Here is a 56,803-nt window from a genome sequence, read left to right as displayed (position 1 = left end):
TCCGCGGAGCACCGTGTTTGCGATCCGCTTACCACTCGTGCGAGCGCCAGGCGGTGAAGCGCACGGCCCTCCGCTGCCCGGGCCAACGATTCCCGGTCGTGCAGATCGCCGGTGACCAGCTCGACACCGAGTGCCTCGACGGCCTTGGCCCGGTCCGTGGCCGGGTCGGGCACGAGCGCACGAACCGGCACGAAGCGCGCGGACGGTGGCACCACCTTGCTTACCGGTGGCGCCGGTAACAAGAACGGGCGCGGACACCATGGACATGGGGCTCCTCGACTGGTGCAGATCGAACGGCGAATCTCGCCGTTTCCATTCATCAACGTTGCTGCCCGACGTTCGCAGGCAGCTCTTCGAGATCCGAGCCGGACGAGGGCGGAGCCGAATCAGAGAGCCGGATCAGACGGTCACACCGCGCTCGTTGAGCCACGCCAACGGGTTCACTTTCCGGCCGCCCGGCTCCCAGACCTCGAAGTGCAGGTGCGGGCCGGTGGAGAAGCCGAGGTTGCCCATGCGGGCGATCTGCCGACCGGCCTTGACCGGCTGGCCCGCGCGGACGGAGTAGGTGTCGACGTGGCCGTAGACGGTGACGGTGCCGTCGGCGTGCGGGACACGGACCCGGAGACCGAAGCCGGACGCGTGACCCGCCTCGACCACGACGCCGTCGGCGGCGGAGAGGACCGGGGTGCCGATGGGACCGGCGATGTCGATGCTGAAATGCATGGTGCCCCAGCGACCGCCGTAGGTGGACGAGAACTCACCGACGGCCGGGCGGACGAACTTGGGGCGCCTCTTCTCGGCCTTGACGGCCTCGCGCTCGATGGTGAGCTGCTGGTTGCGAACGAGCTTGGCGGCCTCGGTGGAACCTTCGGAGGCGGTCCTGGCGATTGCGAAGATCGGGGGCCGAGGCGGTGTCGCCGCCCACGCCGTCGAACGTGGCGGCGCCGCCGGTGTGGTTCGCGAGCTGGATGTCACTGCTGCCGTCAGCCGCGGCTTGCATGGTCTGACCTGCACCTGCCGCGGCGAAGGCACCTACCGCGACGGCGGCGGCGACGATGCGTCCGCGAAGCGCCGAGGTGGCGGGGAAGCCGGTAGGAGCCGACCGTGCGCGTCGAGGTGCGGTCGGCTGCCACTTCGAACGCAGCACTGCGTTCATGGCCGCCGGGGAAGCGGTGGTGCAGTTCCTCCGCGACAGCGGCACCAGCGGTCGTGACGAAGCCAACTCGAGCTCGAACGCGCACAAGCGACGCAGAGCCCTGATCCTCGTCCAGCCGAGCCTCAACAAGCCTCCAGGCCGGTTACTCCCTGCCTACGAGCACAAGATCGAGTGCCTGAAGCAACATGATTGATGCTGCCTGTGCCGCGTTGCTCATGCGTTGTGTCCGTCGGAACCGAACGATCGACCCCTTGGCGTTCCGGCCGCGAGGTTCCGACCGCGTGGTGTGCCGGGGCCTTCGGGTGCCGGAGGTTCCTTGCGGGTTGTTCCCCTTGCGGTGCAGGGACTCCGATCGGGGCCGTCCGCACGGGGATGGTGACGGACATCGGAATCGAGCGCGGTGTCTCGACGCGGTCGGTTGCGGTCGGATTCGAACGAGACCGGATCGGACCTGACGGACGGGACGAACTCGGGTGAGCACGCGGGAGCGTGGAGGTTGTGTCGAACAGCGGATCCTGGCCCGGTGCGGTCCGGGTGGCGTCGGCACCCGAGCCCGAGTCGTCGGTCGCCGGGGTCGGATCGGTCACGACCGGCGAGGCGGCGCCGCCGAGTGCGGAAGTGACGACGGTGTTGGCGGGCGGTGCAGTGCCGGCTTGCGGTGTGTCGTGATCCCGGTCGACCGGGAACGCACGTGTAGTGCGGGGCTGGATGGCGGATGCGACGGTGGTGGGTACGTGGACGGCGACGGCCGGGTTCTGCGGCGGGATGTGCGCCGGCAGCGGGCCGTGGTGGGGCAGCAAGGTGACCGCGGCGGTCATAGCCGCTGCGGTCACCGGTGTCGCCGCCGCGGCGACCACGGGGCGTGCCAGTCGTACGGCGGTGTCGGCCAGGACGGCCGCGGCGCCGGCCGCGAGGGCGCGCAGCAGGAGGCGGGCTCGGGCGAGGTGGGACTGCACGGCTCTGGGGGTGATCCCGAGTCGGCCGGCGGTGTCGGTGACGGTGGCGCCGGTGGCGATCATCCGGCAGACGCGCTGGGTGCTGTGGGGCAGGCGTTCCAGGGAACGGGCCAGCCAGACGGCCAAAGCTTGATCAGCGAGGACGTCACCGGGATCCGTTTCGGGCGGGGTGTGGGCGTGCAGGCGGGCGAGGACCCGCTGTTCGCACTCGGCGTGGCGCAGCCGGTCGAGGAACCGGCGGCGGGCGGTGACGGCCAGCCACGCCGGCACCGCGGTGACCGGTTGCGCGTCGGGGTTCTCGGCGTGGCGGGCAAGCAGGGCCACCACGGCGTCCTGGACGCAGTCCTCGGCTTCCTGACGCGACAGCCCGGCGCGTCGGCAGTGGCGCACAGCCTGCTCCGCTGCCTGGGCCAGATCTTCCGCTTGCATCGCGAACCTCCCCGATCCACTGCGTTCCCAGGTGCTCTGGCAGGTCGTGGCTACTACGAGAGGACCACACCCGATGCGGCGAATGGCGTATGAGGCGGCCCTTGTGAGTGGAAATCGTCACCGGTAGCGGAGGTGTGACATTCCGCCATCCAATTAGCTCGATCGCGGTAACCCGAGAGCGGGAGGTTTAACCCGGCATGGCGACTGCGTCGCGTGGTAGGCCCGTTCCGGGGCACCGCTTCGCTGGGCACCCGACGATCACCACCACGTCGGTCATCGATGCCAGGCGGCACACACACGTGCACAGCGCGTGAGCCGCTGCGTCCTCACGGCGATCACCGCTGGATCAGCGCATCCACACTCGATCGGCAGCAGCAACGGGTCTCATATGCCGCTCCGAGCAGGGGCGGGCACCGCACAGGTCGGCAGGAGTGGCAACTCGGACCCGCCGTCTGCTCGATGGGCCATGGACACGGCAACGAATCACGCAAAAGTCGTTCTGCGATGACGCCAGTCGTTTCATTGGGCCGATCGGGTGAACGTTTGAGTGTTTGTCGGCACTCGGACGTCTACAGATTGAAGGACCAGGACCGGTAAATGCCACGACAGCCCTCACGGGAAGCCGTCGGGCAACACTTCAATGCCGTTCGCTGCCTTCACCGGACGAGCGCTGCATCTTTTCGAACAAGGAGAACAAATGCGTTTGCTGGGAAGTCCGCGGGCCGTCGCCGCCGCTGCGGCAGCATCGGTCCTGTTGTCCCTGACCGTGGCGACCCCGTCGGCCGTGGCCGCTCAGGGTTGTTCCACCACCCCGACGTTCTGCGCGTGGGAGCAGCCCTTCTTCGAGGGAAGCGTCCACAACGTGACGAGCCCCGACCCCACCCCGGTGCTCAATTTCCTGCTGGGGGGTCCGCGGACCTGCTACGACCTCAACGGACCGCGAAGGTCGTTCAAGAACGAGACGGGGTACACGGCCGTCATCTACGACGACGCGAATTGCACCTCTCCGAACTCCGTGACCGTCCCGGACGGCTACATGAACGACAACTTGAGCATCGGCAGCGTCTTGTTCCTTCCGGTCTGACCGGACGATCCGGGTGATCGGGTCGCGTTGACCTGTCCGTTCCACGTCGATATCAGGTGAATCAAGGAGGCTGTGATGTCTGTTCAGCACACGTTCCTTCCCGCGGTGGCCGCCGCCGAGGAGCAGAGCGCGTTGGAGGCGCTGATGGTGGAGCCCGAAGCCGGTGTCAGTGACGCGCCGCGCTACGTCGAGATCCCCCAGGCGCTGGCGCTGCTCAAGCTCAAGCTCTCACCCCCGCTGCCCAAGGAGCCCAAGCACTAGCAGGGCTTCAGCCCCGGACCGCGGGGCGAGCCGCGGAGCCGAGTGGAAGGGCTGTTGGTACCGGTGAACGGTGAACGACTGCAAGTGGCGCTGACGGACGCGGCGGCCGAGGTCGCAGACCGCGTCCTCGACGCCGTGGACGGCACCCAGGACATCGGGCTCGCCGACTACGTGAACACCGGTGCCGACGCGAAGACCGCGCTCGGGGCGGTCCGGCTGATCGGAGCGGACGTCTTCGCTCCGCACCTGCTGCTGGGCCGCCCCGTGCACCCCGACGACGCGGCGGTCATCGCCCACTCCTTCGCCGTCTTCCCCCCTGCCGGGCAGGCCGCCACCCCGCGACAGCAGGTCGTGGCGTGGCGGGACTGGGCGACGAGCCACTTGCTGGCCCGCACCGGCCAACCGGCGCCCGCGGGACCGGACGTTGTCCCGACGGCGGTGCCGCAGACGGCAACGGCGTTGCTCGGCCCCGGGAAGAGCTGGCAGGAGTGGTCGGCGACCGCGGCGCAGCTCTCGCCGCTGGCGCTACCAGGCCTCGGCGGTCCGATCGCGGCGGCGATGTTCGACGGGGCACGTCCACTCGCGCAAGGAGCAACCCAGGCGATGCTGCGTCGCGACTTCGTCACCGCGGCACGGCTGATCCGGTGGATCGCGTTGTTGAGCAGCAGCGGCGTGAGGCAACTGCTGGATCCGGGCCTGCTCGTCGAGCGCATCCGGTTGTACGGCGGCACCGGATCGCGGCTGTCGCTCGACCTGGCCATCGCCGGCCGACTGCTCGGAATGGAACCGGCATGACGACATCGCTTACCTCGATCGCCCACAACGTCGCTCACCGGGGCCTGACGTACCTGCACGACCACCAGGACGCCGAGGTGTTCCCGGCCGACATCCCGGTCGAGCCGGAAGACCCCGACACCGTCTACAAGCCCGTCGCCGAGATCGGAATGGCCGCGGCCCTGGTGCTGCGGGAAGGGGTCGGCGGCACCGCGCAACTGCGCGCCGCGCGCGAACTGATCGACTTCACCTGGCGGCAGTTGCGCGAGGGGAACCTGCTCTACGAACGCCAGGTGCGCAACTGCCTGCTCACCGATCCCATCGAGGTCTACTGCCACTTCGTCCACGGTGGCCACCGCCACGAGGAACTCGAGCGGCTGGTCACCCACAACGCCGCGGTCGGCTCACTGCCCGAGGTCTACCCCAACCGCCGGCTCGCGGTGGCCAACTCCTACCGGATGTGCGGCATACCCACCGATGACGACTGGGAATCGCTGCTGCGGGCGACCTGGCTGGGCGCGACACCGCCCCCCTGGGCCATCGACTGGGACACCGCTTACAGCATGACCCACACCGTTTTCCACGTGACCGACTGGGGCGCCAGGCCCCACGACCTGCCGGCCGACGTCGCCGGCTACCTCGGCACCTGGCTGCCGGTGTGGACGGACGTGTGGTCCGAGGTAGGGGACTGGGACCTCGTCGCCGAGTTGCTGATCGTGGACGCCTGCCTGCCCGAACCGCGATTCGACCTCGACATGTGGACGCGATTCGCCTCCGTCCAGCACAGCGACGGCCTGCTGCCACGCGACGCCGAACCCGTGGAGACCGACCGCGTCCAGCGCTTCTGGGACCACTGCCACCCCACTGTCGTCGCGGTGGTCGCCGGCACGTTGGCCGTGTCCCGACTGCTGGGCGCCGGCCGATGACCGCGGTCGGCTCTGTCGTCTCCGGCGAGCTGATCCGGAGGTTGCTCCGAGAGCCACCCGATGCGACCGGTACGGCGGTGGCTGTCATGCATGGTGACCGGAAAGCTTGTCATGGAACCGGCTTCACCGCGAAGGACCGAACACAACCGATCACACCGGAAACCCGGTTCGAAATCGGGTCGGTCACCAAGACCTTCACCGCGTTGCTGCTGGCCGACATGGTGCGACGGGGGGAAGTTCGCTACGAGGACCCCGTCGACGACCACCTCCCGCCGGGATGGCGACTGCGACGTCCGGCCCCGATCACGTTGGGGCACCTCGCCACTCACACCTCCGGCCTGCCGCAGGTACCACTGACGGCGATGCCCAGGATCCTGCCGACCTGGTTCTCCAACCCCTACCAGGCTCTCGGGCCGGCCGAGGTCAGAGCCGCGCTGACCCGTGTACGGCTGCGTTCGGCGCCGGGTTCCCGATGCCACTACTCCAACTTCGGCGTAGGGCTGCTCGGTTGGCTGCTCGCGGAAGCGGCCGGCCTCCCGTTCGAGCAGTTGCTCGAACAACGCGTCCTGCGCCCCTTGGGCTTGACCGCCACCAGCGGCATCCCGACGCCCCAAGCCGTCGGCCACCGGCACGGCCGAGCACTGCCACCGTGGCACATCCCCGGCCTGTCGGCAGCCGGAGTACTCCGCTCCACCGCCCACGACATGCTGACCTACCTGGCCGCCCACCTCGCTCCCGACACCACACCCCTGGCCTCTGCGCTGACCGACGTCATCCGCCCTCGCATCCCCTTGGCAGACGCCGACGACCTGTGCCTCCTGTGGTTCCGCCGCGCAAGGCCGAAACACGACCTGCTGTTCCACTCAGGCGGAACCAGCGGGTTCACCACCTTCGTGGGATTCAGCCCTCAATCCCGCACCGCGCTGGTGGCCTTGACCAACGCCGGCGCCACCCGGCGTGGCAACTTCATCCAACGCTCCTACGAGACACTGCGAGCCCTCGCCATGATCAAGTAGCCGCCCATCAAGCAGCGAGGACCGGAGTTGCCGCGCGGTCAGCAGGCGCACGCCCGGGCCCGGCGCACCGGCTCGAGGACGGCGACTTCGACACGCTGGGCCGCCACTTCGCGGCACCGGACGATTCGTTCACCGACCGCTGCGGGAGCCGGACGCGTGTGCGTGAGTCATCGAGTTTTGCTTGCAGCACATAGCTGTTCCGGCTGCTGTGTGTCGACACGACGTGACCAGGAAGCGCGAAGTCGCACGACGGGAAACGCAGATCAGCATCCAGTACTGGCTTCTCACCGAGCCCGGCTGTACCGAACGCGTGGGCGCGGGCCGCGGATGGGACGCGGCGGTGTCGACCACCGCCTTGCACTGGCTCCAGCCCGACCGCCTCCGCCGCGTCTACGACGACCTGGCCACCGCCATCCGCGTCCGTGACCGCCGCGCCGAGCGCGCGGGCGTCCTCGCGAACGAGGACCGCGACTCCACCGGTGGTCAGCAGATAAGCCGAACCGATGAACCGCCGCCTCGCCGCCGCCGGGCTCGTCCTGATCACGACAGGCACCGCGCACGCCGCGGTGGCCCTCTCCTCCGGCCACGCCGACGTGATCGACGTCGGCCGGACCGGCAGCGCCTCACGCTGAACGCCGTGCCGACGAGCCGCGCCACGGGTGCCGTCGAGCCCCTTCAGCGTCTACCCGACGGGGTCCTTCGGTACGCCGACCGCGTGGTTCGACAGCGGCAACGGCCGCCCGCCTCCCGCATGCTCCCCGTGCGCACCCATGCCCACGCCAACTGGGCGTTCGAAGCGGCCGGCACCTACGTCTTCACCGTCCAGCCGTGATCCACGTGGAGGCTGGGACCGCCCAGCCACCACATCCCCGCGCAACGACTCCCGAGTGCCGCACCCGAGTGGTGTGGACCACGACAACCGCCGAGGGCTGGCTTCCGAGCAAGCTTGATGATTATGGTTATCGTTATTAACTACTTCGGGTACAGATTGGCGTGACGACGTGCTCCCTGGCTTGCGCCGACGCCTGCTGGTCGGGTTGATCGTCATCGCGGGAACCGCGGGCTGCACCGCTCCTGTCTCGCTGAGCGACCGCGACGGCCGGTTGCAGGTGGTCGCCACGACCGGTCTGTTGCGGGACCTCGTGCGCAACGTCGGCGGGTCGAGGGTCAACGTCACCTCACTGGTGCCCGATGGAGCCGACCCGCACTCCTACGAACCGAGCCTGCGTGACGTGCGGAACGTGGTGTACGCGGACGTGGCGTTCAGCAACTACGTGATGCTGGAGGAGCACTCCGTCATCAGAGCCCTGGATGCCAACCTCCGGCCGGAGGCGGCGAACGTCTCGTTGGCCGAGGAGGCCGTCAAGTACGCCGCCGAGGTCATCCCGCTGGTCGAGGACGTCACGCTCGACACCGTGTGGCTCGGGCTGCGGGCCAGGGGCGACGGGAAGGCGCACGGCGCGAACCGCGCGTCGGAGGTCCTGGTGAGCATGACCGCCGCCAGCGGTCCCGGGAACGTCTACGGCTATCTCACCGGGTCGTTCGGTGACGCCGACGTCTACTTCGACTCCAGCGACGGCTTCAACCCCGGCGACGGGTACGGCGACGACACCGCGGTCCTGCCCGCCGACGCGCACACGCACATGTCGTGGGCGTTCACAAAACCCGGCCTCTACGAGGTCACACTGTCCGCGCGGCTGCGGGTGGACCAGCGGTCGCGCCCGGTGCCGCTCGGCGAGTCGAAGTTCACCATCGCCGTCGGCGTGCAGCCGCCGGACCGGCCCGTGCAGGTGGATCGCGGCCACGCCGACCTCACCGTCGACGTGGACCGCGAGCAGGTCTACGCGCTCTACGACCCTCAGGGCGGCGGCGAGAAGGCGCAGCAGGTCGTGCCCGGCACGGACGCCGTCGTCGTGGTGCCGAGCAAGGCGCTGAGCGAGATCCCCGCCGGGTTCGGGTTCCTCGGCCGTCCCGGTGAGCGGGTCTACCAGCTCGCCCAAGCCGTGCTCGGCAAGCACGTGCACGGCGAGATCGATCCGCACCTGTGGCAGAACGTGCGCAACGCCATGGCCTACACCCAGGTCATCCGCGACACGCTGATCGCGGAGGATCCCGAGGGCGCGCGGGAGTACCGGCGCAACACCGAGGCCTATCTCGCCGAGCTCGACGCGCTCGACCGGTACGTGCGCGCGCGGATCGACGAGATTCCGGCGGCACGCCGTCATCTGATCACCACCCACGACGCGTTCGGCTATCTCGCCCAGGCGTACGGCATGAGCATTGCCGGGTTCGTCACCCCCAATCCCGCCACCGAGCCGTCCCTGGCCGATCGCCGCAAGCTCACCGAGACGATCCGCAACCTCGCGGTACCCGCGGTGTTCCTCGAACCCAACCTGGCCGCCCGCTCGTCGACGCTCACCCAGGTCGCGGAGGAGCAAGGAATCCGGGTCTGCCCGATCTACGGCGACACCTTCGACGGCGAGGTCACCACCTACGTCCGGATGATGCGGTTCAACGCCGACTCGCTGCGCGACTGCCTGCGCTGATGAAAGAGGAGCACATGAGACGGTCCCTGCCGAGCGCCCTGCTGGTGGTGGCGGCGCTGCTGGCGCCAGCCGCGGCCCTGGCGCAGCCACCCAGCGACGGGCCGGACCAGACCATCGCCCCCGACCAGCGGACCGCCGTGGACGAGGCCGTGCTGGCACGCGGCCACGTCGACATCGGCCCTCGGTACGTCAACGGCGCGTGGAAGCTGATGGTGCACGACGACACCGGCGAGCAGTCCGCCTGGCGGGACCTGGACCGCACGGTGTTCCAGGTGTCGGACAAGGCGTTGCTCACGGTGCCGGACAACCCCGCGTACGCCTTCATCGGCAAGCCCGGCGCGAAGGTGCACGTGCTGCCGCAGGTGCAGAACACCGAGGTGACCTGGGTGGGCTGGAACACCCAGGACCCCGAGGTGATGGAGACCGTCGACCGCGGAGTCACCTTGACCCTCACCGGTGTCGACGGCCCGGGCGAGCTGTTCGTCTACCTGCAGGCCGGCAACTTCGGCGCCGCCGACGTGCTCTGGGACTCCACCAAGGCCGAACGCCAGGACATCTGGGTCGACACCAACACGCACACGCACGCCAACTGGGTCTTCACCACTCCCGGCGTCTACTTCGTCCAGGTGGAGGCGCACGCCAAGCTGGTGGACGGCAAGGAGACGCGCAACACCGCGACGCTGCGCTTCGCCGTCGGTGACGCGACCGACACCAAAGCGGCCCTGGCTGCCGCGCCGCGAACACCGGCGAGCGCAGCACCTTCCACGACGGCGTCCGAAGAGGACAGTTCCGGGGATGACAGTGGTTCGGGACCGCCCTGGGGTGTCATCGCGCTGATCGCGGCCGTCGCCGTGCTGGGGGTGCTCGTCGTCGTGGTGATCGTGCGCGGCCGTGCGGCGAAGCGGCAGGGGACGTCCGGGTGAACGCGCTGCGGGTGAGCGGACTGGCCGTGGACCTGGGCGGACGGCGGGTGCTCACCGACGTCGGCCTCACCGTCGACCGGGGTGAACTGGTCGGGCTCGTCGGACCGAACGGCGCGGGCAAGACCACGCTGCTGCGCAGCCTGATGGGTCTTCTGAAACCGAAGGCTGGTCAGGTGGAGGTGGACGGGGAGCCGGTGCGCCGCGCGGGCACCGGCCTCGGCTACGTGCCGCAACGGCACGAGTTCGCCTGGGACTTCCCGCTCTCGGTGGAGGGCGTGGTGATGACCGGCCGCACCGGGAGGCTCGGCCTGCTCCGCAGGCCACGTGCGGCGGACTGGCGCGCGGTGGTCGAGGCCCTCGACCGGGTGCGCATGGCCGACCTGCGGACCCGCCCGGTCGGCGAGCTGTCCGGCGGGCAGCGCCAGCGCGTCCTGCTGGCCAGGGCACTGGCCCTCCAGCCGTCGGCGCTGTTGCTCGACGAACCCTTCACCGGCCTGGACATGCCGACGCAGGAACTGCTCTCGGACCTGTTGCTGTCACTGGCCAGGGACTCCCACGCCGTGCTGACCACCACCCACGACCTGCCGGGGGCGCTCTACACCTGCGACCGGCTCGTCCTGCTCAACCGCACGGTCGTCGCCGCGGGCCCGCCGGATCAGCTGCGTGACGAGAAACCGTGGATGGACACCTTCGGCGTCAGCGAGGGCAGCCCGCTGCTCAAGATCCTCAAGGCGGTCTGAATGTCCCCCGTCGACTTCCTCCGCGACCTGGTCAACCCGGACCTCGCGTTCCTGCCCAAGGCGCTCCTGGTCGCGGTCATGTCCTCGATCGTCTGCGGTGTCGTGGGCTGCTACGTCGTCCTGCGGGGAATGGCGTTCATCGGCGACGCGGTCGCGCATGCGGTGTTCCCCGGACTGGCCATCGCGTTCGCGGTGTCGGGCAACCTGATCCTCGGCGGCACCCTCGCCGGAGTGGCGACCGCCGTGCTCGTCGCCGTGTTCTCCCAGAACCGGCGGCTGCGCGAGGACTCGGTGATCGGGATCTTCTTCGTGGCCGCGTTCGCACTGGGCATCGTGGTGATCTCCAAGGCGCCGGGCTACGCCGGGTCGCTGCAGCAGTTCCTGTTCGGCTCCATCACCGGCATCCCGGACGAGGACCTGTACACGGTCGCGGTCACCGGCATCGTCGTGCTGGGCGCGGTGTTCCTGCTGCACAAGGAGTTCGTCGCGGTCACCATCGACAGGGAGATGGCACGGGCCACGGGCCTGCGGGTGTTCTGGCTCGACATCGTGCTCTACGTGCTGGTCACCCTCGCCGTGGTGATCTCGGTGCAGACCATCGGCAACATCCTGGTGCTCGCGCTCCTGGTGACACCCGCGGCGACCGCGCGCCTGCTGACGGACCGGCTCGCCGTGATGATGGTGCTCGCGCCTGTGATCGGCGGCTCCTGCGCTCTGATCGGCCTGTACGTGTCGTGGTCGTGGGACTTCCCGACCGGCGGCACGATCGTCCTCGTCCTCACCGCGGTGTTCCTCACCGCCTGGGGCCTGGCACCCAAGCACGGCCTGCTCGCCCGCGCCCCGCGGCGCCGAGCCGAGACCGCGACCTAGCCCCGCCGACGAGCTGTGACCTTCCCGACCGTGACCGTCTCGGCTCATTATTGAAAATGACAATCATTTAACTTAGGTTCGGGTCGTGGCACTCGGAGGGAGCGGTATGCGTATCCGCGCAGGTGATCGGAACCCGAAGCGACGGGGTGCGGCCGCCGCCGTGGTGGCGGCAGTGGTCGCCGTGGTCGCGGCTCCCGCTGCCGCGGCTGCGCCCGGCCCGGCGCCCGCTCCCCCGCAGCGGCAGGTGATCGCCGGTGGCCACGTCGACCTGGCGACCGTCCTGCTGGAGAACGGCGCTCTGACCGTCAAGGGCAAGGGCGACGCCGGCCCGTTCGACCCGGCGGCCACGACGCTCAACGTCACCGACGCGGCCAAGCGGCCGGCGCCCTCCTCACCCGCCTACGGCTTTCTCGGCGTGCCGGGCGGCACGCCGATCCACGTGATCCCGCAGACCTTTCAGCCGGAGGTGCTGTGGGCGGGCTGGAACACCGAGTCGGTGCCGCGCGGGGCGCTCGCGGACAACGTTGTCGACCTCACGCTGCGGGCGGCGCGCGGACCGGGTCGCATGGAGGTCTACGTCTCCGGGACCGACGGCCCCGAGCGCGTCTTCAGCTCCCACGACCCCGCCGTGCGCACGACGCGCGTCGCGGTTCCCACCCACGCGCACGCCAACTGGGCGTTCACCGCACCCGGCGTCTACGAGCTGGAGTTCGAGGCATCCGCCACCTCGGTCTCAGGAGCGCGTCTGATCTCACCTCCCGCTCGGTACACCGTCGTCGTCGGACCGCACAACGCGGTGGCCACGACCACGACGCTGGCGGCCACCGAAACACCGGCGGGCCTGAGGTTGAGCAGCACGGTCACCGGCGGGCCGCAGAGCATCGACGGCGGTGTCCCCCGGGGCTGGGTGGAGTTCGTGCGCCACACCTCGACGCGGGACGAGGTCGTCGCCCACGAGCCGCTGAGCAACGGCACCGCGGGCCTTGCCCTGGCGGCAGACGCCGAGGCGCTGGCCTTCACCGCCCGATTCGTCCCCGCGGCGGACGACCTCCTCGCACGGTCGCAGTCCTCGCCCGTGGCCAACCCCGGGGCACCCTCGGGTGCGGTGGTGACCGGAGTCCGCGACACCTACGCGCAGGGCGAAACGATCACGGCCACCGCACTCGTCACCCCGCACCGCCCCGGTCACACCGTCACCTGGTGGACGCGGAAGGCCGGAGCCGGCACCGAGCGGGGAACGGGCGCGGTCCTGACCCTGGCCGCCGGTCTCGACCTGCACGGCGCCGAACTCGGCTTCGACGTGCGCGACGGGAGCGGGGCGACCGTGGTCTCGGCGCGCCCGATGGTCCTGGACGTCCGCGCGGCCGTCCTCACGACCGCCCCGCCCGCTCCGGCGACCACTCCCCCTGGCACCACCACGGCCGCGCCGCCGAAGGGCGCACCACCGGCGGCCGCGACGACGCAGGCCTGCGTGCCCACCCCGGTGACCAGCACGGTGCCGCCCGGCGAGGTCGAGGTCGTCACGGACGGCCACTTCGACTTCGGACCCGTCGTCGAGGGCGGCGCGTTCTCCGCACGGGTCAAGGACGACCGCCGGGGCACCCCGGCCTACCGCGACCCGGCGAGCTACGTCTTCCACCTCGGCGACGCCGCGCGGGCAACCCCACCGCCGGGCTCCGGCCTGGACTTCCTGGGGTCCGGTCCGGTGTGGACGATTCCGCTGACGCAGCGCTCCGGTGTGCCGTGGCTGGGCTGGAACACCCAGCACCCCTCCGTGCTCGCCTCCGTGAAGAGCGGCATCACGCTGACCCTGGACAAGGTGGACGGCCCTGGCGAACTGGCCGTTTACGGACAGGACCCGTTCGGCGGGGTCGGTGACCGCTACTTCGGCACGGTAGGCGGGTTCCCCCGCGCCACCACCGTCCCGGTAGGACAGTCGGGTGTGCACGTGCACGCGGTGTGGGCGTTCACCAAGCCCGGCAGCTACTCGGTGACGTTCTCCATCGGTGGCTCCATCGACGGCCGTCCGGCCAATGCCAAGAGCACGCTCGCCTTCCACATCGGGCCGGGCGACCCGAAGGCCGCACGCACGGGTACGCCAGTCGTGGAGCAGGTGGGCCGCACAGCCGACGGCAAGGCGTGCGCGTTGCCTTCCGGCCTGGCCTCCACCGGGCTCGACGGCTCGGCCGTCGCCGGCCTCGTGGTCGCCGCGGTCCTGTTGATCCCCCTCGGCTTCCTGCTCACCAACCTGGCCACGCTCGCCGACGTCCGCCGTCGGCGCTGAAAACGCTTCTCCGGTCCCCTAGGAAAGGCAAGGAACGCAGTGACCGCAACAAAGGCAAGAACGAGGACACGGGCAGCCGTCGTGGCGCTCGCCGCCTTGGGGCTGATCGCAGGCCCCCTGGCCGGAACCGCCTCGGCCCAGGACGAGGTGGTCGTCTCCGACGGCCACGTCGACCTGTTCTACGTGGACGTCCAGAACTCCGCCCACGTGCTCACGGCGCACACCGGGAGCGGCAACGTCGCCCCCGGCGAGTTGACCGTGCACGTCAAGCCTTCGGTGGCCTCCCGCACGGTCAGCGCCTCGATCGCCACCCTGCCGGGGTGGAAGGGCCAGGGCGAGACCTACTACGTGCTGCCGCAGAACTCCCAGCCCGGCCAGGTGTTCGCGGGCTTCGGCTACAGCTCGGCCGTGGCCGACGGCACGTCGGTGACCTACACCCTGGACTCGCTGCAGGGCCCCGGCGCGTTCGCGCTGTGGCAGAACGGCGAGGAGGGGCCGAACGTGTTCCTGGCCTCCGCGGAAGGCGGGCCGAAGTCGTTCACCAGCGCCGCCGAGCACGAGCACGCCAACTGGGGCTTCACCGAGCGGGGCGAGTACGCGCTGACCGTCAGCGCCACCGCGACCCCACCCGGCGGCACCCCGGTGACGATCCCGCCGGTGACCTACACGTTCTTCGTCGGTGAGGAGCTCCCCTCCGAGCCCGGTACGCCGACGACCAAGCTGTCGATCACCGGCCTGTCGGCCCACTACCACGCCGGTGGCGTCGCGGCGCTGACCGCGGTGCAGAACCCCGTCATCGACGAGAACCACTACCACTGGTTCACCAAGGCGGCGGGCGCGATCGAATGGTCCGTCGTCTCCGGTGCGTTCAGCGGGAAGTACGGCTTCGTGGTGCGCACCGCCGACAACGGGCGGCAGGTCAAGGCCGTGCTCTACAACCACGACCACAAGGTGATCGCCGAGTCCGAGCCGGCCGTCATCGTCGTGGACGACCACGGCAACGACCCGGTCAACGGCCCGACCATCACGACCACGCTGTCCGCGGAGGAGGGCGTGCTGGCCATCAGCGTCGCCCCGGAGAACCGCGAGGTCGACCTCGGCGCGCTGACCCTCAACCCGGCCGCCGACCGGTACACGGCGGCGGGTGCGCTCAAGCCGATCACGGTGACCGACACGCGCGCCGACAACCCCGGCTGGACCGCGTCCGGCCGGGTGCGCGCGTTCACCACGGTCGACGGCAGCCAGCTCGGCGGCAAGTACCTCGGCTGGACGCCGAACGTGCTCTCCGCGTCGGCCGGGCAGACGGTGACCGCGGGGCCGCAGGTCGCTTCCGGCTTCACCACCGGCAACGGCCTGGCCACGTGGTCGCAGCTCGCCGCCGCCTCGGCGGGCGCGGGCCGTGGCACCGCCCAGCTCGGTGCCGGCCTGACCCTGGAGGCTCCGGTCGAGACCGCGCCGGGCGCCTACCAGGCGATGCTCATCCTGACCGCGATCTGATATCGGACCAGGACGGGTGCGGGCTCGCCCGCACCCGTCCGTTCACACGGAGCACCACGTGAGAAGACCGCTCGCCATCCTGATCGTCGCACTCGCGTTGGTTTCCGCAACGCCCGCAGCGGCTCAGCCCGCGCGGGAGGACGGCAGGCTGACCTGGTCGGTCGCCCCTGCCGACGCCGGCGGGCCGAACGGCCGCACGCAGTTCGACTACGTCGTCGAACCCGGCATGCGCTACGACGACCACATCGCCGTGCGCAACCTGAGCGAGGGTGAACTGACCGTCGACCTCTACGCCGCTGACGCCGTCAACACCGCCACCGGTGGCTTCGACCTGCTCGCCCGCGACGAACCCTCGCCGTCCGTGGGCACCTGGATCTCCGTCACCCAGCCGAAGATCGTTCTCAAGCCGCGCTCCACCACTGTCGTGCCGTTCCGCATGACCGTGCCACCAGACGCCGAACCCGGCGACCACGTCGGCGGCCTGGTCGCCGCCCTCACCACCAGCGCCCAGGTCCAGGTCGAACGGCGCGTCGGCGCCAGGCTCTACGTCCGCGTCGCCGGCCCGGTCACCCCGGACCTGCGCGTCGACCAGCCCGCCGCCCACTACCGGGGCACAGCCAACCCGGCGGCCCCCGGCGAGGTCGACGTGACCTGGACCGTCGTCAACGACGGCAACGTCCGCCTCGCGGTCCTCCCGTCGGTGCGCGTGGAAGGCCTGTTCGGGCTGGGCGGGAAGAGATGGACCGGCGACACCGCGACCGAGCTCCTCCCCGGCAGCGCCATCACGTTCACCCGCACTCTCACCGGGGTGTGGCCGCTGGGCCCGCTCACCGTTCACGGGGAAGCCGAACCGGTCGCTTCGGCAGGACAGGACCTCGCGGGCGCGGTCACGACCGCCACCGCCGGAACCACGATCTGGGCGATTCCCTGGAGCGCACTGGGCGCCCTGCTGCTCCTCACGGCGATCCTCGTCGCTCTGTGGCGCGTCCGGCGCAAGATCCGCCAGCTGACCCGAGCAGCCGCGGCCGGCCCGAACCCGCAGTAAGAGACGGCGAAGGACCACACGTCAGTTCCGAATGGACTGTTGTCGCGAGTGCTGGATCATTCGCAGTCGTGGCGGAAGCCCGCTCCCGTCGATGGGAGTGGTTCCCAGCCAGCTCGCCACAGCGGCGAGATCGTCAGCGGTCCGCACCGGACCGACGATGACAGCGGACCCGAGGGGACTACGGCTGATGGTGCACGGCTGCACCAGAATGACCGGCCCTGCGCTCGCCGACGCTTTCCTGCCGTGGCAGTACATGGTCCCAAGAGGACAGTCGATTCGCATCAACATCCCGTGCGTGCTGCGGCGGACCGCCTCACGCAGGAGCTCGAGGTCGTGCTCCCCGTCCGAGCAGGCGCCGCAGATGGCGGCCGTGAAGCCGGCGGCCGGATTCGGCTTGGAGTCTTCTCGACGTGTGCTCATCCCGTCCTCTCCTCGCCGATACGAGCCGTGAGGTCCAGAGCGCTCCGACCGGTGCCACCGCCGGTCGTTGCCGGCAACTCGACGACGTTCGACTGTTCCGGGCCAGGTTCCGCGCAGGCCGCACAGGTCCCGGACAAGAGCACCGAATCGTCGGTGACCGTGAAGCCGTGCAGAGCCGCTGTTCTCGCGACCCATTCGGCCACTTCACCGTCGTCCGCGTTCACGACCAGCGCGCACCCGGCACACATGAGGCGGTGACGGCTTCGGCAGGCCGGGCGGAGCCCGTAGACAGCCGCGCTCGACCGGATGGTCAACCGCTCGAGGACTCCGGCGGCGACCAGCCGGTTGGCGCACTGGTACACAGTGGCCAGGCGGGTGGGGCGGCCTGCCGCCGTCAACCGGTCCCGGACCTGTGCGGCGGTCAGGAATCTGCGGTCGGATTCGAGCACGCGCACGATGCTGCGCTCGTGGTCGGTCCGGGGTCTGAGCCGGGCGCACATTCCGCACCTCCTGCCAGCAAGGCCTGGTTCACGACCCCTCCATCTCGTCGTGCCACTCGGCGAACGGGTCGACGAACTCCAGCTCGTCGGCGAGCGCCAGTTCCTCGTCGGTCACCAGCGCGCCGTGCAGTGCGGCGGTGATCTCCTCAGGCGACGCGGTCGCGGTGATCACCACCAACTCCTGGGAACGATCGCCGTACCGCGGATGCCAGGTCGCGGAAGCCATCGCGCACCGGTCCGGCGGGACGTCCGACCAGTCCTCCACCGCCGCCAGCCAGGGCCCCAGGTTGCCCACGCTCAGGCCGCCGCCGGCGGACTCCAGCCACAGCGCGGTGTCCGGCTGGCTGGCCAGCCACACCCGGCCCCGCGTGCGCACCACACCGTCGAGCAACGTGTCGATGGCCTGGTGCAGCCGCGCGGGGTGGAACGGGCGTCGTTCGGTGAAGTGGACGACCGACACACCTCCTGCCGGTTCCAGCGGTGGCTGGCCTTGCAACAGCGTGCCGAAGCCGTCGTCGAAGCCGCCCCTGCGGGCGTCGTCCGGGATGGCGGCCAGCAGAGCGGTCACGTCCAGCCCGGATCGGACCGTCCGGGGTGCGCGGGGGTTGAGCCGGTCGAGCACGGCGTCCAGCACCGCGTCGTCGCCGGGCCCGGTCAGCACGAGCGCGTCGGCGAACTCGGCCTGCCCCACGACGACCTGCGCCACCGTGCGGTCGTCATCAGCGGCGGCGCCCAGACCGCGGTCCTCCACCGTGTCCCCGCCGATGGCATCCGCCAGCCAGTTCGCCCGGTCGACCACGGTGACCACCGCCTCGATGCGCGCGTCGATCTCCCTCAGGGCGAAGCAGACGGCTTCGGGCTCCAATGCCGGGTCGAGGTCGACGACCACCCGGCCGCCCAGTTTCTCCAGCAGCGGCAACAGGTCCAGGCGCAGCGTGCAGGACACGCAGCCGTGTGCCAGTTCCAGCACGGTCAGCTCGCCGTCGACCCAGCGGCGCACCACTCCCCCGGTGAGATCACGCAGATCGTGGCGGACCAGCACCGCACCGGGCAACGCTCGCCAGATCTCCTCGGCCACGTCGTGCTGCGTCAGACCGGCCACCAGAACGAGCTCGACTCCCATGCGGGAAGCTTAACGGCAATGATTGTCGTTTTAAACGACCGGGGTGACCCAACACTCGGCAGCACGACCTCCGGCCGACCTGCTCATCACCACGCGATGTCCGGTACGACGCCGAGTTCGGCCGGTCGCACGGTCAGGGCCGCTCGTGGTCGATGCCGAGCAGAGCGACGCGCCCGGCTCTACGCAGCCGCACCGGCAGGGCACGGCGGAGCCGGGAAACATGAGCCGGACGACGCGTGCTCTACTTCAAGCGAGTGGCCATGAGCGCAGCGACCACCACCAAGCACGGAGGCAGAAGTGAACAAGCAGTGGATCCGAGCCACGGCTGTCGTCATCGCCGCCGCGGTCACCCTGAGCGCGCTGTACTACCTGATCGCCAGCCTTTGACCAGGTGCCGCACGCCCAGTCGCGCGCGGCAGACCTCGATCTTCACCTGGAGAACCCTCGCAACACCCGATCACCGAGTCCGGGCTTGCCCGATGAGCAGCGCGAGTCAGTGCTCGTCGTAGTGCTCGCCATGAACGGCGTGGCGGTGTCCATCGTGCGCGTAGTCCACGTGGTCACCGTGCGGGACTGCCACATGGCCACACCCCTCACCGTGCGCGTGGTCGTGATCGGAGTGGGGAAGGTGGTCGGCCGGCTCGCACTCGTCGAAATGCCCGTCGTGCATTCGGTGGAGGTGACCGTCGTGCGCGTAGTCCACGTGGTCACCGTGCGGGACCGCCACATGGCCACACCCCTCACCGTGCGCGTGGCCGTGATCGGTGTGTTCGAGGTGTGCCGTGGTCATGAGCAATCTCCCTTTCGATGTCCCAGGGGCTTCATGCCACCCGGATGTCCTAGCGCCATCACGCAGCGCAACATCATATTAGGTTATGCGCATGAATGCCGCATCTCGACCGTTCACCCGAGCGGCGCAACCGCACGACCGGACCGCCTACAGGCCCGACCGTCCGCAGCGCCTCACCTGAAGCAGCCAGACCGTCGGCGTGCCGGCAGCGGAGGGCAGCGATTTCCAGACGAGCGGGGACCGCGCCGCTGCCGATCGAGGTGGTCGCATCGAGTTCTGCCACGCCTTCCTGCCGCAGCGACGTCAGGGAGAGCTTGCGCACCACCCGGCCATCATCGTGCCGATCGGTTCCCGCAGGTGGCGGCCCAGGGCTGCGAAGTCCGCCGCCGCGTCGAACGCGCCGCGAACCTCGGCCTTCCGGTCGTCAGCCCCGCCCGCCTCGTCTCTGTCCCATGTGGATGGTTCTGGCCGTGAGCAGCGCCAGGTCGTCACGGTTGCCCAGCCACACCGGTGAGGTGCGGTCGAGCAAGCTGTTCCACGCGACGCGGTCGTCCTGGGCCAGAAAAGCCTGGGCTCGTGCGACCCGTGCGGTGAGCTCCGCGAGCACGACTTCTCGCTCCGCTTCGGTGAGCGGGGCGGGCAAGTCCAGCAGCACGCTGCGGCTGGTGACCCGCTCGAGTCCGGCGGACCGCAACAGGCCTGACCATCCGCGTGCCACGCGCACGACCGCAGGTCTGCCCTCGAACCACGCCGTGAACCACTCGTTGTGCGCGGCGTCGAGCCGAGCCTCCAGCCCCGGCCTGCCCACGCCGACGTCCCAGGGCAGGCAACGCGCGGGCAGGCCGCCCTCCCCGAGTGCGAGCAGGCCGCCGGGCGCGAGCAGACCGGCCAGCCCGGACACCGCGTCCTGCCAGGACAACGCGTGGTGCACGCAAGCACCGGACCAGATCAGCGACACGGGTTCCGGCAGCGGTACGGGACCGTCGTCGAGGTCGTGGAGCACCGTGCGCACACGGTCGCCCAGCCCTGCCCGCTCAGCGCGCTCGCGCACCAGAGCGAGCATCGCCTCGTCGTTGTCGACGGCGTAGACCCGTCCGGCGCGTTCGGCCAGCCGCAGCGTGCCGGCGCCCGATCCGGGGCCGACGTCAGCCACCACGCCCGCGATCGGCAGCGCGTCCAGGAATGCCAGCTCGGCCTGCGCGAACACCGCTTCGGCCGCGACGGGGTCCGCGGTCGACGGGCCGGTCATCAGGCGTGCTCGTGCAGGTCGGCGAGATCCCACTCCGGCAGCGGGTCCTCCAGCGTGAGCCAGTACGCCGGACCGGCCTCGAACTCCTCGTCGGTCAGCAGCGCCGGCTCGAGGCGGCGGCGCGGTTCGTCGAGGTCGAGGCCGACACCGATGAAGACCAGCTCCTGGTGGCCGTGCGGAACGTCCAGCAGCTGCCCCGGTTCCAGGGTGAGGTTCGGGCCTGCCTGCGACCACACGGCGAGAACCTCCGGGCGGCTGGCGATGTGACAGAAACCCTTGCTGCGCAACACGCCTTCCCAGTCGGCCAGCGCCGCCACCAGCCGGGCCGGGTGGAACGGCCGCGAGGCGCGGAACGCGACCGAGCGGATGCCGTACTCCTCGGTCTCCGGGACGTGGCCGGTGCCCGCCAGTTCCTGGGCCCAGCCAGGCGCCTGTGCGGCGGTGATCGGGTCGTAGCGGCCAGTGTCGAGCACCTCGGCCAGGTCGACGACGCCGTGCCGGGTGTGCAGCAACCGGGCGGTGGGGTTCATCCTGCGCAGCACGGCGTCGAGCGTCGCGAGCTGCTCCTCGGTCACCAGGTCCGTCTTGTTGACGACCAGCAGGTCCGCGAACTCGACCTGGTCGACCAGCAGGTCCGAGATCGTGCGCTCGTCCCCCTCCGCCGCGGCGATGTCGCGTTCGGCCAGCTGGTCACCGGTGGTCAGCTCGCGCAGGAACCCCGCCGCGTCCACGACGGTGACCATCGTGTCGAGCTGGGCGTGGTCGGACAGGCTGGTGCCGTCCTCGAACGTCCAGTCGAAGGTCGCGGCCACCGGCATCGGCTCCGAGATGCCCGTGGACTCGATCAGGATCGTGTCGAACCGGCCCGAGCGCGCGAGCTCGCCGACGCTGTCGAGCAGGTCCTCCCGCAACGTGCAGCAGATGCAGCCGTTCGTCAGCTCGACCAGGCGCTCCTGCGTGCGATCGAGGCTCCCCTGGCCCGCCACCAGCGCGGCGTCAATGTTGATCTCGCTCATGTCGTTGACGATCACCGCCACGCGCCGCCCTTCCCGGTTGGCGAGCACGTGGTTGAGCAACGTCGTCTTGCCCGAGCCGAGGAAGCCGGACAGCACGGTGACCGGAGTGCGCTTGACCATTTGAACATGATAGTCATATTCAGGTCTCAAGACACGCACGTGCCCTGTCACGAACTCACTTCCCCGTCAAGTCCGTGCACGGCTGCGATCAGGCGGTGGTCCCGACATCGTCGGTGGCACCGATACCGAGGTGTTCGATGTGGTAGACGGCCTCGTCGAGCAGCATCGCGACGTGGTTGTCGTACAGGCTGTAGACGATGCTGCGACCCTGGCGCGTACCGGTCACCAGGCTGAGCGCCCGCAACAACCGCAGCTGATGCGACACCGCGGACTGCTCCATCTCCACGGCCTCGGCGAGCTCACCGACCGAACAGGCGCCGTGCCGCAACCGGGTCAGGATCCGCAGGCGGCTCGGCGTCGCGAGCGCCTGGAGGGTGGCCGCCACCGTCGCCGCCGACTCGGCGTCCAGCTGCGCCGGCGGTGTAGTCCTGCCCTCGGCTCCATGACCCATGACAGCATCCTAGTCAGTGAACACATGAAGAGGTCTTCAGATGTTCCTGTATGGTGCTGGGGTGACTTCGACGTTCCTCATCGACAGCCCGCACCGGACACCGGCTCCGAGCCGTTCCCCGTTCGCGATCACGGAAGTCCGCTGGGCGATCGCGGCCACCGCCCTGTTCCTGCTCGGCGTCGGCGCGAAACTCGTGGGCGCGGCGCCGTGGACGTGGTGGACGCTGCTGCTCGCCTGCTACGTCGCCGGCGGCTGGGAACCCGCCCTCGCCGGGCTGAAGGCGCTGCGGGAGCGGACGCTCGACGTCGACCTGCTGATGATCGTCGCGGCGATCGGTGCCGCCTCCATCGGACAGGTCGTCGACGGCGGCCTGCTGATCGTCATCTTCGCGACGTCCGGTGCGCTCGAAGCCGTGCTCACCCAGCGCACCGCCGACTCGGTGCGCGGCCTGCTCGATCTCGCACCACAGCGGGCGTGCCTGCTCCTGCCGGACAGCCGGGAACGGGAGGTGGACGCGGAGACGCTGCGGATCGGCGACGAGATCCTCGTGCGGCCCGGCGAGCGGATCGGCGCGGACGGCGAGGTGGTCGACGGGAACAGCGAGGTCGACGAGGCCTCCATCACCGGCGAACCACTGCCGGTGCCGAAGCAACACGGACACGAGGTCTTCGCGGGCTCGCTCAACGGCACCGGGGTTCTGCGGGTGCGAGTCAGCCGCGAACCGAAGGACTCCGTGATCGCCAGAATCGTGGTCATGGTCGAGCAGGCCTCGGCCACGAAGGCGAAGACACAGCTGTTCATCGAGAAGGTCGAACAGCGCTACTCGGTCGGCGTGGTGGCCGCGACGCTGGCGTTGTTCACAGTGCCCCTGCTGTTCGGCGCGGCGTTCGAACCCACGCTGCTGCGAGCGATGACGTTCATGATCGTCGCTTCACCGTGCGCCCTCGTGCTCGCCACGATGCCTCCATTGCTGGCGGCGATCGCGAACGCGGGCAAGCGCGGTGTGCTGGTGAAGTCCGCGGTCGCCATGGAACAGCTCGGCACGGTGGACTCGGTCGCGTTCGACAAGACCGGCACGCTCACCGAAGGCACGCCTCAGGTCGTCGGCATCGTCACCGGGCAGAACGAGGACGAGGTGCTGGTGCTGGCCGCGGCGGCCGAGCAGTTCAGCGAGCACCCGATCGGACGGGCCATCGTGGCCGAGGCACGGCAGCGGCAGCTTCAGCTCCCGACGGCCGGCGACTTCCAGGCCACACCCGGCGTGGGAGTGACTGCGCGGGTCTCCGGGCATTCGATTGCCGTGCGGCGACACGACTCCCAGCACAACACCGCAGTCGAGGTAGCCGTGGACGACCGTCAGGTCGCGATCATCGAACTCGCTGACCGAATCCGGTCGTCAAGCCACAACGCCGTGCACGACCTCACCGTCCTCATCGGACGGAGCCCGGTCCTGCTGACGGGCGACAACCACGCCGCGGCACACCGGGTTGCGGCCGCCGTCGGCATCAGCGAGGTCCGTGCGGAGTTGCTGCCCCAGGACAAGGTGCGGGCCGTTCGGGAGATGAGCGGCAACGTGCTGTTCGTCGGAGACGGCGTGAACGACGCGCCCGCTCTCGCGACCGCACACGCGGGCATGGCTATGGGACGCAGGGGTTCCGCACTCACCGTGGACACCGCTGACGCCGTGGTGGTCGGCGACGATCTCACCGTGGTCCCGGCGGTGGTGGCACTGGCTCGCCGCGCCAGGCGCGTCGTGGTCGCCAACCTCGCGATCGCCGGAACGTTCATCGTGGTGCTGTCGGCGTGGGACCTGTTCGGGACGCTGCCACTCCCTCTCGGCGTCGCGGGCCACGAGGGATCCACCGTCCTCGTGGCGCTCAACGGGATGCGGCTGTTGTCCTCCGGCCGACGGCGGCAAGACCGCTGAACCACTCCGGGCGCTCGTCCACATCGCCGGGGGAGGCAGAGTGGTACACGCCTGCGGGGTGCCGGAACTCTGCAACGGGTCGCTCACCCGCGGCGATCGCGCGTCATCCACCACCGGACCACTCCCCGCCCGCGGTTGGACCGGACCGACCGCGCGGCGTCTCGCTCCAGTCGTGGCACACCTCCATGGCCCGGCGGCATCGGCAAGTCCTCGCTGCTGCGCTACGTCGCCCGGCAGGCGGAGCTCGCCGGGCGTTACGTGGTTGACGCACGGTGCCTGAACGCGGATCCGCGGTCGCACGGAAGAGGCCGCCGCTCTTCGCCGAACTGGTCGTGCGACCGCTCGACGCCGCCCAGCCCGATGCCCTTCTGCGTTGGCCGGATCCAGAGCGCTACGACGACGTCCGCACACGCATCTCGGTCGCATGTCTGCAGGCGGTTCGCTACGCCACCGAGGACGACGCGCTGCTGCGCGTCGCGGAGTGGATGTTCCTCTTCCGCGACCGGGGCGGACTGAACGACCTGTACGACTGAGCGTCCTTCCTCCCCCGCGCAGACGGCTCGTCTGGTCCGCTCCTGGCGGATGAGCGCCCGTCAGGCCAGCAGGTCCTCGATCCGGATCGGGATGTGCCGGACCCGGATCCCGGTGGCGTTGTGGATCGCGTTGGCGACCGCCGCCGCCACGCCGACCGTGCCGATCTCGCCGAGGCCGCGCGCTCCGAGGTCGTTGTGCAGGGTGTCCGGGTACTCCACGAAGTGCACGTCGATGTCCGGGATGTCGGCGTTGACCGGAATCAGGTAGCCGGCGAGGTCGGCGTTGGCGACACGGCCGCGGACCTCGCCCACGCCGATCTCGAAGCCCTCGTGCAGCGCGGCCGACACGCCCCAGATCATGCCGCCCATGAGCTGGTTGCGCGCCGTCTGGTGGTTGATGATCCGGCCGCCGTCGAACACCCCGAGCATCCGCGACACCCGCGCCTCGCGGGTCAGGCGGTGCACCCGGACCTCGACGAACTGCGCGCCGAACGAGCTGAAGGAGCGCTTCGTCATCTCTTCGCCGGGCGCCGAGGAGCCGACCGCGGTGAGCCCCGGACGGCCGGTCGCGCGCAGCACCTCGCCGAAGGTCATCGTGTGGCCCTGGCCGTGCACACGGCCGTCGGCGTAGGTGACCTCCTCGCCGGCGAACGGCGCGCCCGGAGACGCGGCCAGGGTGAGCAGTTCGCCGATCACCTGGGCCGCGCCCGCCATGATCGCCGTGCCCGCGCTGGCCGTGGCGGTCGACCCCGCGGACATGCCGCCGGGCGGCAGCGCCGAGTCGCCGATCCGCGGCCGGATCCGGTCCGCCGCGATGTCGAGCGATTCGGCCCCCACCAGGGACAGCACGGTCAGCAGGCCGGTTCCCGGGTCCGCGCCGCCGGTCTGGACGTCCACCGTGCCGTCGGCGTTCAGGGTGATCCCGACCGACGCCGGGAACCGCTGGGCCGGGAACATCGCCACCGCCACGCCCATGCCCACCAGCCAGTCACCGTCGGCGCGTCCGCCCGGGGTCCGGCCGGCCCAGCCGAACCGGTCGGCACCGATGCGAAAGCACTCGTCGAGGTGCTTGCTCGACCACGGCAGGTCCCTGCCGGGCGGGGCGAGCGAGTTGTTGCGCCGCCGCAGCTCGATCGGGTCCATCCCGAGTGCCTCGGCCAGCTCGTCCATCGCGCTCTCCAGCGCGAACGAGCCGGGCGCCTCACCGGGTGCCCGCATGTACGTCGTCGGCGGGAGGTGCAGCGGCACGATCTTCTGGCTGATCGCCAGGTTCCGCGTCGCGTACCACTTGCGGGACGTGCCGTGGGAGGTCGGCTCGATGAACGACCCCGCGATGTCGGTGCTGCACCACGAGTCGTGCCGCAGCGCGATCAGCGTGCCGTCCCGATCCGCGCCCAGCGTGATCTGCTGCACTGTCGCCGCACGGCCCGCTGTCGCCGTGAACACCTGCTCCCGGGTCAGCGACGCCTTCACCGGCCTGCCGAGCCTGCGGGACGCGGCGGCGGCCAGGAACGCGGGTGCCGAGGTTTGGCCCTTACCGCCGAAGGCACCGCCCACGAAGGGGTTCACCACCCGCACCGCCGACGGCTCCAGGCCCAGCGCCATGCTCAGCTCCAGGGCCGGCAGGTGGGCGCCCTGGTTTCCGCTGTAGACGGTCAGCTCGCCCGCCTCCCACACGGCGACGGCCGAGTGCGGCTCCATCGGGACGTGGTTCTGTGCCGCGGTGCGGTAGGTCGCGTCGACGACCACCGCGCTGGCGGCGAACGCCTCCTCGATCGAGGACACGCCCTCCTCCAGCACGGTCAGCTCGGGCGGCTCGTCCACATGGCCAGGCGCCATGGCCACTGCGGTGTCCAGCCCGTCTACCAGTGAGGTCAGCGCGGGCAGTTCCCGGTAGGACACCCCGACCAGCATCGCGGCGTCGCGAGCCTGCTCGAACGTCTCCGCCACGACGAACCCGATCGGCTGCCCGGCGTAAGTGACTTCCTTGTCGCGCAGGGGAACCCAGGTTTCGCCGAACATCGGCGTCGAGACCGGGCCCAGCGCGAGCGGGTCGAAGGGAGAGTAGACCTCGAGCACGCCTGGGGCGCTCTTGGTCGCGGTGACGTCCATGCTCTCGATCTCGCCGTGCGCGATGGTGCTGACCACGACGTAGCCGTAGGCCATGCCGGGGAAGTTGTGGTCCATCGCGTACTTCGCGTCGCCGGTGACCTTCATCGGTGCGTCCAGCCGTGCGGGCATCAGCGGCTCCTCTCGGTGACTTCGAGCAGGGCGCGGACGATCGTCCGCGGTAGCAGCGACAGCTTGAAAGCGTTGTCCGCCAGCGGCTTCGCGCCGTCGGTCGCGAGCGCCGCCGCCACGGCGAACGACTCCTCCGTCGCGGGCCTGCCGCGCAGCGCCGCCTCGACGGACGGCAGTCGCCAGGGCACGGTGGCCACGCCGCCCGCCGCTACCCGGACGTCCGCGACGATCCCGTCGCGGACGTCCATGGCGACCGCCGCCGAGCAGAGCGCGAACTCGTAGGACTGGCGGTCGCGCACCTTCACGTACGTCGACCGCCCGGCCCAGTCCAGGCGCGGCACGACGATCTCGGTGATCAGCTCACCCTGGCGCAGGTCGTGCTCGATCTCGGGGGAGCCGGCCGGGGTGCGGTAGAAGTCGGTCAGCCGCACGGTCCGCTCGCCGTCCGGACCGGCGAGCCGGACCTCCGCGTCGAGCGCGGCAAGGGCTACTGCGACGTCGCTGGCGTGCGTGGCGACGCACGACCCGCTGGTGCCGAACACGGCGTGCATCCGGTTCGTGCCGGTCGTCGCGGGACAGCCGCTGCCGGGCTCGCGCCGGTTGCACGGCATGCTCACATCCCGGAAGTACGTGCATCGGGTGCGCTGCATCAGGTTGCCGCCGATGCTGGCCATGTTGCGCAGTTGCTGGGAGGCGCTGAGCAGCAGTGCCCGGGAGATCACCGGGTAGACGCCGGGGTGCGCGGCGATGTCGGCCATTCGTTCGAGCGCGCCGATGCGCAACCCGTCGCCGGTGTCGATGCCGTGCAGTGGGAGCCCGTTGATGTCCAGTACTCGATGCGGTGTCACAACGTTGAGCTTCATCAGGTCGACGAGCGTGGTGCCGCCGGCCAGGAAGGTGCCCGTCGAGCCCGTCGCCTCGCCGACGGTGGCCGGCGCGGCCAGCTCAAAGGGTCGCATCGGCCCTCCTCGCCTGCTCGACGGCCTTGACGATGTTCGGGTACGCCGAGCAGCGGCAGAGGTTGCCCGACATGAACTCGCGGACATCGTCGACGTCCTGCTCGACGGCCGCCACCGCGGACATGATCTGTCCCGGCGTGCAGAACCCGCACTGCAGGGCGTCCTGGTCGGCGAAGGCCCGCTGCACGGGGTGCAGTTCGCCCGTTGTGGACAGACCTTCCACGGTGGTGACCGGCTTGGTCACGGTGGCGGCGAGCGTGAGGCAGGAAAGCACGGGCCTGCCGCCGACGTGCACCGTGCACGCCCCGCACTGGCCACGGTCGCAGCCCTTCTTCGGCCCGGTGACTCCGAGTCGCTCGCGCAGCGCGTCGAGCAGCGTCACGCCGAGGTCGATGCTGAGGTGTTCGGCGCGGCCGTTCACTTCGAGTGAGATGTCCACTGATCTCTTCCCTGCGGTGTAGTGGGTGGTCATGAATCGGACAGGTGTCCGCACGTAGTGCAACCGGTGCTGGTGGGCGCGAGCGGCTGGGCGTTCGGCTTGGTCGCGGTCCGCAACGGGGCTGCCCCGCTGTTCGCCGGTGACGGCCGGGGTCGACGGCCGGTGGCGATCGGCAATGCGATCAGCCACCGGCCTCGGACTCAGGCGAACTGGCGCTGAAGGCGTTGGCAGGCGAATCCCGCCGCGGCTCCGATCGCGGTGGCGGCCGCCAGGCTCAGCAGCGTAGAAGCGATTTCGTTGGAGTGGGCGGCGTAGAACGCAATCAGGCCGAGGAACCAGGCGAGCATGTTGTTCAGGACCGGCGTCGTGCGCAGGCCCACCACGACGAGCGCGAGAACGAAGACGGCCAGTGGCAGTGCCGCGGCACCGGTTACCGGAGCCAGTACCCCGGCCAGGAGCTGGCCCGCTGCGGCCAGGACCAGCCCCAGCCAGAGGCAAACCATGGCGTGCAGGCCCTGCACGGGAGAGGCGGGACGGCTGAACCAGGCGACCCAACCGACGAACATCGCCCAGGCGGGGAAGCTGAGCGAGTCGGCGGTGAACGCGGCCACGGCAGCGACGGCTCCCGCGATGACGGTGAAGATGACGAACCGCGGACGGGTCTGTGTGGCGACGGCGTGCTCGGACATTGTTTCCTCCAGAGAAGTTCAGTGCTGGGCAGGGACGAGGAGCTCGCTGTGCGGGTCACGAACTTTTCACGAGCCAGCCGAGCCGCCTCGTTGTTATATCCACAATGGACTTCGTGTCAGCGATGACCGCATGGAAAGGCTTGTGCAGAACGGGAAGATGAGGACTCGGGGATCTCGCGGGCGACGCCTTCCGGTCAGGGGACGACGCCAGGCGGGAACAGCCCGGCGGTCGCCTCTTCGTTGCGCGCGAAGAGCGGGTCTGGTTCGGCATAGGCGGCGACCTCGTGGTCGGCGGCTCCGGTGACCAGGACGACGGACATGCCGATCCTCCCTGGGATCATCGGGCGGGGACGAGCTCGACGCGCAGGACGCGGTCGTCGCCGTTCGTGGGGGCGACTCCGCCGAGCGTCGTTCGGTCGGTGTTGGAGGTGGTGATCCACAGGGCGCCGTCGGGTGCGACGTGCACGGCCCGCAGGCGGCCGTACTGCTCGACCAGGTGGGCGGTTGGATCGCCGGCGCGAGTGCTTCCGTTCACCGGCAGGCGCCACAACCGCTGGCCCCGCAGGCACGCGGCCCACACCGCGCCTCCCGCGTACGCGATGCCCGACGGCGACGCCTCGGTGGGCCGCAGCGCGAAGATCGGCCGCTCACCTCCCCGTCCGTCCGGGCCCTCCGCCGCGGGCCAGCCGTAGTCGGCGCCCGCGCGCAGCACGTTGAGCTCGTCCCAGGCGTTCAGGCCGAGTTCGGCGGCGTAGGCCGTGCCGTCCTGGGCGAACGCGATGCCCTGCACGTTGCGGTGCCCGGTGCTGAAGACCGGTGTGCCGAAGGGGTTGTCCGGCGGGACCGTCCCATCCGGACGGATGCGCAGGACCTTGCCGTTGAGCGAGTCGCGATTCGGCGCGGTCGTGGTGTCGAACGCGTCACCTGTGCCGATCCACAGGTTGCCGTCGGGGCCGAACTGCAGGCGCCCGCCGTGGTGGCGGTTGCCGGTACCGATGCCGTCAAGCACCACCCGCTCCTGGTGCAGCGACTGGAAGTCCTCGGCGATGCGCAGCGCGACGACCCGGTTGGCCGGGGACGACGACACGTAGGCGAAGACGGTGCGGTCGGACTCGAACGCCGGCGAGGTGGCCAGCCCGAGCAGGCCGCCTTCCGCGCTCTGGGTGACACCCGGCACGGAACCGACCAGTGCCGCTTCGCCGCCGCCGCCCGGGATGCGGTGGATCTCGCCGGACACCCGCCCGGACACCAGGGCCGTTCCGTCGGGGAGAAATGCCAGGCCCCACGGCATCTGCAGGCCGCGGGCCAGCTCGGTCACCTGTCCCGGCACCAGCCCGGCGGTGGTGGCGGGCGGCCCACCGGTGGCGGGTGGGCCGGCGGACGGCGAACAGGCGACCAAGGCCGTGGTGAGGCATGCGGCAGCGACAACGCTCTTCATCAGGATTTCCACCGTTTCTGCCGTCGTGGCGGCGACCGATGTGGACGATGCCGACGCTAGCGACGGTCCGGCTGTCCTGGGTCGCCCTGCCGGACCGGGGATGAGGAGGGCGCCCGTGGCGGGGCGGATCACCCGCAGACTGGGTTCTGCAAGTCGGCCGGACGTCGCCGACAACCAGGTCAGAAAAGGGAAATCAATGACTTTGAAGCCGCACGCCATCGGCAACCGTGGACTGGTGGCCTCCGTCGAGGGCCTCGGCACGATGGGCATGACCGCGATGTACGGCACCCCTGACGACGCCGAGTCCGTCGCGACCGTCCACCGCGCCATCGACCTGGGTGTCACGCTGTTCGACACCGCCGACATGTACGGCCCGTTCAGCGGCGAGGAGCTCCTCGGTCGCGCCCTCGCCGGCCGCCGCGACCAGGTTGTCGTCGCCACCAAGTCCGGCGGGCTGACCCTCGATGACTCCGGGCGGATCGTCGGCGGCCCCAACGGAAGGCCTGAGTACCTGCGCACCGCGGTCGACGGGTCGTTGCGCCGCCTGGGCACCGACTACATCGACCTCTACTACCAGCACCGGGTCGATCCGGCTGTGCCCGTCGAGGAGACGTTCGGGGCGCTCGGCGAGCTCGTGGCCGCGGGCAAGGTGCGGTACCTGGGCATCTGCGAAGCGCTGCCGGAATCGATCCGCGCCGCGCACGCCACCGCGCACCTCTCGGCGGTGCAGACCGAGTACTCGCTGTTCACCCGCACCGTCGAGACCAACGGCGTGCTGGACACCGTCCGGGAACTGGGCATCGGCTTCGTCGCCTACTCGCCGCTCGGCCGCGGCTTGCTCACCGGCGGGCTGCGCGGCGTCGAGGACCTGCCGGACAACGACTTCCGCCGCACCGCGCCGCGGTTCGCCGGCGAGAACCTCCAGCACAACCTGCGGCTGGTGGAGCGCGTGCGAGCCGTCGCGGACGAACTGGGAATCACCGCGGGTCAGCTGGCGCTGGCGTGGGTTTTGGCTCAAGGTGACCACGTGACCGCGATCCCCGGCACCAAGCGCCGGACGTACCTCGAGCAGAATGTCGCGGCAGCCGGCGTCGTCCTCGACCAGGTCACCTTGAAGAAGCTCGACGAGGCCGTACCCGCCGACGCCGTCGCCGGCCAGCGCTACGCGCCCCAGGCGATGGCGTCGATCCAGGAGTGATCCCAGTCGAAAGGCAGCTCATGGCGGACAACGACCTCGGTGGCTTCCTGCGCGCGCGGCGGGAAGCGATGCGCCCGGAGGACGTCGGGCTCGTCCCCGGCGGCCGCAGGCGCACACCGGGCCTGCGGCGGGAGGAGGTGGCGATGCTGGCGAACCTCTCCGTGGACTACTACGAGCGCCTGGAGCGCTCCCGAGGATCGAACCCCTCCGAGGCGCTGCTGGCCAACCTGGCCCGCGCCCTGCGGCTGACGGTCGACGAACGCGACTACCTCTACCGGCTGGCCGGCTACCCGCCGCCCGCGCGCCCCGCGCGCGGCGGGTACGTCGACCCTTCGATGATGTTCCTGCTGGACGCGCTCACCACCGTGCCCGCCCACGTCATCGACGACCTCACCACCGTGCAGGCACAGAACCCGTTGAGCCGCGCGCTCATCGGCCCCTGGACCGGGTTGGAGGGTCGCGAGGCCAACGTCACGTGGCGCTGGTTCACGGAACCGAGCTCGCGGGCACTCAACACACCCGAGGAGCACGAGGAGATCGGCCGCGGGTACGCGGCCGACCTCCGCGCCGCCACCGCACGGCTCGGCTCCGACCGCACCGCGCAGCGGCTGGTGGACGACCTCCTCGGCGCCAGCGCGGAGTTCGCCCGGTACTGGCAGGACATGCACGTCCAGCCACTGCGATCCACGCCCAAGACGCTCCTGCACCCGCGTGCGGGCCGACTGGAGGTGCAGTGTGACATCGTGCTCAGCACCACGACCGGACACCGACTGGTGATCTTCCGGCCACAGCCGGGCTCCACCACGGCGGAAAGCTTCGACTTCCTCCGCGTCCTCGGTCAGCAGACGTTCAACGACTGACGGATCTCGTCGGCATCGAACGGTGAACCCTGCCCGGGATCGTGGTGGTACGCCACCGTTTCGGCGCCCGCCCGGCCCGGCCGGCTTCGCGCAGGAGCCATGCGCTGGTTGTAATCGGCGGACCGGGAGACCTGGAGCAGTTCGCACGCACGCTTGAGGATCCCCACGTCCTCGCGCAGCCGCCGGTTCTCCCTCCGCAGCGCGGCCAGCTCGGTCTTCTCGCCGCTGCTCAGCCCGCCGTCGTCGCGGTTCCCAGCGTCGCGCTCGGCTTGGCACTGCTCGACGATCTCCGCCTTGAACTCCGGGGTGAACGCACGACGAGGACGCCGGGGCTTGTTCGAGCCCGTGGTCTTGACAAGGACATCCTCCAAGGGCAAAACCCCTGATCTCAGATGTCCGTCAAAACGGGACGTGACTGAACGGTGGGAGTGCAGTGGCTTCCGTCGCGAACTCGCACCCATGCCCGCGGATCAACGCGGAGGAGCTGTGGACCTCAGCCAGGACAAGCTTGGCCACAACGCCAAAGGAACGGAAACCGCGCCGGCGATCGCGATCACCCACGACGGGTTCACGACTTCGGCGGCCAAGCCCGAAACCCCGATCCCCATTCCCTGCGCGGCAACGTTCGCGGACGAAGCCAGCCCCATCCCCCTCGACCGGGAAGCGTCCGGCAGCAGTTCCGCCAGGAAAGACGCCGACATGACCACCAGCGCGGCCCACAGAGCGCCACTGACGGCAAACGCCACCATGGCAACGAAAATCCCATCGACCAGGGCGATCGGAACCAGCGGGATGCCAACAGCCACGCAAACGACTGCAAGCGCGACCCGCTGACGGTCCGGTGTCACGAAACGAACGAAGATCGGCAGCCCGATCACGGCACCGGCACTGCAGCTCGCCAGGACCAACCCGACCACAACGGCTCCGTGTCCCATCTCGCTCACATAAGACACGGCGATTCCTTCCGGGACGACGTAGCACACGCCCAGGAAGGTCATGACGAATATCGCGCGGCGTCGAGGATCGCTCCACACCAGCGTGACACCGTCCGCGACGAACCGAGCGGAGGATGAAGCCGGTGCCGAAGCGGGACGTGAACGGATGCGCGTCCCCAGCAACAGCGCGGACGCGGCGAACGTGAAGGCGTTGACCGCCAGGCAGAACTGGGGACTCAACGCGGTGGAGAGAAGGCCTCCGGTCGCGACTCCCGCCAGCTGAGCCGCCTGGACGGTGATCTGCCGGAGGGACATGCCCACCGAGTACTGCTCCGCACTGAGCAAGTCACGGAGAAGCGCGAGTTGTGCGGCGCTGTAAGGCCCGCCCACGAAGGACAGGACCGACACCAGCACGCACAGCCAGACCAGGTCGACACCTGGGATCACCATGACCGCGACGACGAGAGCCCGCAGACCGTCCACGAAGACGACGACCTGGCGGCGCGGACGCTGATCGGCGACCTGGGACAGGGCCAGAGTTCCGGCCAGGGCGGGAACGAACGTCAAGGCGTAGGTCAGCCCCGCTATCGCAGCGGAGCCGGTGCGATCGAACACCAGCACCACCAGCGCGACCCGCGCGAACTGGTCACCGGTGACGGACAGCAACTCGGCCAACCACAGCGCCCGGAATTCTTCGACGGACAAGACCCCACGAAAAGTGATTCGACTCACTACACCCACCGACGACCGCAACGAAACAGAATTACGATACGTCGCGGAGGACGTGGATTTGGACATCCGGGCCGACACAAGTGACCGTTGGAACATCTTCCCTTGCACTTTCGACCGAATCTGTTGCAACCGCGGACTTGAGGATGTTGGGTGGTACTGACAATCCCGAAACGAGGAGGGCTCGATGAGCGCAATCAAGCCGCCGCCGTGGCTCTGACGCGGTAGCACAGAGGTAAATGGTGGGGTCGGGGCACAAGAACTCACGAGTTCACATGCCCCGACCTTTTACCGTCGGCCCGCTACGCCTTCTCAGCCCGCGGAGACGCGGAACATGTCCATCCACACGCCGACCCCCGCCCAGGCGTTCTGCCACTCGCCACAGGTCGACGCCACGTACGCCAGCCCGTTCCCCGCTCCGGCACGTTCGACGGCCACGCGCTGTGCGAGCCGGACACCCCTTTCTCGCGCAGATTCGACGCGTTGCACCAGGCCAGGAGGGACCGGAGGCCGGTGGCGGCGCTCGGGTCACCTACGTCTGGCTGCGGCGCAAAATCCCGGCCGGGTCGTACTTCTGGGCCAGGTCCCGCACGCGCTCGCCGGTGGCGCCGGGGAAAGCGCGATCAAAAGTCTCAGCCGAAGGCCGGCTCTCGAAATTCCGGTAGGCGCCGATGGCATGGCCCCAGAGCGGACGCGTCGCCGCGTGAAGCTCGTGAGAGCCTTGGGGCGGAAAAGCCGTGACGGTCACGAGGACCTCCGCGGCGCGATGGACATACGCCGTGGCTTCGAGGGCGATGTCGTTGGCCGCTCCCCCGATGGCGCGGACCTGGACCAGTGGCCGGGACGGATGCCGGACGACTTCCACCAACGCCTGGGCGGATTCCTCGGTGAGCCGTCCCAGCAAGGCGTTGGTCGTGGTCGCCGGCTATTGCCCGACATTGGGGTGGAGGTGGCTGTGCGACACGAGCTCCGCATACCGGCCACGACCGAGAAGGCCCCGATGCACACCACTCTGCCCGGTCCAAGGTGCGAGGGCCGCTTCGGCGACGCGGAGATCGCTCGTTGCCAGAACCGCGGTCATGACGAGCACCGGCCGGCCTCCTTCGGCGGTCGTGAGAATGCCGCTCATCGTGAGTTCCCGGGGTGCGTTCGCCATGGACTCGGACCACCGGCGCAAGGCCACGCCGCCGTCGTCGATTTCGATGACGACCTGACCGGCGTGGATTCCAGGCAGGTGCATGCCCTCGATGTCGAAGTCGGTGACCACGCCGACGTAGGAACCCGCGCCGCGAACCGCCCAGAGCAGATCCGGGTTCGAGGCGTCGGCACGGACGAGTTCGCCGGAGGGCAGCACGACGGTCGCCGCGCGCACGTGATCGATCGTCAGGCATAAATGCGCACGAGCCACCCCAGGCCACCCGCAGTGGCCAAGCCGCCGACGCCGACGTTGCCGTGGTCGCCGGAGCTGATCGCGAGCTCGTACGGGGCGAGGGCGGACGCCACCTCTGCCCATCGCGCACCCGCGCCCACCCGGACCAGGCGGGTGTCCCGGTCCAGGACGGTGACCGCGTTCATCCTGCTCAGGTCGACCACCATGCCGCCGTCGTTGGACGAGGTCCCGGAAAGTCCGTGACCGCCACTGCGCACGGAGACGGGAAGGTCGGTGGCCGCCGCGTACATGACCGCCTCGGACACCTCGGCCGCTGTGCCGGGCAGGAGGATCTCGGCCGGTGAGTGGCGTGTCGTGTACGTCGAGCGCAGCAGCCGGTAGGCGTCGTCAGCAGGTGTCACGGTCAGCAGTCCGCTGGGCTGTGTCCTCATCGGGAGGCCCTCTGTTCCGCGACACGGTCACGAACCGCGGGAGCGACCTCACGTGCGAATGCTTCCAACGACGTGGAGGCGTCGCCTGCAGGCCAGAAGATGAAGGTGTCGAAACCCAGTTCGGTCACGGAGCTGGTGAGGAAGTCCACCCAGCCGGCGACATCGCTGATCAGCCCTTGAGCGGTGTTGCGTGTTTGCCCACCGGTGGCGGTGATGGCGCCGATGACGTTGTAGATGCGCCGGATGTCGGCTGGATCGCGGCCGGCGGCGCGCGCGGCGTCATCGATGATGCCCTGTTTTTCGGGCACGTCCTCAGGTGGCACGTAGATGTTGAGCGGCGAGATCCAGCCCTCCGCACGCCTGCCCACCAGTCTGAGCATGCGTGTCTTCTGGGCGCCTAGCCACACTTGGGGACGCTGCCGCGACGCCGGGCCCGCAACGTAGGTGACGTCGAGCTCCTCGTTGCCCGCCCGGACCGGTCCGCCGCGCAGGGCTTGGAGAAGGATCTCCACCGAGATGTCGGCGTACGCGACCATGGCGCCGCCTTCACGTCGTGGCGCTCCCATGCCCGCGATGGCGTCGGGGAACGGCCCGCCGCCAACCCCCAGCTGCACACGACCCCCGTTGAGGATGGCCAGCGAGGAGGCGGCTTTGGCCAGCATCGCCGGCGGCCTGAGCTGGAGGTCGGCGACATCGGTCATCACCGAGATCCGCTCGGTCGCGGCCGAGAGGTAGGTGAGCAACGTCCAGGTGTCGAGGTGGGTCGGCTGGTAGGCGTGGTCCTGGACGCCGAGCAGGTCAAGGCCGAGGCCGTCGGCCTGACGTGCCAGGGCGAAGGCCTGCTCCAAGCCCTGAGCGGCAGGATCGACGCTGACGCCGAAGCTGAGCTCGTGACCGTAGTCGGTCATGGGATCCTCCGAGGCTATCTTGAGGTACTCTCAATTTGAGACACCAGCTAGAACTTGATGGCCTGTCAAGTTATTCCGGAGAAGAGATCTGATGCGCGCAGACGCACGCCGGAACCTCGAGCGCATCCGGGCGGCGGCCTCCGAGGCGTTCGCCGAGCACGGGCTGGACGCGCCTTTGGAGGACATCGCACGCCGTGCCGGCGTCAGCGCCGGCACGATCTATCACCGGTTCGGGAGCCGGGAAGGGCTGATGGACGCCGCTGTCTCCGACATCGCGGCCAGGAAGCTCGACGCCGCGATCGCGGCCACCACAGGAACGACACCGTGGGAGCGGTTCGAAAGCTATGTGTCGGCCCTGGGCGAGGTCCAGGCGGCCGATCCGGCCTTCAACGACGTGGTCGCCCTGCGCTACCCCCACGCCGGTGAGCTGCGCTCCGTCCACGAGCGCGCCATCGCCCAGGCTGAGACGTTGATGCGCGCCGCACAGGCAGACGGATCACTCCGGCCCGACGCCGATCCTTCCGACATCGGCCGGCTGATCTGGCTCAACGCCCAAGCCATCCGCCTCGGCGGGGACTGGTGGCGTCGTGGACTCGGTTTCTTCCTCGACGGGCTGAGCCGCACCCGCCATGACCAGTGAGCACCCTTTCTCCCACCCGCGAAAGGAACCCGGTGGGGTGCCGAAACTCTGCAACGCGTCGCTCACCCGCGATTGAAGCCAAAGGTCAGAGCTGGCATGCCGCGGGACCGAGGCCGGGGTGCGGCGCGGCTGCACGAGGACATGGTCTCCCGTGATGTGAGCTTGCAATCAAGCCGGGTACGTAGCCACATACCATATAAATCCAAAGACCATGGCCATCAGCACCGCACCCGTTATCGCACCATTGCGAAAATACACGAACCGGTCAGGAGGTCTGACGGTTGTCGCATCCAGCGCCAACTCCGAGACACTGCGCATTTCGTCGACATTGCTCTTAAGCTTAGAGGAGGCCGCCGTTAGCGCATCAGCCGCCACATCAAGCCTGTGAAGACAGGCTACATTTTCCAGATTACAGGCCCGCGACCGAGCCCAACTCGTCGTCCTGGCCTACGAAACCGGTCTCGTCACCCCGGCCGCCGCGACCTGACGTCCGCCGCCTGATCGCCGGCAGAAGGGACGGCGGCTCTTCCTCGAAACGCACGCAGCAGCTCACTGCGCTGTCGTGCCGCTGATCGCGTTGTGCCGCTGAGCGGATGCGATTGCGAACGAGCCCATAGCGCGACGGGCAGCTTCGGATGAGTTCCGGCCTTGTCGAGGTGGTGACACTCCGAGCCCGCGACTCCGAGCTGGACGCCAGCCAGGTACGTGATGTCGGCGGTCAAGGGCGGAACCCTGTGGACACGATCTCGGCGTGCCCAGGACGCGGCTTGATCTTGACCGGATCCGCTCGGCTCGCCGCATGATCGACCCGGTGTACCCGGACACCCCGCTGTACCGGTTCGACCGTCCTGTCAGCGGCTTCCATTCACGAAGAATGGTGCGACAAGCGTGACCTGGTAAGGCGGACGCCTGCCGCACGTGTCTGCTGCCACGTCTAGCGGCTGGGCATGATCACCCACAGCACGAGGTAGACGACGAACTGCGGGCCGGGCAACAGGCAGGAAAGCACGAACAGCAGCCGGACCGTGCCCGGCTTCATCCCCCACCTCGCGGCAAGCCCGGCGCACACGCCGGCAATCCTGCGGTTGTCACGTGGCCTGCTCAATGTTGTCGGTGCCATTGCTCCGCCGTTTCACTTGTGACGCAGGTGGGGCCTGGCGCTCTCGGCCAGGACACGGATGTGGCGGTGCGGCAGGCGAAGACCATCGGAAGCGGTGATCGCCTGCCGCACCCGTGGATCACTCCTCGCCGAAGGCGAAGTCGCCGCCGTCCTCGAAGACCTCCTCGACGACCTCACCGAGGACCATTCCACCGACGACGCCCGCCGCACCCGCGGCGACCACGCCACCGATGCCGGGCCCGCTGCGGTGATGACCACCGTGGTGTCCGTGCTGGTCATAGCCGGGCTGGTGGCCGTAGCCGGGCTGGTGGCCGTAGCCGGGCTGGCCGCCGAACGCCGGGTTGTGGCCCATGTGCCCGCCGCCGAACGCCGGGTTCGCGTCGCCGCGCTGAGCGACCTGAGTGAGCCAGCCGTTGATGGCCGACGCCCAGTCGGTGCCCTGGGCCTCCTGGTGCGATGCACGGAAGTGACCGAACGCGTCACCACCGGAGGAGAACATGCCGCCGCGCTTGTCGGCTTCCAGGATCACGTAGAGCTCGTGCGGGTTCGCCACGAACGTCAGCTCGACCTGCTGGACGGCACCCGCGAACTGGGCCGGCGGGAAGAACTCGATCTCCTGGTAGAAGCCGAGCTCCTGCGGCACGCCGTGCAGGCGGCCGGCTTCGACGTCCGCGCTGCGGAACGAGAAACCGAGCTGCCCGAACGCGTTGAGCACCGCGTCCTGCGACGGCAGCGGGTGCACCAGGACCGGGTCGAGGTCGCCCTTGTCGGGGGCGCCCGCGATCACGAGCTCGGTGCGCACGCCGACGGTCATGCCGGGCAGCGGGCCGCCACCGACCGCGGTGATCGGGGTCTCCCACGGCATCGGCAGCTGGAACGGGATCGAGATCAGCTGACCGGCGGGGACGCGAACGCCCTGCTGCACGATCATGCGGAAGAACTCCGACACACCACCGAACTCGTGGTCGCCGTGCTCGACCTCGACGCGGGTGACGAGAGACAGCACGACCTGGCCGATCTCGGCGTCCGCGCTGCCGCCCTGGATGCGCACCTGCCCGGTGACGACCTGGCCGGGCGCGGCGTGTGGCGAGTCCAGCACGGTGTCGACGGACGGGCCGCCGACGCCGAACGCGCTGAGCATCCGTTTGAACAAGTCTCCTCCTGCGGGGACTGGGTGTGAGTTAGTTCTGGCGCACCGCGACACGCGGTGCGTCGGTCTCGTCGTCGAAGTCGCCGATGAGCTCTTCGAGCAGGTCTTCCAGCGCCGCGATGCCGACCACGCGGTCGGCATCGGACACGAGCGCGAGTTGCGCGCGGTCCGCCTTCATCGCGGTGACGGCCGCGGCCACCGGCATTCCGGCTTCCAGCGTGAGCACGGGGCCCATCAACGAGCGGGCGTCCGGGTCCTCGCCACGTGCCGTGGCACGCATGGCCTCGCGGATGTGCACCAGGCCGACGTAGCGACCGCGCAGATCGGTCACCGGGAAGCGTGACCGTCCACACTGGAGGCTGCGGCGCTCGATCTCGCGAGCCGTGGTGTGCGCGGTGACAGTGGAGGTCTCCTCCATCGGCACCATGACCTCGCGCAGCGTTGTCTTCTGCACCTGCAGCATGCGGGTCAGCAGTCGTTGCTGGTGCTCACCGATGAGGCCGTGCTCGGCGGACTGCCGCACCAGAAGCCGCAGGTCCTCAGGCCGGTGCGCCTGAGCCAACTGGTCCTGGGGCTCGACCTTCATCAGGCGCAGCAGGCCGTTCGTCGTCGAGTTCAGTCCACCGAGGATCCAGCGAACGGAGTGCGCGAACGCGCGGAAGGGCAGCGCCAGCATCAGCGCCGACTTCTCGGGGTGCGAGATCGCCCAGGACTTCGGCGCCATCTCGCCCACGACCATGTGCAGGAAGACCACCAGCACCAGGCTGATCGCGAACGCGACGCCGTACGCGACACCCTCCGGCAGGCCCACCGCCGTCAGCAACGGGTCGAGCAGGTCGGCGACGGCCGGCTTGGCCAGCGCGCCGAGCCCGAGAGTGCACAGCGTGATGCCGAGCTGGGCACCCGCGAGCATCAGCGACAGCTCGCGCACGCCGGCGACGGCGGCGCGCGCCGCACGCGACGTCTCGGCCTCCTGCTCCAGCCGGTGCCGCTTGGACGCGATCAACGCGAACTCGGCGGCGACGAAGAAGGCGTTGAGCGCCAGCAGGACGAAGGAGATCGCGAGAGACATTCCGGTGCTCATCGAGCCTCCTCCCGAACTCGTGACGTCACGACCACGGTCTCGGGCACGTTGCGTGCCACAGCGGTGACCAGCACCGTCACGTGGTCCAGCTCGATCTCGTCGCCCACCTCGGCGGTGCGGCCGAGCCGGTGCAGCACGAGGCCGGAAACGGTGTCGTACGCGTCATCCGTCGGCAACGCGACGCCGGTCGTGTCCTCGACCTCGTCCAGCCGCATGCGTCCGGGGACCTGCCACTTGGTGTCGTCGAGGCGTTCGACCACTTCTTCGAACAGGTCGTCCTCGTCGTGGATCTCGCCGACGAGTTCCTCGGCGAGGTCTTCCAGCGAGACGATCCCGGCGAAGCCGCCGAACTCGTCCAGCACGCAGGCGAGCTGACGGCGCTCCGTGCGCAGCCGTTCCAGCACGGCCGGCAGCGGCAACGTCGCGGGCACCACGAGCGCGGGCGAGGCGATGTCGCCGATCGGCGTGGCAGGCCGCTGTTCGGGGGTGAGGGTCAACACCTCGGCCAGGCCCACGACGCCGCGGATGTCGTCCAGGTCGTCGCCCACCACGGGAAAACGTGAGTGACCGGTGTCGAGCAGCTCCACCACGCGTGAGGCGGGCTCGTCGAACCGGACCCAGTGCACGTTCACCCGCGGCGTCATCGCCTGCTCGGCCGCCAGCTCCCGGAAGCCGAGACCCCGGTCGAGCAGCTGGGCGAGCTCCGGGTCGAGGTGCCCCTGCTCCCCCGCGTCGCCGACGATCTGCTTGAGGTCCTCCGGCGTCGCGCCCTGCGGCAGCTCCTCCACCGGCTCGATCCCGATGGAACGCAGCAGCTTGTTGGCCGCCGCGTCGAACAACCGGATCAGCGGACCGGCGATCTTGAGGTAGACCAGCGTCGACGAGCTCAGCCACGTGGCGAGCGCCTCGGGCTTCGCGATCGCGAGGTTCTTCGGCAGCAGCTCGCCCAGAACCATCTGCACGACGGTGGCGAAGATCAGCGCCACGGCCATCGCCAGCGGCACGCCGAACGACTCGGGCAGCCCGAGCAGGTTCGCGAGGCCGGTACCGAGCAGCGGCTCGGCCACGTAACCGACGAGCAGCGCCGTCACCGTGATGCCGAACTGGGCACCGGACAGCATGAACGAGAGCTTCTGCGTCACGCGATAGGCACGCTCGGCGGCCTTGTCGCCGTCCTCGGCCATCTGCTGCAGCCGACCACGGTCGGCCGCCATGTACGCGAACTCCTGGGCCACGAAGTAGCCGGTGGCGGCGGTGAGCGCCACGATCGCCAGCAGGCCCGAGAGGATCAACATGCCGCACTCGCGGCGTTGAGAACGTTCAGCCGGGTTCGCCCCGGCGTACTACTACAGCCGTCGATGTCGGCTTCTTCAGACATGACCTCACAGTAGCACGCGACACTGTATGGTTTTCGGAGGAGGTGAACGTGAGCGAAGCGTTGCTCAAGATCGGCGAACTGGCCGCGCGAGCGGGCGTCAGCATCCGCACCGTCGACTACTACACGACGTTGGGCCTGATCAGCCCTGCCCAGCGCACCGCGTCGAACTACCGTCTCTACGCCCAGGCCGATGTGGATCGCATCCACCTGGTTCAACGTCTGGAAGTCCACGGTGTTCCCCTGGAGGAGATTTCCACGGCGCTGAACACCCGAGCCTCCGACGTCGCGGCGATCCTGGACCGCATCGACGTCGACCTGCAGGCCCTCCAGACGGCCGCGGACGTCGCCGCACCGGAGATGCAGGGCCTGCTCGCGGTCATCGCGACGCGAGTGCACTCGTTGATCACCATCGCGCTGCAGATCCCGCCGGATGTGATGCTGCCGTAGCGGCTATGCGACCTTGCGCATCCGCACCGAGGTGACGGCGTGGTGCGCGACGGATGCTGGCCGGGTCGGTCCACTCGGTGGCGGACACGAGCGACCAGGCGCTCCTGCTCGGCGGCAAGCGCGCGAAGCGGACAGCCACGCCCGAACTCCCCTCCGGTTGCGGACCATGCATGGCACAAGTGGACGGCCCCGCACCCAGTCGACTCGTGGCAACAAGTTTCGATCGTGGTCCTGCTGGTCGCCATCGTCCTAGAACGACTCGCGCTGCGCACAGTCGTGCTCGACGGACTCCAGCAGCCGCTCGGTCAACTGCTGCAACACCCCGTCCCACCGACTGGCTTCAGCCCGCTCGCCTTGGCACTGTTCCGCAACCCGGTCGCACGCTTCGAGTCCTCGGCGTTCTCCACAAGCATCTGACCACCCTGCGGCGTCTCGTGGCGGATGAGAGATCTGCACGTCGCCTGACGACACAGCCGCCGACCGATGTTATCGCTAACACTTCCCTGGGTTGTCGGCTTGTTCCACCTTGGATGGATCACGTGTTCCAGCAGTTCAAGGCCAATTCGAAACTTGTGTGGTCGAAAAATTCGACTTAACAACCACTGTTAGCGATAACAGAGGGCCTTGTCGAGTGTGCCAGGCATCGTTATCGTGCTGAGAGCGCTTCGGTGATGTGGCCCGGAACACAACCGGTGGTGCACTCAGGTTCCCGCTCGCGAGGAGGCGAGACATGGGCTCACGCACGCAGACGACTTTCCGGGCAGCTGACGTCTTCGCACTGTGCAGATCAGCACGCCGGCACAGGACGTCCTGCCCCTCGCGCTGACACCCGCTCAACACCCATCAGCCGACACGTGCACTGCACCAGTCGGCAACAAGTCGCGCCGCCGCAACCACTCGCCAGAAATCGAGGACATCGTGGTCTTATCGATGAAACGCGTTCTGATACCGCTGCTGGCCTTGGCCGCCACAGCCGCGATGACACCATCCGCGGCGGCGGCATACCCCGCCCCAGGCCGGGTCACCGGTGACATCGGCGTGCACGACCCGAGCGCCGTCAAGCGCTCGGACGGCAGCTACCTGATCGCGCACACCGGCAACGGAATCGCGCTCAAGACCTCCACCGACCGCACCGCGTTCCGCAACGCCGGCGCCGCCTTCCCCAGCGGCACGCCGTGGGCCGACACCTACACCGCGAACAGCCGCAACCTCTGGGCGCCGGACATCTCCTACCGCAACGGCCAGTACTGGATGTACTACTCGGCCTCGACTTTCGGCTCCAACCGCTCGGCGGTCTTCCTGGCCACGAGCTCCAGTGGCAACTCCGGCACGTGGACCAACCGCGGCTTGGTCGTCGAGTCGCGCACCAGCGACAACTTCAACGCCATCGACCCCGACCTCGTCGTCGACGACCAGGGCCGCTGGTGGCTGAGCTTCGGCTCCTTCTGGTCCGGCATCAAGATGATCGCGCTCAACTCGTCGACCGGTCTGCGCTCGGACTCCACGATCCGCGCCATCGCCGGCCGCAACGGCGGCGCGATCGAGGCGCCGAACATCGTCAAGCGCGGCAGCTACTTCTACCTCTTCGTCTCGTTCGACCGCTGCTGCCAGGGCGCCTCCAGCACCTACCGCGTCATGGTCGGCCGCTCGGCCAGCGTCACCGGCCCTTACGTCGACCGCAACGGCACGACGTTGACCTCCGGCGGTGGTACCGAGGTCCTCGCCGGCCAGGGCAGCATCCACGGCCCTGGGCACCAGGACGTGCTGGCGGACAGCGACAGCGACGTGCTGGTCTACCACTACTACGCGGACAACGGCGCGTCCCTGCTCGGCGTCAACCTGCTGGCGATCGACTCCGGCGGCTGGCCCTACGTCCACTGATGCACGTACCTGACACCCGCGCAGCGCCCCGCAGGGAGAAGAGCATGATCTCGACCACCAGCCGCCGCAGACGACGGCGGACCACCCTCGTCCTGGCCACCACCACCGCGTTGCTCGGCGGGATCACCTCCGCCCTGCCACCGGCGGTGTCGGCGGCCACAGTGGACATCAACGCGTCGTACGTTCTGGTCAACCGCAACAGCGGCAAGGCCTTGGACGTCTACGACCTCGCCACCAACGACGGCGCCAGGATCTCGCAGTACACGCGCAACGACGGGGCGTGGCAGCAGTGGCAGTTCGTCGACTCCGGTGGCGGCTACTACCGGCTGAGGTCCAAACACAGCAACAAGGTCCTCCAGGTCTCGGGCAGCTCGACCGCCGACGCCGCCGACCTCGTGCAATGGGCCGACGGCAACGCGACCAGTCAGCAGTTCCAGCTCGCGGACTCGTCCGGTGGGTACGTGCGGCTGCTCAACCGCAACAGCGGCAAGGCCGTGGAGACCTACGAGTGGTCCACCGCCGACGGTGCGCGGGTCGTGCAGTGGCCCGACACCGGCGGCGCGAACCAGCAGTGGCAGCTGGTGAAGCTGGGCGCGCCGGCGGCGGGCACGTTCACCAACCCGATCAAGCGCAACGGTCCGGATCCCTGGCTGCAACACCACAACGGGTACTACTACCTGGCGACGACGACGTGGAACTCCACGATCACCATGCGCCGATCGCGCACCCTCGCCGGGCTGTCGAGCGCCGCCGACCAGGTGATCTTCAACCTGGCAGGCCGGCCGAACGGCTGCTGCAACATGTGGGCGCCGGAGTTCCACCTCCTCAACGGCCGCTGGTACTTGTACTACGTCGCCGGGCAGAACGTGCCGGACTACAACCCCACCCAACGACTGCACGTGCTGGAGTCCTCCGGTGCCGACCCCATGGGGCCCTACAGCTTCAAGGCCGACCTGGGCAACACCTGGGAGCTGGACCCGAGCATCCTCCAGCACGGCGGCAAGCTGTACCTGATGGGCAGTGCGATGGACGGCACCCAGTCGTTGACCATCACCCCGATGTCGAACCCCTACACGCTCAGCGGCGCGCGGCGCACCATCTCCCAGCCGACGCTGGCGTGGGAACGGCAGACCGCGGCGGTCAACGAGGGCGCTGAGCCGTTGTACCGCAACGGGAAGACGATGATCGTGTACTCGGCCAGTGCGTGCTGGGGCCCGGACTACAAGCTGGGACTGCTCACCCTCACCGGGTCCGACCCGCTCAACCGGTCGCATTGGACGAAGTCGCCCAACCCGGTGTTCCAGCGCAACGACGGCAACGGCGTGTTCGCCCCCGGCCACAACGGGTTCTTCAAGTCGCCCGACGGCACGGAGGACTGGATCGTCTACCACGCCAACGACAGCGCCTCGGGCGGCTGCGACATGAACCGCTCCACCCGCGCGCAGAAGTTCACCTGGAACGCCGACGGCACGCCGAACTTCGGCACTCCGGTCCGCCTCGGCACGCCGCTCGCCGCCCCGGCCGGCGAACCCGCGTCCTGATCGATCACCCTCCGATGGCCGGCGGCCCTCGCCGCCGGCCATCTCCGTCGCTCCGGACAGGAGACGTCCAGTGGTGCGACGACGCACTTCTCTCGCCGGTGGGGTGGCCGCGGTGGCCCTGGCGGTGAGCACCGACGACCTGAACTGGATGCCGCTCAACCAGGGCACCCCGGTGGCCACCCCCACGGCGGGTACCAAGGGTCAGCGGGACCCGTTCATCATGCGCAAGCAGAACGGCGGGTTCGTCGTGCTGGCCGCCGATCTGACCGGCACCGACTTCACCCGCCAGAACCAGTACATCCACGCCTGGGACTCCGCCGACCTGCGGTCGTTCACCGGGTACCGACGACTGAAAATGCACTCCACGCCGACTCACACGTGGGCACCGGAGGCGTTCTGAGACGCCTCGCGCAACCAGTACGGCATCCTCTACTCCGCCAACAGCGGCGGCGCGACGCCTTCTACGCGAACTACCTGTACTACAAGAGCTTCAGCGACGGCCGCCTCTGCGGCGCCCGATCCTCCACCTCACCCCGCGCAGCTTCGACCGGGGCACCTACACCGCCGGCGTGGTGAACGGCGGCATCGAGACCCCGGTCGTGGTCAAAGCCCACGACCGCAACGAGTGGTGGCTGTGGGGCGACTCGTTCTCCCCCGTCAACGGCGAGCTGTGCGCCTGGCGCTCGGGCAACATCGCCACCGGCTCGTGGCCGCCGCTGACCAAGGCCCAGTACAGCCAGCCGCTCGACGCCAAGCATCCGGCACACCGGCAACGCCGCGCGCATCGACCCCTACCCGTTCGACCCGTACCAGGACGCGATGTGGCAGCTCGTCCCGGGCCTGGTGTCCTCGGCGGCCATCTCGTTCCGCTCGCTCAACCACCCCGACCGCTACCTGCGCCACGTCGACTACGCATTCGTCCTGGCCGTGAACGACGGCAGCTCGGCCTTCGCCGCCGACGCCACCTTCCACCGCGTCGCGGGACTCGCCGACTCGGCGTGGACCTCGTTCTGCTCCCACAACTTCCCCGACCGCCACATCCGGGGTTCCGGCTACGCGCTGCGCATCGACCCGATCTCGACCGGGTCGGCGGCGGCCGACCGCCATGACGCCACCTTCCGCATCGGCTACTGACCGCCGGTGAGGCGGACGGCGGTCCAGGACCTGGGCGGCAGGACGACGTGCAGGTCGCCATCGGTGATGCCGGTCTTGTGCGGTCGCGGGACGACGCGGTCCGGATCGGCTTCCGTGTTGGTCGCCGCACCGTCCTCGTCGTGCACGGTCCACGCCTCGGCCACCATCACCTCACCGAACGCGGCCAGATCCGCCCGGAGTTCCACCGGCTCGGACTGATGCCGGTTGACCATGAACACCACCGTGCCGCCCGTTTCCGCGTCGTGCGTCGCGACCGCGTCCACGACGGGGACGTCACCGAAGCGCTTGGTCCAGTACGTCGGCGAGGACGTCTCCACCCGCAGCACCTGCCCACGCGCCAACCGCGAGGTCAACGCGAACGGGTGGAAGATCGTCTGGCGCCACGCCGGTCCGCCCGGCTCGCTGCGGATCGGCGCGATCACGTTGACCAGCTGCGCCTGGCACGCCACGGCCACCCGGTCGCTGTGCCGCAGCAGCGACATCAGCAGGTTGCCGACGACGACCGCGTCGTTCACGTCGTACTGGTCCTCGATGACGCGCGGCGCGACCTCCCACTCGGTGCGCGGCGTGGCGTGGAACCGCTTCATGTACCAGACGTTCCACTCGTCGAACGACAACGTGATGCGCTTGTCGCTCTTCAGCCGCGCGCCGACCGCGTCCGCCGTGGCGACGACGCTGTCGATGAAGTGGTCCATGTCCACCGCGGAGGCGAGGAAGCTGTCCACGTCACCGTCGAGCACCTCGTAATAGGCGTGCAGGGAGATGTGATCCACCTGCTCGTACGTCAGCTCAAGCACGGTGGACTCCCACTCGCCGAACGTGGGCATGGCCGAGTTCGAACTGCCGCACGCCACCAGTTCCAGTCCCGGTTCGGCCTGCCGCAACGCGCGGGCCGTTTCGGCGGCCAGCCGTCCGTACTCGTGGGCGGTCTTGTGGCCGAGCTGCCACGGGCCGTCCATCTCGTTGCCAAGGCACCACATCTGCACCCCGTGGGGTGCCTTGGAACCGTTCGCCCTGCGCAGCTCCGACAGGTGCGTGCCGCCTTCGTGGTTCATGTACTCGTGCACGTCGAGCGCTTCGGCGACGCCGCGGGTGCCGAGGTTCACCGCGTACATCACCTCGACGCCGGCCTTGTGTGCCCAGCGGACGAACTCGTCGATGCCGACCTCGTTCGTCTCGAGGCTGTGCCACGCGAGTTCGCGGCGCACCGGGCGCTCGGCGACCGGGCCGACACCGTCCTCCCAGCGGTAGCCGGACACGAAGTTGCCGCCGGGGTACCGGACCAGCTCGACCCCGAGCTCACGGGTCAGTCCCAGCACGTCGCCGCGGAAACCGTCCTCGTCGGCGGTCGGGTGGCCGGGCTCGTAGATGCCGGTGTAGACGCAGCGGCCCATGTGTTCGACGAACGACCCGAAGAGCCGGCGTCGCACCGGCGCGATGACGTAGTGGGGGTTGAGGACCAGGGAAGCGTTGAGCACGGTTCTCCTACTTCACAGCGCCTGCCGCCGCCCCGCTGCGCCAGAAGCGCTGCAACAGGACGAAGGCGACGACGAGCGGGACGATGGCCAGCAGTGAGCCGGTCACGACGAGGTTGAACAGCATCCGGTTCCCGGCGTCCTGCTGTGCGGTGTTGAACCAGGTGGTCAACCCGACGGTCAGCGGGTAGAGGTCGGCGTCGCTGAGCATCACCAGCGGCAGGAAGTAGTTGTTCCACGTCGCCACCAGGGTGAACAGGAAGACGGTGACGAGCGCGGGGCGCATCATGGGCAGCACGATCTGCCAGAAGATGCGCAACTCGCCCGCCCGGTCGATGCGCGCGGCATCGATCAGCTCCACCGGCACGCTCTCGTCCACGTAGACGCGGACCAGGTACGCGCCGAACGGGCTGAGCAGCGATGGCAGGACGACCGCCCACATGGTGTTGACGATGCCGAGTTCGGACAGGATCAGGTACGTCGGCAGCACCAGTGCGGTGGCCGGCACCATGATCATGCCGAGCAACGCGGTTTCGAAGAACTTCTTGCCCATGAACGAGAACCGCGCCAGTCCGTAGCCCGCGGCGGCGGCGAGTGCGGTCGCGCCCAGAGCGCTGAGCCCCGCGTACAGCGCTGTGTTGACCAGCCAACCGCCGTAGACACCGCCGTCCTCGCTGAACAGCTGCTCGATGTTCTCCACCAGGTTGAACTCGGCGAACCACAGCGCCGGGCTGTCGAGCAGGTCCGGCTGGCTCTTGGTGGCCGCGATGACCACCCAGAGCAGCGGCACCAGGAAGTACAGGATGCCCGCACCCATCAGGAGATGCGGGAGCCAGGTCTTTCCCCTCGTGTTGCTGGCTCCGCCGCTGGTCATGAGCGTGCTCCCCGCCTGCGGTTGACGAACACGAACGCGTAGGCCACCACGAACACCACGAAACCGAGCGTGAACGAGAGTGCGGCCGAGTAGTTGAAGTCCGAGTAGGCGAACGCCTGGTTGTAGGCGTAGAGGTTCGGTGTGTAGCCGGCCGAGATCTGCGGCGCGAACCGGGCCATGATCTGCGGTTCGGTGAAGAACTGCATGGTGCCGATGACGGTGAAGATCGCGGCCAGCGAGATGGCCTGCTTGATCGCGGGCACCTTGACCCGCAACGCGATCTGCACCGGCGTCGCCCCGTCGATGACCGCGGACTCGTACATCTCGCGCGGCACGCCCTGCAACGCCGAGTACAGGATGATCATGTTGTAGCCGGTCCACGCCCAGGTCACGATGTTGCCGAGCGACACCAGCAGCAACGAGGCGCTGAAGAAGTCGATCGGGTCGCCGCCGAGGAGCGTCGGCAGGTCCGCGAACGGGCCGAACGTGCGGCTGTACAAAAAGCCCCACATGAGCGCGCCGACGACGGCCGGCACGGCGTAGGGCATGAACGCGATGAGCCGGAACGCCACGGCGAACTTCGTCGTGACGGCGTCGAGCGTCAACGCTCCGGCCAGCGCGATGCCGAGCATGACGGGGATCTGCACCAGTCCGAAGAGGACGACCCGCCACAGGCCGTCCAGCAGGACAGGGTCGGTGAACGCGCGCACGTAGTTGTCGATGCCGGTGAACCGGGTGCCGAGCGCGAGGCTCTTGCTGGACAGGCTGAGCCAGAACGCGTAGCCGAGTGGCACGATCAGGAACGCGACGACGACGAGGAAGAACGGCAGTACGAACAGTGCTCCGGCCACCGGGTGCGCGGTGACCCGGCGCCGTCTCCGTCGTGGTTTGCTCTCGACCGGACGGGGAGACGGCGGCAGGTCGTCGACCGCGGGTGCCGTGATCGGTATGGACCGCGTCACGGGGGACCTCCTGGACTGGGGTGGTCGGCCTGCCGCGAACTACGAGCCGCGGCAGGCCTCGGGGCACTACCGGCTGACCTTGAAGCCCTGCTTCTCGGCGTACGCGACGACGTTCTTCTGCGTCTCCCCCAGCACCGTGCTCCACTGCCTGCTGCCCGACATCGCCTCGGCGGCGCGGTCGTTGAGGTCCTGGAAGACGAAGTCCTGGAACGGCGTGTACTGGAACTCGCCCAGCTTTCCCGACACCGGCACGAAGATCTCGTTCACCTTCTGACCGTTGAAGAAGTCGTACGCCTTGCCGGTGAACGCCGGATCGGCCGCGACCTCCTTCACCAGCGGGTAGAGGAACGCCTTGTTCAGCCCGATGTCCCACGCGGTCTTCGAGCGGCCGAACAACTCGCGGGCCACCGTGGCCGCCGCCTGCGGGTTCTTGGCCTGCTTGGTCACGGTGAACGTCGAACCGCCCCAGTCGCCCTGCTCGTCGGCGCCCGCGGTCCACTGCGGCATCGGCGCGACCGCCCACTTGCCCGCGGTGTTCTTGAGCGAGCCGGCCACGTAACCCGGCGTCCAGCCGGCCGCGGCCCAGGTCCAGTACTTGCCGGAGTCCAGCGCCGCGGTGGCGTCGGCGGTGAAGAACTTGTCCTTGGCCATCAGGCCCTTGTCCACCAGGTCGCCGTACAGCTTGACGACCTTCTCGCACTCGGGCGCGGTCAGGTTGATCTTCACCTGGTCCTTGGCCTTGGCCTGCGAGTAGCCGTACGGCCGGCAACCCGCCTGCCACATCAGCCCGTTGAGCCATCCGCCGTCACTGCCGAAGCTCGCGACATAGGCGTTCGGGTCGACGGCCTTGATCTTCGCCGCCGCGTCGGCGTACTCCTGCCAGGTCGTCGGCACCGGGATGCCGTGCTGGTCGAAGAGGTCCTTCCGGTACATCAGCGCCATCGGTCCGCCGTCCACCGGGATGGCGTAGACCTTGTCGCCGTCGGTGGCCTGGCTCCACGCCCATTCGGCGTAGAGGCTCTTGTCGTCATTGGCGCCGTACTGCCCCATGTCCACCAGCGCGTCGAGGATGACGAACGTCGGGATCTGCTGGAACTCGACCATCGCCACGTCCGGTGCGCCCTTGCCGGCGGTGAACGCCGTTTTGAGCTTGGCGTACTGGTCAGGGCCGGTGCCGACGTTGGTCCAGTCGACCTGGATGTCCTCGTGGGAGGCGTTGAACGCGTCGACCACGCCCTTGAACTCCGGGTACCAGGCCCAGACCGACACGCGCACAGGCCCGTCGGCGTTGTCGGCGGCTCCGCCGCACGCGGCCACGGCGAGCAAGCCGGTGACGACGAGCCCTGCGCGGAGTTTCGCGATCCATCTGGTGCTGAGCATGATCAGCGCCTTTCCATCGCGTCATGCGTCAGTGCATGCGCGATCGCCATCACGGTGAGTGATCGGGATTGCGGCGACCCCGTGAGGCACGAATCGAGGACCCCTGAGGTCTGTGCGGTGCTGCACCACGGGCTGGCGGGCCGAGTGAACCGACCGAGGCTGCCACCGTGGCAATGGGTCTTGCTGCGCTGCAAAGCACTATGGCCCGCCTTTTGCTGCGCTGCAAGGCCCAATCTGACGCCATTTGAGCTCGAGGCTCGCCAGGCTCCACGCTCCTCGGTGGGCTGGGCTTGTCGTGGCGAGGATCGGCAGGCACACTGCTTTGCAGCGCTGCAGCGGTGGGCCGCCGCGCCGGTCCGACGGAGTGAGCCGATGCGCGATGCCACGCTGCGTGACGTTGCCCAACTCGCGGGGGTGTCCGCGCGCACGGTGTCGAACGTGGTCAACGGCTACGCACCGGTCACCGAGCCCACCCGCGAGAAGGTCGAGAAGGCGATCAAGGAGCTGGGCTACCGGCCCAACGTGCTGGCCCGCAACCTGGCGAACGGCCGGTCAGGGCAGATCGCGGTAGTGGTTCCCTTCCTGGACGTGCCCTACTTCTCCGAACTGCTGCAGGCGATCATCCCCAGGGCCCGCGAGCGTGGCTACCACGTGCTGATCGACCAGACCGACGGCGATCCCACCCACGAGCGAGAACTGATCCGGCGCGGCGCACGGGCGGCCCTGTTCGACGGAATGATCTACAGCCCGCTCGGCTTGGCGCAGGAGGACCTGGCCGAGAGCGACCCGACGTTTCCGCTCGTCCTCCTCGGCGAGCGGTCGTCCAACGCCTTCTTCGACCACGTGGGCATCAACGACGTCGAGGCGTCCCGTGAGGCCACAGCGCATCTGATCGGTCTGGGCAGACGTCGGATCGCCGCGATAGGCGACCAGCCGTACCCGACCGGCGAGGCGGCGCAGTTGCGCACCCTCGGCTACCGGCAGGCCCACGCGGACGCCGGTCTGCCGGTGGACGAGTCGCTGATCGTCCAGACGCGCCGGTTCAACCGTGCCGACGGTGCAGCCGCCATGCGAGCGCTGCTCGACCGGGACGACCCGCCGGACGCCGCTTTCGGCTACAACGACACGGTGGCTCTCGGCGCGTTGCACGAGGTGCTGGAAAGGGGGTTGCGGGTGCCCGAGGACATTGCGCTGATCGGCTACGACGACATCGACGAAGGCCGCTATGCCAACCCGGCGATCAGCACCATCTCTCCGGACAAGGACGCCATCGCCACGACGGCGGTGGAAAGGCTGCTCATGCGCATCGGCAACAAGGAACCACTGCCCGGCATAGAGGTACGCGCCTCGCACCGGCTGATCGCCCGCCACAGCACTGTGGGGCGCGTACAACGCGCTGAATGATCGACCAACGCGGTGCTGTGGCGCAGGGTCCGGCGTTCACCGCCGGTCAAGTGCAGTCGTCGCAGTTCGATGAGGTCTGCCTGACCGGCCTTTGGTGCGACGACAAGATCGGGCAACGCCATGCGAAACATTGCGCTCCTAGCGTCCGGCCGAAGCTGGCGAGATCCGAGGAGCCCCGTGGGCTGTCCGCATGCAACATGACGGCAGCCCGTCGAACATTCAGCGCGGCTCACGTCCAGGCAGCGAACGCAGTCCTACTTGTCCACGCCGCGGCCACCGGCTGCGTGTCCGGCGTGATCGGTTGCAGGCTGGTAGATCAACTGATCGCGAGCCCGACTGCGCGCGATGTGGCTCAGCACCAGCGAGGACGCAGTAAGAACTCCTAACAGAATGATCTTGGAGCAAGTTTGATCGTCGATGTGTTGATCACGATGTGAGGAAGGGCGAGCGGCTTCCCTGGATCGTGTCCGACGAGTCGTGGGCGCGGATCGAGCCGCTGCTCCCGGTGGTGCCGCGTCGTGCGGACCATCCGGGGCGCAAGCGGCTGGATGACCGCAAGGTGTTGTGCGGCATCCTGTTCGTGCTCTACACCGGGATTCCGTGGGAGTTCCTGCCGCAGGAGTTGGGCTTCGGCTCCGGGATGACCGCCTGGCGGCGGCTGCGCGACTGGCATCAGGCCGGGGTCTGGCAGCGGCTGCACGAGAATCTGCTGGCCGAACTCAACGCGGCGGATGCGCTGGACCGGTCGCGGGCGGTGATCGACGGCTCGCACGTCCGCGCGCTCAAAGGCGGCCCAAAACGGGCGCGAGCCCGGTCGACCGCGCCAGAACGGGCTCGAAGCACCACCTGATCACCGAAGGACACGGCATCCCGCTGGCCGTCTCGCTCACCGGCGGGAACCGCAATGACGTCACCCAGCTTATGCCGCTGATCGAGCAGATCCCGCCGGTGCGCGGCAAACGCGGCCGGCCACGGTTCCGGCCCGACGCGCTGTACGCCGACCGTGGCTACGACCACGACAAGTACCGCACGCTGGTGCGCGACGAGGGCATCACGCCTGTGATCGCCCGTCGCGGCAGCGAACACGGCTCCGGACTGGGCGTCACCGCTGGGTCGTCGAGCAGACCTTCGCACTGCGGCACTGGTTCCGCCGCCTGCGGACCCGCTGGGAGATCCGCGACGACATCCACGAAGCCTTCCTCAGCCTGGTCTGCGGCATCATCTGCTGGCGCCGACTCCGCAACCTCTCATTGAGTCAGGAGTTCTGAGCTTGAGTTTCGATCTTTGATGTCCGTTGTCGAGGTCCTGCCGGGCTCATGGTGTTGTGACGGAAGCCGGTTTCGTGACCCGGCTGGGCCTCCGGACCTGGCCGGCAGGACCTCGGCGCGTTCGTGGGCGAGGCGATCATCGGTCGGATCGCACGAAATCCACGGCGGACGCGGGCCGGGGACAGCCGGCGGGTGTGGCCGGTGCGCGTTCCAGGGGCGGCGCCGATCCTCCACCAGAGACCGGCCGGACCGGAGCTGGGTGTAGGCGGCGATCATCAGCCAGGTCCACCGATCCGCCGCCTGCGGGTCGCGGATGCGGGGCCGGGGCCGGGGCCAGCCCAGGGTCTGCCTGAAGAACCGGAACGTGTGTTCCAGGTCGAATCGGCGCAGGAACGCCTGCCACAACCGGTCCACCTGTGCTGCGGTGACTTCTCCCTGGACGGTGCTGGAGTGCCACAGCCACAACGGTTTCCCGGCCACCAGCCCTCGTCCTGGCGCTGCCGCGGTGACGGGTCTGCCTGGCGCCGGACCCAGCCGTAGTAGGTGGAAGAGGCGATACCGAGAACCCGGAGGATGGGCTCGACCCCGAGGCGGCCTCGAAGCTGTGACACGAGCTTCGCGACCGTCGCCGGGTCGGGTCGAGCTCCGAGGTGGATGAAGCGCTCGCGGCCTTGAGGGTACCGCCAGGTGCCGTGATTGCGATCCTCGCCAGGCGCGGACGCCCAGCGCTGCGAGTAGGTGCTCGGAGCGGCAAGGATCGTTGATCTTCCAGTTGCGATTCTCGCCGATGCGGACGCCAGCGCCGCGACGCCAACGCGCTCGCGACAGTCATGCCTTCGTTGCCGTTGCGGTCCTCGCTCTTGACCCCGTTGTCAACGTCTTCGACGCCAGCCGCTCCGGCCTCGACCAGGGGGACGGCATCAATGACATAGGGGAACAACACGTGATTCGCGATGCTCGCCCTCCGACGACGTTCCGGCCGCGCTCACATGAGGGCTATCCGTGTGCCGTTCGGCGTCCAAAAGGGCAATACTACGGCATCCGGCAATGTTCAACCGCACGCAAGCACGTTGAGGAGGTATCACCACAACATCCGAGCTCCGCCAAGAGGATGGCCATGCGCATCAAAGAACTCAACCGAAAGACGGCACCGGCAGTCGTCGAAGCAGTGTTCGAAGGGTTGTCGGCAGAGAGCCGATACCTGCGTTTCCACAGGAATATGACACGGCTCGACTCCTATGCACGCGGCCAACTGGTCGATGTCGATGGCGTACGCCACGTCGCAGTAGGTGCGTTTCAGGGCAATCAAGCGGTTGGTGTCGGCAGATTGATCGCAATAACATTCGATCGCGCAGAGTTCTCAGTCGCAGTCGTGGACCGCTGGCAACGACACGGCATCGGCCGAAAAATTCTCAGGAAGCTGACCCGCATAGCGGCCCGCATCGGCTACACCGAGATGTACGGTGCAGTTCTTCCCGAAAATATCCCCATGATCGCATTGGTGCGGTCTGAGCTGACTGGCGTCCGCATCACTCCAGAAGCGGACGGCCTGCGCGTCATCTACACATTAGGTAATGGTACACGTCCTGATTACGAGATCACCCAAGAAGATCTTGTCGACTGCCTTCAGAAGTGGTAGCTGTCGCCGATCCCCTGGGCAACCGGACCACCAAAGCGGGTCATGCCTGAATTTCATTGCCACCTTGATTCGGATGGCTTCCTCGCCGTCTCCCGTCTGACTCCGGGCATACTTGGTCATGAGGTTGGCGACTGAACTCGACTGATAGCTGATAGCCATCAAGTCTGATGTAAGCACGTTCAGTGTTGTAGTGATCGAACCGAGGCGCCAGCGCGTCGGATCAGGCGGCATTGTCGCCGAAGACCTCGTAGTAGGCCCGCTCGGTCTGCAGAGTGCGGTTGAAGCGTTCTGTGCTCCTACTTTCGTCAAGCTGCTGCCGGAAGTCAGCCGTCCGGTTCTGATCGGGTTGTTGGTAGCGGGAGGTTGTTGTAGGTCTCTCGGGCGACGTAGCGCTTGAGGCAACGGTGATCTCGCGTTTGCTCAAGTCTTCGGCGGTGCGGCGTTGGGCGTAGTCGTGGGTGGGCTGGTGGCAGCGGATGCGGGCGATGGTGACGATGTAGAGGGCGCGGTCGCCGCTGCGGCTGGGCCGATGCCGGCCAGTGGCGCGTCCGC

Annotated in this window: 59 protein-coding genes and 1 pseudogene (1 of these 60 cut by a window edge); 28 read left to right on the top strand and 32 right to left on the bottom strand. The window is 68.9% G+C overall.

The window, feature by feature from the left end:
* From BMW88_RS44490 to BMW88_RS22175, 3 genes are all read right to left on the bottom strand, one after another.
* Window positions 1-320: the 5' portion of an NmrA family NAD(P)-binding protein gene (locus BMW88_RS44490; RefSeq protein WP_425434676.1), read on the bottom strand. It extends 40 nt beyond the left edge of the window; the window shows 320 of its 360 coding nt (coding positions 1-320); it begins with the start codon at window positions 318-320; its stop codon lies beyond the left edge, outside the window.
* A 79-nt stretch (window positions 321-399) separates the two neighbouring features.
* Window positions 400-975 (bottom strand): M23 family metallopeptidase, encoded by a 576-nt coding sequence (locus BMW88_RS22180; RefSeq protein WP_342715173.1) that lies wholly within the window; start codon window positions 973-975, stop codon window positions 400-402.
* A 303-nt stretch (window positions 976-1,278) separates the two neighbouring features.
* On the bottom strand, window positions 1,279-2,541 hold the full coding sequence (locus BMW88_RS22175; RefSeq protein WP_089953498.1) for an RNA polymerase sigma factor: 1,263 nt from the start codon (window positions 2,539-2,541) through the stop codon (window positions 1,279-1,281).
* Between the two features lie 697 nt (window positions 2,542-3,238).
* Here BMW88_RS22175 and BMW88_RS22170 point away from each other — a divergent pair.
* From BMW88_RS22170 to BMW88_RS22115, 14 genes are all read left to right on the top strand, one after another.
* Entirely contained in the window at window positions 3,239-3,625 is a 387-nt protein-coding gene (locus BMW88_RS22170) for a peptidase inhibitor family I36 protein (RefSeq protein WP_177221229.1), read from the top strand.
* A 75-nt stretch (window positions 3,626-3,700) separates the two neighbouring features.
* A complete protein-coding gene (locus tag BMW88_RS22165; protein WP_089953495.1) occupies window positions 3,701-3,886 on the top strand; it encodes a hypothetical protein in 186 nt (61 codons plus the stop codon).
* 84 nt (window positions 3,887-3,970) lie between these two features.
* Window positions 3,971-4,681 carry a hypothetical protein gene (locus BMW88_RS22160; RefSeq protein ID WP_143116188.1) on the top strand — a complete coding sequence of 237 codons (711 nt, stop codon included), beginning with the start codon at window positions 3,971-3,973 and terminating at the stop codon, window positions 4,679-4,681.
* Window positions 4,678-5,586 carry a DUF6895 family protein gene (locus BMW88_RS22155; RefSeq protein ID WP_089953492.1) on the top strand — a complete coding sequence of 303 codons (909 nt, stop codon included), beginning with the start codon at window positions 4,678-4,680 and terminating at the stop codon, window positions 5,584-5,586. Before BMW88_RS22160 ends, BMW88_RS22155 begins: the two co-directional genes overlap by 4 nt.
* Complete coding sequence (locus BMW88_RS22150) at window positions 5,583-6,602, top strand: serine hydrolase domain-containing protein (protein WP_089953490.1); 1,020 nt, start codon at window positions 5,583-5,585, stop codon at window positions 6,600-6,602. Before BMW88_RS22155 ends, BMW88_RS22150 begins: the two co-directional genes overlap by 4 nt.
* 503 nt (window positions 6,603-7,105) lie before the next feature.
* Window positions 7,106-7,234 carry a hypothetical protein gene (locus tag BMW88_RS44035; protein WP_281249432.1) on the top strand — a complete coding sequence of 43 codons (129 nt, stop codon included), beginning with the start codon at window positions 7,106-7,108 and terminating at the stop codon, window positions 7,232-7,234.
* Window positions 7,235-7,317: 83 nt separating this feature from the next.
* Window positions 7,318-7,434: a TIGR03769 domain-containing protein gene (locus BMW88_RS42860; protein ID WP_218148165.1), complete on the top strand. Its 117-nt coding sequence runs from the start codon at window positions 7,318-7,320 to the stop codon at window positions 7,432-7,434.
* 181 nt (window positions 7,435-7,615) lie between these two features.
* Window positions 7,616-9,148, top strand: coding sequence for an anchored repeat ABC transporter, substrate-binding protein (locus BMW88_RS22145; RefSeq protein WP_245777969.1), 1,533 nt, complete (start codon window positions 7,616-7,618; stop codon window positions 9,146-9,148).
* A 14-nt stretch (window positions 9,149-9,162) separates the two neighbouring features.
* A complete protein-coding gene (locus BMW88_RS22140) occupies window positions 9,163-10,071 on the top strand; it encodes a choice-of-anchor M domain-containing protein (RefSeq protein WP_143116187.1) in 909 nt (302 codons plus the stop codon).
* A complete protein-coding gene (locus BMW88_RS22135; RefSeq protein ID WP_089953486.1) occupies window positions 10,068-10,811 on the top strand; it encodes an anchored repeat-type ABC transporter ATP-binding subunit in 744 nt (247 codons plus the stop codon). The genes BMW88_RS22140 and BMW88_RS22135 overlap by 4 nt, the downstream gene beginning before the upstream one ends.
* Window positions 10,812-11,681 carry an anchored repeat-type ABC transporter permease subunit gene (locus BMW88_RS22130; RefSeq protein ID WP_089953484.1) on the top strand — a complete coding sequence of 290 codons (870 nt, stop codon included), beginning with the start codon at window positions 10,812-10,814 and terminating at the stop codon, window positions 11,679-11,681. It begins immediately after the preceding gene.
* A gap of 106 nt (window positions 11,682-11,787) precedes the next feature.
* Window positions 11,788-13,965, top strand: coding sequence for a choice-of-anchor M domain-containing protein (locus BMW88_RS22125; protein WP_089953483.1), 2,178 nt, complete (start codon window positions 11,788-11,790; stop codon window positions 13,963-13,965).
* Between the two features lie 81 nt (window positions 13,966-14,046).
* Entirely contained in the window at window positions 14,047-15,462 is a 1,416-nt protein-coding gene (locus BMW88_RS22120) for a choice-of-anchor M domain-containing protein (protein ID WP_177221228.1), read from the top strand.
* Window positions 15,463-15,520: 58 nt separating this feature from the next.
* A complete protein-coding gene (locus tag BMW88_RS22115) occupies window positions 15,521-16,507 on the top strand; it encodes a WxL protein peptidoglycan domain-containing protein (protein ID WP_089953479.1) in 987 nt (328 codons plus the stop codon).
* A 416-nt stretch (window positions 16,508-16,923) separates the two neighbouring features.
* On the opposite strand, the gene BMW88_RS22105 is transcribed toward BMW88_RS22115, so the two are convergent.
* From BMW88_RS22105 to BMW88_RS22080, 7 genes are all read right to left on the bottom strand, one after another.
* Window positions 16,924-17,427 (bottom strand): Fur family transcriptional regulator, encoded by a 504-nt coding sequence (locus tag BMW88_RS22105; RefSeq protein ID WP_089953478.1) that lies wholly within the window; start codon window positions 17,425-17,427, stop codon window positions 16,924-16,926.
* Window positions 17,428-17,455: 28 nt separating this feature from the next.
* The gene (gene mrf / locus BMW88_RS22100) at window positions 17,456-18,550 is read right to left on the bottom strand and encodes a ribosome hibernation factor-recruiting GTPase MRF (protein WP_089953476.1); all 1,095 of its coding nucleotides are present in this window, start codon (window positions 18,548-18,550) and stop codon (window positions 17,456-17,458) included.
* A 493-nt stretch (window positions 18,551-19,043) separates the two neighbouring features.
* Window positions 19,044-19,340: a hypothetical protein gene (locus tag BMW88_RS43410; RefSeq protein ID WP_089953475.1), complete on the bottom strand. Its 297-nt coding sequence runs from the start codon at window positions 19,338-19,340 to the stop codon at window positions 19,044-19,046.
* A 73-nt stretch (window positions 19,341-19,413) separates the two neighbouring features.
* Window positions 19,414-19,665, bottom strand: a complete 252-nt coding sequence (locus tag BMW88_RS41055) for a hypothetical protein (RefSeq protein WP_143116186.1) — start codon at window positions 19,663-19,665, stop codon at window positions 19,414-19,416.
* Window positions 19,666-19,764: 99 nt separating this feature from the next.
* Window positions 19,765-20,589: a class I SAM-dependent methyltransferase gene (locus BMW88_RS22090; RefSeq protein ID WP_089953473.1), complete on the bottom strand. Its 825-nt coding sequence runs from the start codon at window positions 20,587-20,589 to the stop codon at window positions 19,765-19,767.
* Window positions 20,589-21,725: a GTP-binding protein gene (locus tag BMW88_RS22085; RefSeq protein ID WP_089953472.1), complete on the bottom strand. Its 1,137-nt coding sequence runs from the start codon at window positions 21,723-21,725 to the stop codon at window positions 20,589-20,591. Before BMW88_RS22085 ends, BMW88_RS22090 begins: the two co-directional genes overlap by 1 nt.
* Window positions 21,726-21,813: 88 nt before the next feature.
* Window positions 21,814-22,176, bottom strand: a complete 363-nt coding sequence (locus BMW88_RS22080) for an ArsR/SmtB family transcription factor (RefSeq protein WP_089953470.1) — start codon at window positions 22,174-22,176, stop codon at window positions 21,814-21,816.
* A gap of 61 nt (window positions 22,177-22,237) precedes the next feature.
* On the opposite strand from BMW88_RS22080, the gene BMW88_RS22075 reads away from it, so the two are divergent.
* Window positions 22,238-24,103 carry a heavy metal translocating P-type ATPase gene (locus tag BMW88_RS22075; protein ID WP_281249431.1) on the top strand — a complete coding sequence of 622 codons (1,866 nt, stop codon included), beginning with the start codon at window positions 22,238-22,240 and terminating at the stop codon, window positions 24,101-24,103.
* Between the two features lie 272 nt (window positions 24,104-24,375).
* A complete protein-coding gene (locus tag BMW88_RS22070; RefSeq protein WP_089953467.1) occupies window positions 24,376-24,636 on the top strand; it encodes a hypothetical protein in 261 nt (86 codons plus the stop codon).
* Window positions 24,637-24,696: 60 nt separating this feature from the next.
* On the opposite strand, the gene BMW88_RS22065 is transcribed toward BMW88_RS22070, so the two are convergent.
* The 6 genes from BMW88_RS22065 to BMW88_RS22045 form a co-directional block, all read right to left on the bottom strand.
* Window positions 24,697-26,877, bottom strand: coding sequence for a xanthine dehydrogenase family protein molybdopterin-binding subunit (locus BMW88_RS22065; protein ID WP_089953465.1), 2,181 nt, complete (start codon window positions 26,875-26,877; stop codon window positions 24,697-24,699).
* Complete coding sequence (locus tag BMW88_RS22060) at window positions 26,877-27,836, bottom strand: FAD binding domain-containing protein (protein WP_089953463.1); 960 nt, start codon at window positions 27,834-27,836, stop codon at window positions 26,877-26,879. The genes BMW88_RS22065 and BMW88_RS22060 overlap by 1 nt, the downstream gene beginning before the upstream one ends.
* Complete coding sequence (locus BMW88_RS22055) at window positions 27,823-28,275, bottom strand: (2Fe-2S)-binding protein (RefSeq protein ID WP_089953462.1); 453 nt, start codon at window positions 28,273-28,275, stop codon at window positions 27,823-27,825. Before BMW88_RS22055 ends, BMW88_RS22060 begins: the two co-directional genes overlap by 14 nt.
* Window positions 28,276-28,475: 200 nt before the next feature.
* Entirely contained in the window at window positions 28,476-28,964 is a 489-nt protein-coding gene (locus BMW88_RS22050; protein ID WP_089953460.1) for a DUF1097 domain-containing protein, read from the bottom strand.
* 194 nt (window positions 28,965-29,158) lie between these two features.
* Entirely contained in the window at window positions 29,159-29,284 is a 126-nt protein-coding gene (locus BMW88_RS44030) for a hypothetical protein (RefSeq protein ID WP_281249430.1), read from the bottom strand.
* A 17-nt stretch (window positions 29,285-29,301) separates the two neighbouring features.
* On the bottom strand, window positions 29,302-30,402 hold the full coding sequence (locus BMW88_RS22045) for a PQQ-dependent sugar dehydrogenase (RefSeq protein WP_089953458.1): 1,101 nt from the start codon (window positions 30,400-30,402) through the stop codon (window positions 29,302-29,304).
* A 196-nt stretch (window positions 30,403-30,598) separates the two neighbouring features.
* Here BMW88_RS22045 and BMW88_RS22040 point away from each other — a divergent pair, with 196 nt between their 5' ends.
* Entirely contained in the window at window positions 30,599-31,600 is a 1,002-nt protein-coding gene (locus BMW88_RS22040; protein ID WP_218148164.1) for an aldo/keto reductase, read from the top strand.
* Window positions 31,597-32,460, top strand: coding sequence for a helix-turn-helix transcriptional regulator (locus BMW88_RS22035; protein WP_245777968.1), 864 nt, complete (start codon window positions 31,597-31,599; stop codon window positions 32,458-32,460). Before BMW88_RS22040 ends, BMW88_RS22035 begins: the two co-directional genes overlap by 4 nt.
* Here the strand turns inward: BMW88_RS22035 and BMW88_RS44485 are convergent.
* The 7 genes from BMW88_RS44485 to BMW88_RS22005 form a co-directional block, all read right to left on the bottom strand.
* Complete coding sequence (locus tag BMW88_RS44485; protein ID WP_089953454.1) at window positions 32,439-32,831, bottom strand: hypothetical protein; 393 nt, start codon at window positions 32,829-32,831, stop codon at window positions 32,439-32,441. The genes BMW88_RS22035 and BMW88_RS44485 overlap by 22 nt on opposite strands.
* A gap of 99 nt (window positions 32,832-32,930) precedes the next feature.
* Window positions 32,931-34,100: an MFS transporter gene (locus BMW88_RS22025; protein WP_177221227.1), complete on the bottom strand. Its 1,170-nt coding sequence runs from the start codon at window positions 34,098-34,100 to the stop codon at window positions 32,931-32,933.
* Between the two features lie 336 nt (window positions 34,101-34,436).
* Window positions 34,437-34,562 (bottom strand): hypothetical protein, encoded by a 126-nt coding sequence (locus BMW88_RS44025; RefSeq protein WP_281249429.1) that lies wholly within the window; start codon window positions 34,560-34,562, stop codon window positions 34,437-34,439.
* A 94-nt stretch (window positions 34,563-34,656) separates the two neighbouring features.
* Window positions 34,657-35,028, bottom strand: coding sequence for a hypothetical protein (locus BMW88_RS22020; RefSeq protein ID WP_089953451.1), 372 nt, complete (start codon window positions 35,026-35,028; stop codon window positions 34,657-34,659).
* Window positions 35,029-35,049: 21 nt separating this feature from the next.
* Entirely contained in the window at window positions 35,050-35,496 is a 447-nt protein-coding gene (locus tag BMW88_RS22015; RefSeq protein WP_089953450.1) for a hypothetical protein, read from the bottom strand.
* Between the two features lie 11 nt (window positions 35,497-35,507).
* Window positions 35,508-35,945 (bottom strand): FAD-binding oxidoreductase, encoded by a 438-nt coding sequence (locus tag BMW88_RS22010; RefSeq protein ID WP_089953448.1) that lies wholly within the window; start codon window positions 35,943-35,945, stop codon window positions 35,508-35,510.
* Window positions 35,942-36,853 carry an LLM class flavin-dependent oxidoreductase gene (locus BMW88_RS22005; RefSeq protein ID WP_089953446.1) on the bottom strand — a complete coding sequence of 304 codons (912 nt, stop codon included), beginning with the start codon at window positions 36,851-36,853 and terminating at the stop codon, window positions 35,942-35,944. The genes BMW88_RS22010 and BMW88_RS22005 overlap by 4 nt, the downstream gene beginning before the upstream one ends.
* A 91-nt stretch (window positions 36,854-36,944) precedes the next feature.
* Here BMW88_RS22005 and BMW88_RS22000 point away from each other — a divergent pair, with 91 nt between their 5' ends.
* Window positions 36,945-37,493, top strand: coding sequence for a TetR/AcrR family transcriptional regulator (locus tag BMW88_RS22000; RefSeq protein WP_089953444.1), 549 nt, complete (start codon window positions 36,945-36,947; stop codon window positions 37,491-37,493).
* 934 nt (window positions 37,494-38,427) lie between these two features.
* Here the strand turns inward: BMW88_RS22000 and BMW88_RS21995 are convergent.
* The 4 genes from BMW88_RS21995 to BMW88_RS21980 form a co-directional block, all read right to left on the bottom strand.
* A complete protein-coding gene (locus BMW88_RS21995; protein ID WP_089953443.1) occupies window positions 38,428-38,613 on the bottom strand; it encodes a PspC domain-containing protein in 186 nt (61 codons plus the stop codon).
* A 118-nt stretch (window positions 38,614-38,731) separates the two neighbouring features.
* Window positions 38,732-39,766 carry a sporulation protein gene (locus BMW88_RS21990; protein WP_089953441.1) on the bottom strand — a complete coding sequence of 345 codons (1,035 nt, stop codon included), beginning with the start codon at window positions 39,764-39,766 and terminating at the stop codon, window positions 38,732-38,734.
* A gap of 28 nt (window positions 39,767-39,794) precedes the next feature.
* Entirely contained in the window at window positions 39,795-40,847 is a 1,053-nt protein-coding gene (locus tag BMW88_RS21985; RefSeq protein ID WP_089953439.1) for a hemolysin family protein, read from the bottom strand.
* A complete protein-coding gene (locus BMW88_RS21980; RefSeq protein ID WP_089953438.1) occupies window positions 40,844-42,142 on the bottom strand; it encodes a hemolysin family protein in 1,299 nt (432 codons plus the stop codon). Before BMW88_RS21980 ends, BMW88_RS21985 begins: the two co-directional genes overlap by 4 nt.
* 131 nt (window positions 42,143-42,273) lie before the next feature.
* On the opposite strand from BMW88_RS21980, the gene BMW88_RS21975 reads away from it, so the two are divergent.
* The 5 genes from BMW88_RS21975 to BMW88_RS42855 all read left to right on the top strand — a co-directional run bounded on the left by BMW88_RS21975 (window position 42,274) and on the right by BMW88_RS42855 (window position 46,494).
* Window positions 42,274-42,672, top strand: coding sequence for a MerR family transcriptional regulator (locus tag BMW88_RS21975; RefSeq protein ID WP_089953666.1), 399 nt, complete (start codon window positions 42,274-42,276; stop codon window positions 42,670-42,672).
* A gap of 225 nt (window positions 42,673-42,897) precedes the next feature.
* The gene (locus tag BMW88_RS41040) at window positions 42,898-43,089 is read left to right on the top strand and encodes a hypothetical protein (protein WP_143116184.1); all 192 of its coding nucleotides are present in this window, start codon (window positions 42,898-42,900) and stop codon (window positions 43,087-43,089) included.
* Between the two features lie 513 nt (window positions 43,090-43,602).
* Window positions 43,603-44,553 carry an arabinan endo-1,5-alpha-L-arabinosidase gene (locus tag BMW88_RS21965; RefSeq protein ID WP_089953435.1) on the top strand — a complete coding sequence of 317 codons (951 nt, stop codon included), beginning with the start codon at window positions 43,603-43,605 and terminating at the stop codon, window positions 44,551-44,553.
* Window positions 44,554-44,597: 44 nt separating this feature from the next.
* Window positions 44,598-46,094, top strand: coding sequence for a family 43 glycosylhydrolase (locus tag BMW88_RS21960; RefSeq protein ID WP_245777967.1), 1,497 nt, complete (start codon window positions 44,598-44,600; stop codon window positions 46,092-46,094).
* Between the two features lie 73 nt (window positions 46,095-46,167).
* Window positions 46,168-46,494, top strand: coding sequence for a glycoside hydrolase family protein (locus BMW88_RS42855; protein ID WP_218148163.1), 327 nt, complete (start codon window positions 46,168-46,170; stop codon window positions 46,492-46,494).
* 156 nt (window positions 46,495-46,650) lie between these two features.
* Here BMW88_RS42855 and BMW88_RS42850 read toward each other — a convergent pair whose 3' ends face one another.
* A complete protein-coding gene (locus tag BMW88_RS42850; RefSeq protein WP_218148162.1) occupies window positions 46,651-46,848 on the bottom strand; it encodes a hypothetical protein in 198 nt (65 codons plus the stop codon).
* Between the two features lie 2 nt (window positions 46,849-46,850).
* Between BMW88_RS42850 and BMW88_RS42845 the strand changes: the two genes are divergently transcribed.
* A complete protein-coding gene (locus BMW88_RS42845; RefSeq protein ID WP_218148174.1) occupies window positions 46,851-47,228 on the top strand; it encodes an AbfB domain-containing protein in 378 nt (125 codons plus the stop codon).
* Here the strand turns inward: BMW88_RS42845 and arfA are convergent.
* The 4 genes from arfA to BMW88_RS21935 all read right to left on the bottom strand — a co-directional run bounded on the left by arfA (window position 47,222) and on the right by BMW88_RS21935 (window position 51,940).
* Complete coding sequence (gene arfA / locus BMW88_RS21950; RefSeq protein ID WP_089953433.1) at window positions 47,222-48,727, bottom strand: arabinosylfuranosidase ArfA; 1,506 nt, start codon at window positions 48,725-48,727, stop codon at window positions 47,222-47,224. The two genes, BMW88_RS42845 and arfA, sit on opposite strands and share 7 nt — an antisense overlap.
* A gap of 7 nt (window positions 48,728-48,734) precedes the next feature.
* Window positions 48,735-49,598, bottom strand: a complete 864-nt coding sequence (locus BMW88_RS21945; protein WP_089953432.1) for a carbohydrate ABC transporter permease — start codon at window positions 49,596-49,598, stop codon at window positions 48,735-48,737.
* A complete protein-coding gene (locus BMW88_RS21940; RefSeq protein ID WP_245777966.1) occupies window positions 49,595-50,560 on the bottom strand; it encodes a carbohydrate ABC transporter permease in 966 nt (321 codons plus the stop codon). The genes BMW88_RS21945 and BMW88_RS21940 overlap by 4 nt, the downstream gene beginning before the upstream one ends.
* Window positions 50,561-50,626: 66 nt before the next feature.
* Complete coding sequence (locus tag BMW88_RS21935; protein WP_089953430.1) at window positions 50,627-51,940, bottom strand: ABC transporter substrate-binding protein; 1,314 nt, start codon at window positions 51,938-51,940, stop codon at window positions 50,627-50,629.
* Between the two features lie 279 nt (window positions 51,941-52,219).
* On the opposite strand from BMW88_RS21935, the gene BMW88_RS21930 reads away from it, so the two are divergent.
* From BMW88_RS21930 to BMW88_RS21915, 3 genes and pseudogenes are all read left to right on the top strand, one after another.
* Window positions 52,220-53,344 (top strand): LacI family DNA-binding transcriptional regulator, encoded by a 1,125-nt coding sequence (locus tag BMW88_RS21930; protein ID WP_245777965.1) that lies wholly within the window; start codon window positions 52,220-52,222, stop codon window positions 53,342-53,344.
* Between the two features lie 460 nt (window positions 53,345-53,804).
* Window positions 53,805-54,612, top strand: a pseudogene (locus BMW88_RS21925) (IS5 family transposase).
* Window positions 54,613-55,372: 760 nt separating this feature from the next.
* The gene (locus BMW88_RS21915) at window positions 55,373-56,251 is read left to right on the top strand and encodes a GNAT family N-acetyltransferase (protein WP_089953426.1); all 879 of its coding nucleotides are present in this window, start codon (window positions 55,373-55,375) and stop codon (window positions 56,249-56,251) included.
* Window positions 56,252-56,803 lie beyond the last annotated feature (552 nt).

The organism is Lentzea xinjiangensis (genome assembly GCF_900110955.1).
Classification (GTDB): Bacteria; Actinomycetota; Actinomycetes; order Mycobacteriales; family Pseudonocardiaceae; genus Lentzea; species Lentzea xinjiangensis.
Note: the sequence above shows the minus strand (reverse complement) of the source record. Positions and strands in the feature narration are given on the sequence as shown.

Excerpts from the sequence above, each read along its gene's own strand:
- BMW88_RS44030 (WP_281249430.1), bottom strand. The coding sequence starts at position 29,284 with ATGTCCGTCGTCCTGGTCACCGGAGCCGCCGACCACGAGGTCGCCGCC.
- BMW88_RS21935 (WP_089953430.1), bottom strand. The coding sequence starts at position 51,940 with ATGCTCAGCACCAGATGGATCGCGAAACTCCGCGCAGGGCTCGTCGTC.
- BMW88_RS22005 (WP_089953446.1), bottom strand. The coding sequence starts at position 36,853 with ATGACCGACTACGGTCACGAGCTCAGCTTCGGCGTCAGCGTCGATCCT.
- mrf (WP_089953476.1), bottom strand. The coding sequence starts at position 18,550 with ATGGGAGTCGAGCTCGTTCTGGTGGCCGGTCTGACGCAGCACGACGTG.
- BMW88_RS21965 (WP_089953435.1), top strand. The coding sequence starts at position 43,603 with ATGAAACGCGTTCTGATACCGCTGCTGGCCTTGGCCGCCACAGCCGCG.
- BMW88_RS22065 (WP_089953465.1), bottom strand. The coding sequence starts at position 26,877 with ATGCCCGCACGGCTGGACGCACCGATGAAGGTCACCGGCGACGCGAAG.
- BMW88_RS22150 (WP_089953490.1), top strand. The coding sequence starts at position 5,583 with ATGACCGCGGTCGGCTCTGTCGTCTCCGGCGAGCTGATCCGGAGGTTG.
- BMW88_RS44035 (WP_281249432.1), top strand. The coding sequence starts at position 7,106 with ATGAACCGCCGCCTCGCCGCCGCCGGGCTCGTCCTGATCACGACAGGC.
- BMW88_RS43410 (WP_089953475.1), bottom strand. The coding sequence starts at position 19,340 with ATGACCACGGCACACCTCGAACACACCGATCACGGCCACGCGCACGGT.
- BMW88_RS22140 (WP_143116187.1), top strand. The coding sequence starts at position 9,163 with ATGAGACGGTCCCTGCCGAGCGCCCTGCTGGTGGTGGCGGCGCTGCTG.
- BMW88_RS22085 (WP_089953472.1), bottom strand. The coding sequence starts at position 21,725 with ATGGTCAAGCGCACTCCGGTCACCGTGCTGTCCGGCTTCCTCGGCTCG.
- BMW88_RS21995 (WP_089953443.1), bottom strand. The coding sequence starts at position 38,613 with ATGGCACCGACAACATTGAGCAGGCCACGTGACAACCGCAGGATTGCC.
- BMW88_RS22175 (WP_089953498.1), bottom strand. The coding sequence starts at position 2,541 with ATGCAAGCGGAAGATCTGGCCCAGGCAGCGGAGCAGGCTGTGCGCCAC.
- BMW88_RS21980 (WP_089953438.1), bottom strand. The coding sequence starts at position 42,142 with ATGTTGATCCTCTCGGGCCTGCTGGCGATCGTGGCGCTCACCGCCGCC.
- BMW88_RS21985 (WP_089953439.1), bottom strand. The coding sequence starts at position 40,847 with ATGAGCACCGGAATGTCTCTCGCGATCTCCTTCGTCCTGCTGGCGCTC.
- BMW88_RS22155 (WP_089953492.1), top strand. The coding sequence starts at position 4,678 with ATGACGACATCGCTTACCTCGATCGCCCACAACGTCGCTCACCGGGGC.
- BMW88_RS22050 (WP_089953460.1), bottom strand. The coding sequence starts at position 28,964 with ATGTCCGAGCACGCCGTCGCCACACAGACCCGTCCGCGGTTCGTCATC.
- BMW88_RS22080 (WP_089953470.1), bottom strand. The coding sequence starts at position 22,176 with ATGGGTCATGGAGCCGAGGGCAGGACTACACCGCCGGCGCAGCTGGAC.
- BMW88_RS22105 (WP_089953478.1), bottom strand. The coding sequence starts at position 17,427 with ATGTGCGCCCGGCTCAGACCCCGGACCGACCACGAGCGCAGCATCGTG.
- BMW88_RS22045 (WP_089953458.1), bottom strand. The coding sequence starts at position 30,402 with ATGAAGAGCGTTGTCGCTGCCGCATGCCTCACCACGGCCTTGGTCGCC.
- BMW88_RS22170 (WP_177221229.1), top strand. The coding sequence starts at position 3,239 with ATGCGTTTGCTGGGAAGTCCGCGGGCCGTCGCCGCCGCTGCGGCAGCA.
- BMW88_RS22040 (WP_218148164.1), top strand. The coding sequence starts at position 30,599 with ATGACTTTGAAGCCGCACGCCATCGGCAACCGTGGACTGGTGGCCTCC.
- BMW88_RS22130 (WP_089953484.1), top strand. The coding sequence starts at position 10,812 with ATGTCCCCCGTCGACTTCCTCCGCGACCTGGTCAACCCGGACCTCGCG.
- BMW88_RS22000 (WP_089953444.1), top strand. The coding sequence starts at position 36,945 with ATGCGCGCAGACGCACGCCGGAACCTCGAGCGCATCCGGGCGGCGGCC.
- BMW88_RS21945 (WP_089953432.1), bottom strand. The coding sequence starts at position 49,598 with ATGACCAGCGGCGGAGCCAGCAACACGAGGGGAAAGACCTGGCTCCCG.
- BMW88_RS22010 (WP_089953448.1), bottom strand. The coding sequence starts at position 35,945 with ATGAGGACACAGCCCAGCGGACTGCTGACCGTGACACCTGCTGACGAC.
- BMW88_RS22090 (WP_089953473.1), bottom strand. The coding sequence starts at position 20,589 with ATGACCGGCCCGTCGACCGCGGACCCCGTCGCGGCCGAAGCGGTGTTC.
- BMW88_RS22165 (WP_089953495.1), top strand. The coding sequence starts at position 3,701 with ATGTCTGTTCAGCACACGTTCCTTCCCGCGGTGGCCGCCGCCGAGGAG.
- BMW88_RS22125 (WP_089953483.1), top strand. The coding sequence starts at position 11,788 with ATGCGTATCCGCGCAGGTGATCGGAACCCGAAGCGACGGGGTGCGGCC.
- BMW88_RS22060 (WP_089953463.1), bottom strand. The coding sequence starts at position 27,836 with ATGCGACCCTTTGAGCTGGCCGCGCCGGCCACCGTCGGCGAGGCGACG.
- BMW88_RS21960 (WP_245777967.1), top strand. The coding sequence starts at position 44,598 with ATGATCTCGACCACCAGCCGCCGCAGACGACGGCGGACCACCCTCGTC.